This is a genomic window from Micromonospora sp. NPDC051543, from assembly GCF_044454415.1.
GTDB lineage: Bacteria > Actinomycetota > Actinomycetes > Mycobacteriales > Micromonosporaceae > Micromonospora.
Genome location: NZ_JBITDT010000006.1, coordinates 113,696 through 169,867, shown reverse-complemented (window position 1 = coordinate 169,867; position 56,172 = coordinate 113,696). Strand labels below are relative to the sequence as shown.

Below are 56,172 nucleotides of genomic sequence, written 5' to 3'. Positions count from 1 at the left end.
CCGTGCTGGCCGGGTTCGCCGAGGGAACCGCCCTGGCCGCCGAGGCGGGTCTGACCATCCGGGTGGGCACTCTGCTCACCGCCATGCGGCACGCGGCCCGCTCGCAGGAGATCGCCGAGCTGGCCGTACGACACCGGGACGCCGGCGTGGTCGGCTTCGACATCGCCGGCGCGGAGGCGGGCTTCCCGCCCACCCGCCACCTGGACGCCTTCGAATACCTCCAGCGGGAGAACTTCCACTTCACCATCCACGCCGGTGAGGCGTTCGGGCTGCCGTCGATCTGGCAGGCGATCCAGTGGTGCGGCGCGGACCGGCTCGGTCACGGCGTACGGATCGTGGACGACATCGCCCCGGACGGCACGCTCGGTCGGCTGGCCGCGTACGTCCGCGACAAGCGGATTCCCCTGGAGTTGTGCCCGTCGTCGAACGTGCAGACCGGTGCCGTGGCCTCGATCGCCGAGCACCCGATCGGTCTGCTGCGGGACCTGCGGTTCCGGGCCACCGTCAACACCGACAACCGGCTGATGAGCGGCACGTCCATGTCCCGGGAGATGTCGCTGCTGGTGGAGACCTTCGGCTACGGCTGGCGTGAGCTGCAGTGGTTCACCATCAACGCGATGAAGAGCGCCTTCATCCCGTTCGACGAGCGACTGCGGATCATCGACGAGGTGATCAAGCCGGCGTACGCCAAACTGCTGGCCTGATCCTCGTCAGCCGTGCGGGTGGTCCTGCCGGTGGTGGGTGTGGTGGCCGGCGAGCAGGCCGGCCACCCGGCGCAGCACCTCCCGGGCCCGGGCCGCCTCGGCACCCAACCCGGTCTGGCGGCGCAGCACCTCGGGTTCGGCCCGCAGCAGGGCCACGCCGCGCCGGACCAGCACCCGGGGCGCCTTGCGCTGCTCGGACAGGTCCCGGGCCAGCCGGCGCAGGAACGTCGCCCCGCGCGGGCGGCGCAGCGCGTACGCCCCGGCGAGCAGCCCGCGTCGGCGGCACTCCTCGACGATCTCGGCGGCGAAAATCCCTTCGGCCACGAAAAGTGGCGATCCGTCGACATCAAATGGCCGGGTGGCCACCCGTCGATCCGCGCCGATCGCATAAACCGGCACATCGGCACGTCCCTCGCGGGCGAGTCGCGCAATCGTTTCGACGGCCGTCAGGGCGTCCCAGGACTGCGGCGATTCCCAATCGACCTGGCCGTTTCGTCGCGGCAACGTAGGGTCATCGCCGTCTTTGTAGAAGTCGTCAAGACACAGCACAGGCAAGCCGGTTTGCTGCGCTATGTACGACTTTCCGGAGCCTGAGGGGCCGGCGAGCAGGACAACGCGGTGGGGAAGATCCATTACCTTCAGTTACTCCGGCCAGACGGACTGCTATCAAATCGCATCAACATCTCATCACACTCTCGGCCGGTGACAACCTGGGCTTTCTTCTTGTCGAGCGGCGTGATGGAATCTCGGGGGTCCGACCCGCCGGGTCGGACGCTGGGCGTTGCCCGGGGCAACGCGTTCAAGCTGTAATCGCGAGGGCGGTGACGTGAGCAAACGGCCAAAGACGGCGGGCTCCTTCCTGTCGCGACTGCGCCGGCCGGCCAGTCGACTCCGGGACATGCCGATCTGGTCCAAGCTCGGTCTCATCATGATCGTGCCGACCATCGCCACGGTCGTTGTGGGCACCAGTGGTCTCGTTGACCACCTGGAGACGCTCAACAATGCCAACCGGGCCGGCGACCTGGCCAATCTGTCGAGCTACTCGGGTGACCTGGTCGACAAGCTCCAGGACGAGCGGACCTCGGCCGTCCTGCTGCTGCAGGCGACCGGGACGCAGCCGAAGGCGCAGTACCAGGAGGCCTACAACCGGGCGAACAGCCGGGTCGACCAGGCCATGTCCCCCTACCGGCAGCAGCGCGGCGACGTAGAGGACCTGCCGGGCAGCCTGGAGGGCGTGCTCGGGGGCATCGACCAGAGCCTCAAGGACCTGCCGGGCGTCCGCAGCCAGGTGTTCAACGGCAAGCTCAAGCTCGCCGAGGCCGTCCAGGCGTACGAGGGTCTGATCAACGACCTGCTCGCCATCCGGGACTCGGCCACCCAGCTCGCCGGCAACAACGAGCTGAGCGACCGGATGCGGGCCGCTGCGGCGGTCGCCCGGGAGAAGGAGTTCCTCTCGCTCCGGCGGGTCGTCGTGCACCGCGCGCTCGGCGTGCAGGGTGGTCAGCGACTGACCCCGGCGCTGCGCACCGACTACATCGCCAGCGGCACCGGCCAGCAGCAGGCGCTGCAGAGCTTCAAGGCGGTGGCCAGCCCCGACGAGGCGAAGTTCCACGACCAGACCGTCGCCGGTGGTGACCGGCGCGAGGCGCAGAACTACATCGGTTGGATCGACGGCAACACGACCGGCGACATGCGCGGCGCTCCGTTCGGCCCGGACCAGTGGGAATCGGCCATGACGGCCAACGCCAAGCTGATCCGCGCCGTGGAGACGAAGCTCGACGGCGACGTGGTCGCCGAGGCCGACAACATCCGGTCGGACGTCCAGCGTCAGGTGTTCCTGGAGACCGGCCTGCTGCTCAGCATGCTGCTGCTGGCCATCCTCTTCGCGTACCTGGTCGCCCGCTCGATGGCCCGGTCCCTGCGCGAGCTGCGCCAGGGCGCCCTCTCCGTCGCCCAGTACGGTCTGCCGCAGGCGGTGGCCCGACTGCGCGACCCGCAGGTCGTCGGTCAGCTCTCCCCGGTGCAGTTGGCCAACCAGATCGCCGAGCCGCTGCCGGTCCGGAGCAAGGACGAGTTCGGTCAGGTGACCGAGGCGTTCAACGCCGTCCACCTCGAAGCCGTCCGCACGGCCGCCGAGCAGGCGGCGCTGCGCGCCTCCGTCGCGACCATGTTCGTCAACCTGGCCCGTCGTTCGCAGATCCTGGTCGACCGCCTCATCGGGCACCTCGACCGGCTCGAGCGCGGCGAGGAGGACCCGGACCGGCTGGCCGAGCTGTTCCAGCTCGACCACCTGGCCACCCGGATGCGGCGCAACGACGAGAACCTGCTCGTTCTCGCCGGCGCCGACTCCACCCGCGTGCAGCGCGAGCCGGCGGCGCTCATCGACGTGCTGCGCGCCGCGCAGTCCGAGGTCGAGCACTACACCCGCATCGAGTTCGGCGTCATCGACCGGGACATCGAGGTCGCCGCGCACGCCGTCAACGACCTCGTGCACCTCGTCGCCGAGCTGTTCGACAACGCCACCGCGTTCTCCCCGCCGGACTCGCAGGTCATGGTCGAGGCCCGCCGGGTCGGTGACCGCGCCTCGCTGTACGTGGAGGACCGCGGCATCGGCATCAGCCGCGAGCAGCTGCACGAGCTCAACGACAAGCTCGCGACGCCGCCCCAGGTGGACGTGGCCGTCTCCCGCATGATGGGCCTGGTCGTGGTCGCCCGCCTGGCGTCGCGGCACGGCGTGCGCGTCGAGCTGCGTCCCGGGTCCGACCGTGGCACGGTCGCCGACGTGACCATGCCCACCTCGGTGCTGGTGCCCCGGGCGCTCTCCGGGCGGGTCCAGCAGCCGCCGGCCCTTCCCGCCGCCGGTCCGCAGTCCGCCCCGCCGTCGCCGGTCCTCGGCGCGCTGCCCGCGTTGGGCAACGGGTCGCGCCCCGGCGAGTCCGGCAACCAGGTCACCCTCGGCGGCCGGCCATTCGACCCGGCATCGCGCAACGGTGCCGGTACGCCCGCCAACACCGGCGCGTACCGTTCGATGCCCGCCTGGTCGGACCTGACCGGCGCGAGCGCGAGCGCGACGAACGGCGTCAACGGCGGCGACGGGTTCACCCCGCGCTCGGCCAACGGGCAGTCCATCGACCCGCTGCCGCAGCGCCGGGCCGGCGACGAGCCGAACGGCGGTCAGCAGCCGACCATCCCCCGGCAGCTGCCCAGCAGCCCGGAGGCCCGGCCGTACTCCGCGCCGCCGGTGTCCGCCCAGCCGTACTCCGGTGCGCCGGTCTCCTCCTCGCCCGCGTCCGGCCAGCCATACTCCGGCCAGCCCTACTCGGGTGCGCCGTACGGCGGTCCGCCGGTGTCGGCCGCGCCCGCCTCCAGTCAGCCGTACGGCGGTCCGCCGGTGTCGGCCGCGCCCGTCTCGGCCTCTCCGGCCTCCGGTCAGCCGTACTCGGCGCCCCCGGTCTCCGGCCAGTCGTTCAGCGGCTTCACCCCCCGGTCCGCCCCGCCCGCACCGGCGCCCAGCACCCCGGCGCCGCCGGCCTGGCCGCCGGTTCCCGGCGGCGAGCGGGACACGCAGACTCCGCCGGTGCCCGAGCGGCTCGCCGCCGCCCTGGACATGACGACGGAGCTGCCGCGGGTGCCGCGCCCCGGCGAGCAGCCGACCACCGCGGCCCAGCCGCCGGCTCCCGCGCCGCAGGCGTCGCCGCTCGCCGCCCCGCAGTCGCCGGTACCGTCGATGCCGACCGCGCAGGCCCAGACGTCGTCGGCTCGCCCGGCACCACAGCAGCCGCAGGCCCAGAACCGCCAGCGGTACGCGGACGAGACCATGGAGCTGCCGATCTTCCGGGAGCTCGAGTCCGCCTGGTTCCGTACCCGCCGTCCGGGTTCGGAGGACGCCGGCCCCACGCCGTCGACGAACGGCGGCGACGCGACCCAGCAGTTCGCCACGGTCGATGCCACCGGTCGGGCAGCCAAGACACCACCCGGAACGACAGGTAACACACCGATGGCAGACACTCCGACGGCCGGAGGAGCGCCGCGGGACAACGGGTCGACAGCGAACGGCGGCGCACGCCCCGACCTCGCCGAGGGCCTACCGAACCGCCGGCCCCAATCGCCGAGCAACGGCTGGCAGACCGCCGCCGACGACGGCTGGCGTGCCGCCTCGGCAGCGGCCAGCGCGGCGCCGGTGAACGAGACCACCACGACCGGCCTGCCCAAGCGCAAGCCGATGGCGCAGCTGGTGCCGGGCGCGGTGGAGAAGCCCGTCACCTCGGTCCAGCGGCGCTCCCCGGAGGCGGTCCGTGGCCTGCTCTCCGCCTACCATCGGGGCGTGCAGCGAGGGCGTAGCACCTCGGACAACCCGACCAGCCCGGAGGAGACTCCGGGAGGGCAGCAATCCTCGCAGTCTGGCTCAGGCTCAGCGGCCGGGAGCGGGCAGAAGGAGCAAGAAGGATGACAACTACGCAGGATCTTGGTTGGCTGCTGGCCAACTTCGCCGATCGGGTGCCGGGTGTCGCACACGCGGTGGCCGTCTCGGCGGACGGCCTGCTCCTCGCGTCGTCACGGGACCTGCCGCGGGACCGGGCAGACCAGCTCGCCGCGATCGCGTCCGGTCTGGTCAGCCTGACCCAGGGAGCGGCCCGCTGCTTCGAGGGAGGCGCGGTGCTGCAGACCGTCGTGGAGATGGACAATGGCTTCCTGTTCCTGATGTCCATCTCGGATGGTTCCTCCTTCGCCGTGCTGGCGGCCCGCAGTTCCGACGTCGGGCAGGTCGGCTACGAGATGGCGCTACTGGTCGACCGGGTGGGCGACGCCCTGACCCCGCAGCCGCGCGCGGCCGCGGGCATGCTGGGCTGACGTCTCGCCGATCGTGCGGTCGGCGCAACTGATACGAGAAGAACGACGAGTTCCACCGGTGGGAGCCGGTACGGGGTGCGAAGGAGGTGAGCGGCGACATGTCCGATCGTGACGAACCGACCGGAGCGTTGGTCCGTCCATACGCCGTGACCCGTGGTCGAACCCGTCCCCGGCTCGACATCGCGCTGGAGGCGCTCGTCGAGACGACGGTGCGCGGCCGGGCCACTGCCAATGGCAGTAGCGGCCAGGGCCGCGAACACCAGTACATCGCCGCGCTGTGTGACGGACGCGTGCAATCGCTCGCGGAGATCGCGGCGCGGATGCAGCTGCCGCTCGGTGTGGCCCGGGTGCTCATCGCCGACATGGCGACGGACGGCCTGGTCGCGGTCCACGAGCCGACCATCCTGGACGACTCCGACGACGCGGTGGGCACTGAACTGCTGGAGAGGGTGCTGAGTGGACTTCGCAGGCTCTGACATGTCGCACCGCCCACCGACCCCGAGTGGGCGCGTGACGTCGGCGAAGATCGTTATCGCCGGTGGATTCGGCGTCGGTAAGACGACGCTGGTCGGCTCGGTCTCGGAGATCACGCCGCTGACCACCGAGGCCATCATGACCTCGGCCGGCGTGGGCGTCGACGACACCCGGCAGGTGCCGGGCAAGACGACGACCACGGTGGCCATGGACTTCGGCCGGATCTCGATCGACCGTGACCTGATCCTGTACCTGTTCGGTACGCCGGGTCAGACCCGATTCTGGTTCATGTGGGACGAACTGGTGCGGGGTGCGATCGGTGCGGTCGTACTGGTGGATACCCGCCGGTTGGCCGACTGCTTCGCGGCGATCGACTTCTTCGAGCACCGGCGGCTGCCGTACCTGGTGGCCATCAACTGCTTCGACGGGATGCAGTACCACGACCCGCAGGACGTCCGGGACGCCTTGGCGATCTCGAGCGACGTGCCGGTGGTGGCCTGCGACGCCCGTAACCGGGAGTCGACGAAGCACGTGCTGATCTCGCTTGTCGAGTACGTGCTCACCATGCGTCGTACCCGCGCCGTCGCCCCGGCCTGACCGGTAGGCTCCCGCGCCCGGTGGTGGTTCCTGCCGCCACCGGGCGGGAGATGCTGCCCACCCCCGCGCGCGACCAAGAATCCTGGAACGGCCGCAGAGGCCCTTCCAGGATTCTCTGCGTCGCGGGCAGTGCCGCCCGTGACGGCGCGGCCGGCTGAGTTCGCTCCTGAAAGCACTCCCGCCCCCAGCCTTGCGGCAATGGGGGCAGGAGGAGGAACGGGCGCTACAGAGGCGCTCAGGACTGGTAGCCGGCCGAACGGTACTCGTACTCGCGGTCGTCGTCGCGGTCCCCGTGGTCGCGGCTGAAGTCCCAACCGCCGGCGGCCTCGCGGCCGGGACGACCGCCCACCGCGAAACCGCCGATCTCCTGACCGCGACGCCAGCCACGGAAGTAGCCCGTGGTGTTCTCCGCGAGGCTCGCCGCGTCCCGCACGATCCGGAGTGGACGCTCCTCGCGCAGCGGGGAGCCCGGGACCAGGTTGGCCTGCGGAACGCGCTTCGGCAGGCCGGCGTTGGTCTCGGCGCCGACCGCGGGGCGGGCGGCCTGCTCGGCGGCCTGCCATCCGGTGTCGGCGGTGGTCGACCAGTCCAGGTCGGACTCGTCCTCGCCGTGGCCCACGAACCAGGCGGACTTGGCCTGCGCGAAGATCAGCAGGTCGCCGTCACCCTCGTCGGCGACCGGCGGCGGCCGGTGCTCGACCGGGGGCGGCGGCCGGTGCTCGGCGGCCCGCTCGACGAGCGGCGCCGGACGACCGTTGCGGTTGGCCTGCTCACGGTCGACCAGCCGCAGCGGCGGAGTGTCCAGGCGAGACTCGCCCGAGGGCGGGTTGAGCCCTTCCCGCAGCGCCCGGTCGGCCAGCGGCGGCGGCTCGACCAGCCGCAGCATGGGAGGCTCCTGGGGCAGGTCGTCGGCCAGCCAGGGCGGCGTGACCCGCCCGTCGGCCCGACCCGGGTCCGTCGGGGCTTCGACGCCACGGCCGCCGCCGTACGGGTAGGCGACCGGGTTGTTCGGCGAGCTGTCGGCCGGGTCCTCCGGGTTGTTGACCAGAGGCCAGTTCGCCCGGGAGCCCGGCGGCGCGGACAACTCCTGCTCCGGCCGGGGGGCGGGCACCGGGATGCTGAGGTCGGTGACGCTGAACCCACCGGTGGGTGGGTCCTGGACCGACGGCCGCTGCGGGTGGCCCTGCCGTTCGCCGTTGGTCTTCGGGCGGGGCGGGATGACCGTGCGCTGCCGCTCGGCCCGGGCGCTGTTGATGGCGGCGGTGGTCAGCGTGGGCCGGAACGGCTCGCCCGCCTCGGCCGGTGGCACCGCGCCCCGCTGGGCCGGCGCGATCGGGGTGATCCCCGGTGGCGGGGGCGGGGGCGACGAGACCGGCCGGTTGGTCGGGCCGTCGATCCGGCTCGGGAGTGGTTCGGCACGACCGGGTGGCGCGGACACCGGCGGGCCGGCCACGGCGGCCGGTGCGACCGGGGCGGGCGCGACCGGTGGCGGGGTGACCGGAGCGGGTGCGACCGGCGGCGGGCCGAGTGGCCGAGGCGAGGCCAGGGGGGAGCTGCCCGGGGCGGGCTCGGGCCGGCTGCGTCGGCCACCGACGGGCATGGGCTCGGCGGGGGTCGGGGTCGGTCGGACGGAGCGCAGGCCGGTGCCCGCGCCGGTGCCGGCGAGACCGGTCAGCTCGCCGACGGTTTCGCCGCGTCGGGCGGCGGCCCGGCGGCCCGGAGCCGGCGCGGGGGTGCTGACGCGGGCGCTGAGCGCGCTCACCAGCGCCTCACAGCCCGCGTCGCAGGCCCGTACGGAGGCGACGGCCTGCCGGACCGTCTCGGCCACGGCGGAGGTGAGCGCCCGGTTGACGGCGGCGCGACGTGGCGTCTCCGAGATGGCGACCCGCAGCGCGGTGACCGCTTCGTTGATCTCCTCGGCGTCGGCGACCCCGTCCGCCGCGAGGTGAGCGGCGATGGCGTCCGCGGCGACGGAGACTTCGCGGCCACGGGCGATGGTGCCGCCGAGCATGCCGGGCTCGGGCAGTGCGTCCAGCACGGCCAGCGACACCGGTTCGGCCGGGTCCGGGTACGCGCGCAGCGCCGCCGGGTACAGCTCCCGCAGCACCTCGCGCAGCGCCACGGCGGCGGAGTGCCGGCCGCTGGCCAGGGCGGCGTGGGCGGCGAGTACCTGCTTGTAGCCGGCGAGGTCCCGGGGAGCCGGCAGTGTGACGGCGGAGAGAGCGCCGGCCTGCAACGCGCGGGCCAGGCCGACGGCCCGGCGCTCGGCCGGGGGTGACTGCATCTCCTCCAGGGAGTCGTCGTCGGCGAAGCGCTCGGCGAAGTCGTCCACCGAGTCGTCGTCGGCGATCGCCAGGGGCCGACCCGCCGCGCTCAACAGCGAGGTGACCGTGTGGTCGTCGCTGTCGGCGGCGATGGCCGCACCGCTCGGCCCGCCCGACCGCTCCACGAGCAGCGCGACGAGCTGGGCGTAGCCAGCCGCGTCGTCGCCGATCTCGCAGACATGCAGCAGACGGCCTGCGTCGTCGACCACAGCGGACGTCAGCGTCGAACCGGCCGAGGCCGGTCGGTCAGCCGGATCCGCCGAGGCCAGACCGCAGTACACGCGCACGAGCGCCACGGCGTCGTCCTCCTCCCGGGACAGGTCTTCCTACTGCCAGCAACTGATGCTCCCCGCAACGGGTCAGTCGCGCCAGTCCACCACCGCAGAGATCTTGCCGACAATGGTGCGCCAACCCAAACTCGCGGTTTGTGCCCCGATCTTCTTCAGCCGTCGTCGGCCCATGAAGGCGCCGATGCCACCGTTGGCCGTGGCGCGGAGCGCCTCGTCCAGGTCGTCGAGGCTGGAGCCGGCGGAGAGCATGTCCAGGACCGCAGGCAGGCGCAACGCGTACGACAGGTCGCGGGCGACCTCGCCGGCCTCGATCAGCAGGGTCGAGTCCCAGGTGTCGTGGCCGCCCCGCAGGTTCTCCACGACGAGGTCGAGTTCGTAGGTGTCCTCGTCGAGCGGCACGATGTCGGCCGGCTCCACCCGTTCGGACAATTCATTCCAGCTGTCCAGTTGGGACAGATCGTTGGGCGCGCCGGAACGGACGAAACTGACCAGCGACTCGGGGGTCTTGAACAGCAGCAGCTTGCCCCGGTGGCTGAGGAAGACGGGCACCTCCTCGTCGTCCGCCTCGTCGGTGGCGTCCTCGTCCTCTTCCTCGTCGACGGTCGCGTCGGCGTCGGCGTCGGCGTCGCGGCGACGACGCGAGGACTTCTCCTCCTCGTCGGCGTCGGCGAACTCCTCTGCCAGCTCCTCGTCGAGGATGACGACCGTCTCGTCGTCCTCGTCCTCGATGACCTGGCGGCGGGCGAGGAACGGGTCGTCCTGGTCGCGCTCGGTCACGTCGGTCGGGGTCAGCGAGCCGGCCGTCCGGTAGGCGCGCAGTGTGAAGCCGGTACCCGCCGGTAGTGCGATCTCCACCGGGTCGATCCGCAGCTCTTCCCAGAGCGACCTGTCGACCGCCGCGCGGGGGGTGTCGTCGGCCTCGTCGGCCTCGTCTGGCTCGGCCGGGCCGGTGGTGTCGTCGAGCTCGGGCTCGTCGGCGTCGGGCCGTTGGGGCGACTGGCGGGCCACGCTGACCTCCGTGTGCTTCGGGTTGCCCACCCACCGGGGTCTCCGACCGGCGAGTGACTCTGGGCACATACCCTAGTCGGCGACTCGGGAAGCCCGGAGCCCGCACCCCGGTGGCCGGCCGAGGAACGTCTCGTACCTGCGGGTGCGCGATGGTGGCGGACCGGCCGCCGGACAAGTAGCGTAGCTACGCATGAAGGCCCAGTCGCTGCACGGTCACCTCGACGCCCTTCTGCTCGCCGTCCTCGAACAGGGGGCGCTGCACGGCTACGCCATCATCGAGTCCCTGCGGACGCGCAGCGACGGCAGCCTCGACCTGCCCACCGGCACGATCTATCCGGCGCTGCGCAGGCTGGAGCGGGCCGGGCACGTGGCGAGCGCCTGGAGCACCGTCAACGGTCGGGAGCGGCGGACGTACCAGCTCACCGACTCCGGCCGCCGCGCGCTGGCCGGTGAGCGGGCCGGGTGGCAGGAGTTCCGGCTGACGGTCGGTCGTTTCCTCGACCCCGGCGACCCGCCCGTCACCCCCGCCTGAGCGGCGACCGGGTCAGCGTGCGGTGGCCCGCACCCAGCCGCGCGCCGCGCGGCTCAGCGAGAAGTTCGCCGCACCCACCACCACCATGCCGACGATCATCGGCGGCCAGGTCAGCGCCGCGTCCCACAGGTCGATCGACCAGACGAAGAGGGCGCCACCGGCCGCCATGCCGAGGACCAGCGTGCCGGTCAGGCCGATGCCCACCGCTCGCTGCGCCACCGCCAGGTGGGGTCGCGACGACCGTGCGCTCGCCCAGATCACCAGGAGGCCGGTCACCGCGAGCAGCAGCCCGCCGACCCAGATCCAGTCGACCGAGGCGGACAGCAGCTGGTAGACCGCAGGCGGCGGCGGGCCGGCGCTCCAGCTCGACCCGCGCCACGTGAGGTCGCCGGCCGCCACCAGGACCCCGGCCACGGCCAGCATCCGCAGCGAGAGGCCGCGCAGGGCGGCCACCGCCAGCTCCGCCTGCCAGGAGGGCAACACCTGCGCCGGCGCGCCGAACTCGGCCACCGCCCGGCGCTGCGCCTCCGTGGGCGCCACACCCCTTTCGCGGTACGCGTCGACGGCGTCCAGCAGGTCGTGACGCGCCTCGGTCAACAGCTCGGACTTCAACCGCGCCGGGCCCTGCAACCGGGACCCCAGGTCCCGCAGGTGCTCCTCGACCAGGAAGTCGTCCGCATGCCGCATGCCACCACCCTGCCACGGGCGTGCGAGCGTCCACGTCGGGGAGAACCCTGGTCCGTCCCCGAGACACCTAGGTGTTCTGTCCATGGACGTTGGTGACAGGGCGTAGATCTTGAAATGGGTGAGGACCTCCGGGTGAGGTGGAGTCCGGGCGGCGATCCGGCAAGGCGCGGTGGCGTTCGGATACCGGTGTTGTATCCGGACGCCACCGCAACGCCGCTGGTCGTCGTCCGGGCCCGCCGCAGGCCGGCCAGTTCTTATGAAACAGGCCCTGAGGGCGCGAACGCCAGGTACCCGCGCTCCGCCGCTGCCTGGAGAAGCCACTGGTCCCGGTACCAGCCGGGGATGGCGACCAACTCGGCGTGCCGGCCCCGCTGGATCACCCGACCGCCGTCGAGGACGACGATCTCGTCGAGGCCGGCCAGCCCGCTGAGCCGGTGACTGATCAGCAGGACCGAGTGCCCGGCGGGAGTGGCGGCGAGGGCGGAGGCGAGCACCGCGTCGGCGGCGGCCGGGTCCAGCCCCTCGGTGGGCTCGTCGAGCACCAGCACCGGCGGCGCGGCGAGCAGGGACCGGGCGAGCGCGAGCCGCTGCCGCTGACCGCCGGAGAGCTGGCCGCCCTCCTCGCCGACCAGGGTGTCCCAGCCGGCCGGCTGGGCGTGGACCCAGTCCAGCAGGCCGGCGGCCGTCATCGCCCCGGTCAGCTCGGCCTCGCTCGCGCCGGCCCGGCCGAGCAGCAGGTTCTCCCGGACGGTGGCGTGGAAGACGTACGCCTCGGCGAGCAGCCCGCCCACGACCCGGGGCAACTCCTCCTCGCCGTACGCGGACAGGTCACGGTCGGCCAGGGTGACGTGGCCGGCGGTGGGGCGGACCGTACCGGTCAGCACCGCGGCCAGGGTGCTCTTGCCGGCGCCGCTGGGGCCGACGACAGCGATGCGCCGGCCGGCGGGCAGGTCCAGGCTCACCCGGTCCAGCGCCGGCGCTGCGCCGGCCCGGTACCGCACGCTCACCTCGACGAAGCGCAGGTCGTGCGGGCCGGACGGTTCCACCCCGGTGGTGGAGGGCGAGTGGGCGGGCGGGTTGGCGTCGAGGAGGGCGGCGACCCGGGCCAGGCCGGGCCGCAACTGGGTCCACTGCCGGGCGGCCGAGACCAGGGCCAGCGCCACCTCCACGGCGGCGAGGGTGCCGACGGCCAGCACCCCGACGAGGACACCCCGTACGTCGGCGGCCAACGCGACCAGCACCACGGTGGCGGCGGTCAGCCCGGCGACCAGCACCCCGACCGCGTCCACCGCGAAGCCGGTGGCCGCCAACCGGCGTTCCAGGCGAGCCAGCCGGCCGGCGCGCTGCTCGGCGGCGCGCAGCGCGGCGTCGGTCGCCCCGAACGCGGCCAGGTCGGCGGCGCCGTGGGTGAGGTCGACGGCGTCGGTGGCCAGCGCGCCACGCAGTGGCGCCACCTCGGCCGCGCTGCGTCGGGTGACCACGGTGGCCAGCGTCGGCAGCGCCACACCGGCGACGACCAGGCCGACGGCGAGCACACCGGCGGCCGGTGGGGAGATCAGTAGCGCCCCGAACACCGCCAGCACCCCGACCAGGGCCGCCGCCGCGCCGGGCACCAGGACCCGCAGCAGCAGGTCCTGGACCGCCTCGACGTCGGAGACCAGCCGGCTCAGGACGTCCCCCGAGCGGTGCCCGGTGTGGCGACGGGCCGCGAGGGTGGCGAAGACCCGGGCCCGCACGTCGGTGATCATGCGGAGGACCGCGTCGTGCCCGGCGAGCCGTTCGGCGTACCGGAAGACACCCCGGCTGATGGCGAGGGCCCGGACCGCGACGATCGCCACCGTGAGGCGGTCCAGTGGGGGCCGGCCGGCGGCGCTCATCAGCAGCCACGTGGCGGTGGCCATCAGGGCAAGCCCGGCGAACTCGGTGGCGGCGGCGAGCAGTCCGGCGCCGGCGAGGCGACCCAGGTACGGGCGGGCCAGCCGCAGGACGGCGCGCTCGGCGGCGACCCGCCCGGTCGGTACGGCGTCGGCGTCCGGCCCGGGGTCCACCGGTTCTGGCACGGTGGTCATCGGGTCACCTCCGGAGTCGGCTCGGGCGTCAGCTCGGTGACCCGCCCGTCCTCGACGCGCAGGACGCGGTCGGCGTCGGCGAGCAGCGCCGGTCGGTGCGCGACCAGCAGCGCGGTCCGGCCCGCGACCAGCCGGCGGGTGGCGTCGAGCACCACCGCCTCACTGGCCGTGTCCAGCCGCGCGGTGGGCTCGTCGAGCAGCACCACCGGTGCGTCCCGCAGGAACGCCCGGGCCAGCGCCACCCGCTGCCGCTGCCCGCTGGAGAGTCCGTGGCCGCGCTCGCCGAGCAGCGTGTCCAGACCGTCGGGCAGGCCGGCGACCACGTCGTCCAGGGCCGCGTCCCGCACCGCGGTGGCGACCGCCTCTGCTCGGGTGTCCGGAGCGCCGAGCCGGATGTTGTCGGTCAGCGAGGCGGCGAACAGGTGGGCGCGCTGCGGTACCCAGGCGAGCTGTCGACGCCAGGCGTCCAGGTCGGCGGTGGCGAGGTCGACCCCGTCCACGGTGACCCGGCCCTCGGTCGGCGTCACGAAGCCGAGCAGCAGACCGAGCAGGGTGCTCTTGCCGGCGCCGCTGGGCCCGATGACGGCGATCCGTTCGCCGGGTCGGATGGTCAGGGTCACGTCGCGCAGCGCGGTGGTCCGCTCGTACGCCACTGTCACGGCCTCAAGGTGGATCTCACCGCGCCCGTCGGGGACGGCCGCGCCCTCGGCGGCGCGGGGGGTGGCCGGCGCGGCGGAGACGGTGAGTGCCTCGTCCAGCGCCGTCAGCCCCTCCATGCTGGCGTGGAAGCGGCTGCCGGCCGCCCGCAGCGGCAGGTACGCCTCCGGGGTGAGCAGCAGCACCAGCAGCGCGGTGTGCAGGGCCAGCCCGCCGCCGAGCAGCCGGATGCCGACCGGCACCGCGACCAGTGCCACCGAGAGGGTGGCGACGAGTTCCAGCACCAGCGCGGAGAGGAAGGCGATCCGCAGCGTCTTCATGGTGGCGACCCGGTGCCCGTCGGCCATCCGGCGCACCACCTCGGTCTGTGCCCGGGCCCGACCGAACGCCCGCAGGGTCGGCAGCCCGGCGACCATGTCCAGGAAGTGCCCGCCCAGCAGGGCGAGCCGTCGCCACTGCCGCTCGGTGGCGGACTGCGCCTGCCAGCCCAGCAGCGCGCCGAAGACCGGGATCAGCGGCAGCGTCAACGCGATAATCAGCGCCGAGCTCCAGTCGGCGAGGACGATCCGCGCCAGCACCGCCACCGGCACCGTCACGCTGAGCACCAGCTGCGGCAGGTATCCGGTGAAGTACGCGTCCAGCGCGTCCAACCCGCGCCCGGTGAGGGTGGCCAGCTCGCCGGCCCGTTGCCCCGCCACCCAGCCCGGCCCGTGCCGGCCCACCGCGCCGAGCAGGTCGGCCCGCAGGGTGGCCTTGACCGTGGCGGCGACCCGCGCGGACGCCGTGCCCTGCGCCCAGACGAGCGCCGAACGGGCGGCGACGGCGAGCACGAAACCCGCCAGCGCCGGCCGGTTCAGGCGCCCGTCGAAGGCGGTGGCCAGCACCGCCGCGAGGGCGGTGGCCTGCGCGACGATCAACGCGGCGGCGGCCACGCCGAGGAGCGCGAGCACGGCGAGATCGCGCCGGGCCGCAGGGACCCGACGCAGCAGACGCGGGTCGAACGGACGGCGGTTCACCAGTACACCGGTGCCCTACCGTCGGTCCGTCCCCGGAAAACCCACCAGCACATCGCCTGGAAGCCTAGTAGGGCCGGCAGCAGCGGCAGCGCCACCCAGCCGAGCAGACGCAACGTCGGTGCGCTGGCGGCGGCGTCGGCCACCGTCAGTGAGGCACCGGGGTCGGCCGTTGACACCAGCACGTAGGGCCACAGGGCCGCGCCGACCAGCGCCACCGGCAGCGCCAGCGCCGCGCCGGTGGCGACCAGGGCCCACCCCGGCCGCCGCCGCGCCAGCGCCGTCCGGGCCGCCAGCAGCGCCGCCACCAGCAACACCGGCAGGAGTACGGCCACCGCCGGTCGCTGGACGGCGTCGCGTACCCGGCCGGAGAGCAGGCCGACGACGGTGGCGAGGCCGACCGCGGCGAGTGCCACCGGCACCAGTCGGCGGGCCGTGCGTCCGGCCACGGCGGCGGCGTCGGGAGGCAGGCGCAGCGTGAGGAACGTCGCACCGTGCACCGCGACCAGGGCGAGCACGGCCAGCCCGGCGGCGGCGGCGAACGGGGTGGCCAGGTGCGACACCCCGGCGACGTGCCCGTCGGCCTGGCGGGGTACGCCCTGCAACAGCGCGGCCAGCACCACGCCCCAACCCAGCGCGGCGAGCGCGCTCCCGACCACGATCACACGGTCCCATCGGGTGCGGACCCGCTCGTCGCCCGGTCGGCTCCGCAGTTGCACCCCGGCGGTGACCAGGACGACCCCGACCAGCGCGCCGGCGACCGCCGGATAGCAGCCGGCGAGCAGTTCGCCCTCCAGCACCGGGAAGGCGCCGAACAGGATGCCCACGGCGGCGACCAGCCAGACCTCGTTGCCGAGGAAGAACGGCCCGAGTGCGGTGAGCGCGGCCCGCCGTCCGGCCGGGGTGCCGCCCCGGGCGAGCAGCAGTCCGACGCCGTAGTCGTAGCCGGCGAGCACGAGGTAGCTGGCGAAGAAGAGGCCGAGCAGGGCGTACCAGGCGAGGTCCACGGGTGATCTCCTCAGGCGAGCACGGGTTCCGGCTGGGCCGGTTCGGTGGGTGGTGCCGGCGGGCGGCCGAGAGCCGGGTCGGCGGCGCCGCGGCCCGCGTGCCGGGCGAGCAGCACCCAGTTGGTGACGGCGAGGGTGCCCAGCAGCAGGCTGAAGCCGATCAGCGAGGTGAGCATCACCGGCGCCCCGACCCCGGAGACGGCCTGTTCGGTGGGGAGTAGCCCGTACGCCACCCAGGGCTGGCGGCCGACCTCCCGGGCGATCCAGCCGAGGATCACCGCGACGAACGGCAGCGGCGCGCCGAGCAGGATCAGCCAGAGCGGGAAGCGCAGCCGGATGATCCAGTCGCGGAAGAGCAGCGGCAGCAGGAACCAGACGCAGCCGAGCGTGAAGCCGATCAGGATCATGAAGCCCAGCCCGACGCTGGCCAGGACCGGCGGGGTGTAGTCGCCGGGGCCGAACCGCGTCGTCCACTCGCCGATCAGCGCCTGCGCCTCAGGACTGTTCCCGCCGAACTTGGTCGGCTGTACGGCGCCGACCGGCCCGAACTGCGCGAACCCGAAGCCCTGCACGAGGCTGATCGCCAGCGCCGCGGTGACCAGGCCGATCCGCAGCGAGGTACGGAAGAGCGCGAAGTCGGGCGTACGTCGGATCAGGTGCCACGCGCTGACCGCCGCCATCAGCATCCCGCCGACCAGGAGCGCGGCGGAGACCACGTGCCCGAACGCCATGCCGAGACTGGGATTGGTGAGCAGCGCGCCGAAGTCGGTGAGGTGGGCGATGCCGTCGCGGACCTCGTACCCGACAGGGTGTTGCAGCCAGGAGTTCGCCACCATGATCCAGAAGGCCGAGGCGTACGCGGTGAGCGCCACGCCCCACAGCAGCGCCAGGTGGACACCCTTGCCGAGTCGGTGCCAGCCGAAGATCCACATGCCGAGGAACGTGGACTCCAGGAAGAACGCCACGAGTGTCTCGATCGCCAGCGGAGCGCCGAAGACGTTGCCGACGTAGCGCGACAGGCCACTCCAGTTCAGCCCGAACTGGAACTCCATCACGATGCCGGTGGCGATGCCGAGCACGTAATTGATCACGTAGAGCTGGCCCCAGAACCGGGTCAGTCGCTCCCACTTCGGATTGCCGGTGAGCACCCAGGCGGTCTGCATGCCGACGAGCAGGGTGACGAGCCCGAGCGTGACGACCACGAACAGGAAGTGGATCGACGTCGTGGTGGCGAACTGGAGGCGAGCGAGGAGCAGCGTGTCCATGGCCGGCTCTTTCCTAGCTGTTGGCTCCCTTGTCATAGCAACCCTACACGTAGCCTAGCTACCTATTAATACTACTACGACCCGTAGTAATAAAGATCGCACTGCCCCCAAGATCACCCCAGACCCCCGCCCCCCCAGACCCCCCGCGATCTTGCACTTTCTGCGGTCACAAAAGGGGTTTAACCGCCCGTATCAACAACAGAAAGTGCAAGATCGGCGCGAATTTGGGGCGGGGCGCTGGGGTGGCGGGTGGGGTGGGGTGGGGGTTAGGTCAGGAAGAGGGTGACCGGGAGGGAGACCAGGATCGCGGCTACTGCCAGGGCCGTGGCGCCGAGGGCGCGGGGCGGTCGGTCGGCGACCAGGAGGCGCTGGACGCGTACGTCGAGATCGCGGTCGCCCAGACCCAGCGCGCCGGCCGGAGTGACCCGGTGCCCGGCGGCCGCGAAGCGACGCAGCGCACCCGCCAGCGGGGCCTCGGCGTGCAGCTCGCGGGCCTTGTCGTCGGCGCGCATCTCGACCAGCAGGGCGACCCGCTCGTGCGCGTCACGGACCCAGCCGAACCACGGCAGCGCCCGGCAGAGTGCGGTGAACGGCAGCAGCACCAGGTCGTGCCGTTCGTGGGCGTGGGCGCGTTCGTGCGAGAGCACGGCGGCCAGCTCGGCCCGGTCCAGCAGGCTCAGCGTGCCCGCGCTGACCACCACCTGCGGCTTCACCCCGGGCAGGCAGTACGCGGCGGCGCTCGGATGATCCAGGACGAGCGCGCCCGGGGCGGCCGGGTCGTCCCGGGCCACCAGGGTGAGCAGGTCCCGGTGCCGGCGCTGGGCGCGGATCGTGCCGTGGATGCTGCGGACGGTCGTGGTGACGAGCACCGCGCCGATGCCGAAGCCCACCCCGACGCCGGCGAGGTGCAGCGCCGTCACACCGATTGGCAGGGTGCCGTGGGCGAGATCGCTGGTCAGGGCGAGCAGGGCGCTCCCCGTGGGCCGGTCGTACGCGGCCAGCCCGAGCGCCATCGGCAGCCCCATCGCGGAGAGGCCCAACGCCAACCCGACGGCCTGCCAGCAGACGATCGCCACCCGCGGGCTGCGCCACGTCCAGGTGGAACGGGCCAGCACCTGCGCGGTCAGATAGCAGGCCAGCATGGTGGCGGCGAAGTGCACGGCGTAGGCCATGGCGGGCCTACCGCTCCGCTGTCTCGTCGGCCGGCCGTCGGCCCGCCGGCGGATCAACCCGGTCCATCAGTCCGGCCTCGCTGCCGGTCGCACCCGGTCCGGTCAGCCCGGCCTCGCTGCCGAGGGCCGCCCGCAGCACCTCGGCCTCGGTGCCGGTCACCGATCGGGCGAAGCGCACCAGCGCCGCGTCCCGGCTGCCGCCCAGGTCGAGGGCGTCGAGCATGAGCTGTGCGATGTGCGCCTCGCGGCTGGCCGCCGGCCGGTACCGCCAGGCGCGGCCCTCCCGCTCACGCTGCACCATGCCCTTGCCGGCGAGCCGGTCGAGGACCGTCATCACCGTCGTGTACGCCAGTTCGCGGCCATCGAGCGCGTCGGCGACCTCGCGCACGGTCACACCGTCCGACGTGCCCGGGACCACGTCCCACAGCACGTCCATCACCGCACGCTCAAGATCGCCCAACCGAGTCACAGCCCAATCCTACCCCCGGTAGTAGACCCCACCCCCGGGCGGCCCGGACGCTGGTCACCGCCGCAGCCCCGCCGCGGCCCACCGTGCAAGTTCCGCACAAGAACAGGGATGTTGCTGCCTCCGGCGCCTCGGAAACAGCAACATCCCTGAAGTTGCGCAGATCATGACCGCACATCCGGCCGCCCCGGTCGCCCCGGTCGCCCCGGCCGCCCCGGTCGCGCAGCCGGCCGCGCCGGTCGGCGGTCGGTCGCGCCGCGCCGCGCCGACCGCGCGCCGCCGGCCTCGCCCGATCGCCCGCTGACCGGCGACTCAACGTCGGGCGGCACCCGCAAGCTGACCCACCCGACGGGCGTGGCCAACGTCAGGTTTTCCGGGGGGAGCCCGCCCACGCAGGGATCAAGCCTGACCGCCCGGAGTGGGCGGGCTCCCCCGGAAAACCAAAGAGGCCGCGATCACACCCCCTTGGGGTGCCACACCGTCTTCGTCTCCAGCAGGGCCGTCATCCGGGTCACCCCGGGGTCGGCGGTCCAGTCATGGTCGGCCAGGGCCGGTCGGAGTACCCGCTTGAGGTTCTCGGCCGCCTTGACCTCCAGCTCGGTGGCGAGCGACGCGTCGGTCACCCCGGTCAGGTCGATCGCGTTGACGTCCAGGTGGGAGGCCAACGTGGGCGCGGTCTCGGTGATCGCGCCGGTCAGGATGTTGACCACGCCGCCGGGCAGGTCGGACGTCGCCAGTACCTCGGCCAGCGTCACCGCTGCCAGCGGCTCGGACGGCGACGCCGCCACGACCACCGTGTTACCGCTGACGATCGCCGGGGCGATCACGCTGACCAGGCCGAGCAGCGCCGGGCTTTCCGGGGCGACCACCGCGACCACGCCGGTCGGTTCGGGCGCGGAGATGTTGAAGTACGGGCCGGCGACCGGGTTCGCGCCGCCGTACACCTGGGCGAGCTTGTCGGCCCAGCCGGCGTACCAGACCCAGCGGTCCACGGCCGCGTCCACCTCGTCGCCTCCGATGCCCAGCGCGACGAACTGCTCGCGGCGACCTTCCAGCATCTCGGCGGCCCGGTAGAGGATCTGACCCCGGTTGTACGCGGTCGCGCCGGCCCAGCCCTTCACGGCGGCGCGGGCGGCGACCACCGCGTCCCGGGCGTCCTTGCGGGAGGCCAGTGACACATTCGAGGACTGCACGAGATACGACCGTCCCGACTCGCTGCGCGGGAACTTCCCGCCGATGAAGAGCTTGTACGTCTTGCGTACGGCGACCCGCTCAGACATTGAGGTACCCCTCCAGCCCGTGCCGGCCGCCCTCGCGACCGTAGCCCGACTCCTTGTAGCCGCCGAACGGCGAGGTGGGGTCGAACTTGTTGAACGTGTTGGCCCAGACCACGCCGGCGCGCAGCCGGTCGGCCATCCACAGGATGCGGGAGCCCTTGTCGGTCCAGATTCCGGCCGACAGCCCGTACGGCGTGTTGTTGGCCTTCTCCACGGCCTCGGCCGGCGTGCGGAAGGTGAGCACCGACAGCACCGGCCCGAAGATCTCCTCGCGGGCGATGCGGTGTGCCTGGGTGACGCCCGTGAAGATGGTGGGCGCGAACCAGAAGCCCCGGTCGGGCAGCTCGCACGGCGCCGACCAGCGCTCGGCGCCCTCGGCGGAGCCGGCGTCGGACAGCTCGCGGATGCGCTCCAACTGGGCGGCGGAGTTGATGGCCCCGACGTCGGTGTTCTTGTCCAGCGGGTCGCCGACGCGGAGCTGGGCCATCCGCCGCTTGAGCGACTCCAGCACGCGGTCGGCGACGTTCTCCTGGACGAGGAGGCGTGAGCCGGCGCAGCAGACGTGTCCCTGGTTGAAGAAGATGCCGTTGACGATGCCCTCGACGGCCTGGTCGATGGGCGCGTCGTCGAAGACGATGTTGGCGGCCTTGCCGCCCAGCTCCAGGGTCAGCTTCTTGCGGGTGCCGGCGACCGACCGGGCGATGGCCCGGCCGACCTCGGTCGAGCCGGTGAAGGCGACCTTGTCCACGCCGGGGTGCTCGACCAGCGCGCGGCCGGTGTCGCCGGCGCCGGTGACGATGTTGACCACGCCGGCCGGCAGGTCGGCCTGCTGGCAGATCTCGGCGAACAGCAGCGCGGTCAGCGGGGTGGTCTCGGCGGGCTTGAGCACCACCGTGTTGCCCGCCGCCAGCGCCGGGGCGATCTTCCAGGCCAGCATCAGCAGCGGGAAGTTCCACGGGATGACCTGCGCGGCAACACCGATCGGCCGTGGGGCCGCGCCGAAGCCGGCGTGCTCCAGCTTGTCGGCCCAGCCGGCGTAGTAGAAGAAGTGCGCGGCGACCAGCGGCAGGTCGACGTCGCGGGATTCCTTGATCGGCTTGCCGTTGTCCAGCGACTCCAGCACGGCCAGCTCGCGGGAGCGCTCCTGGATGAGCCGGGCGATCCGGAACAGGTACTTCGCCCGGTCGCGGCCGGACATCGGACCCCAGACCTTGTCGTACGCCTTGCGGGCGGCCTTGACCGCACGCTCCACGTCCTCGGCGTCGGCCTCGGCGACCTCGGCCAGCACCTCCTCGGAGGCGGGGTTGATCGACTTGAAGCTGCCGCCGTTGGTCGGGTCGACGAACGTGCCGTCGATGAACAGCCCGTACGCGGGCTTGAGGTCCACCACCGAGCGGGACTCGGGGGCGGGGGCGTATTCGAACATCGGCTATCAGTCCAGGGTGAAGTAGTCGGGACCGGAGTAGGTGCCGGTCGTCAGCTTGGTGCGCTGCATCAGCAGGTCGTTGAGCAGGCTGGACGCGCCGAAGCGGAACCAGTCCGGGTCGAGCCAGTCCGGGCCGACGGTCTCGTTGACCATCACCAGGTACTTGATCGCGTCCTTGGTGGTCTTGATGCCGCCGGCGGGCTTCACGCCCACCTGCCGTCCGGTGGCCGCGCGGAAGTCGCGGACGGCCTCCAGCATGACCAGGGTCACCGGCAGCGTCGCCGCGACCGGGACCTTGCCGGTGGACGTCTTGATGAAGTCGCCGCCGGCCAGCATGGCCAGCCAGGACGCCCGGCGGACGTTGTCGTAGGTGGCCAACTCGCCGGTCTCCAGGATCACCTTGAGGTGCGCGTCTCCGCAGGCGGACTTGGTGGCCACGATCTCGTCGTAGACCTCCTTGTACCGCCCGGCCAGGAACGCCCCCCGGTTGATCACCATGTCGATCTCGTCGGCGCCGGCCTCGACGGCGGCCCGGGTGTCGGCGAGCTTGATCTCCACGGGCGCCTGACCGGACGGGAACGCGGTGGCGACGCTGGCCAGGTGCACCTTGCTGCCGCGCAGCACCTCGGCGACGTACGGGACCATCGCCGGGTAGACGCAGACCGCGCCGACGTGCGGGCACGACAGGTCGGCCGGGTCCGGGCGCAGCGCCTTCGCGGCCAGCGCGCGCACCTTGCCGGGGGTGTCCGCGCCCTCGAGGGTGGTCAGGTCGACCATGCGGATCGCCAGGTCGATCGCCTGGGCCTTGGCGGTGGTCTTGATGGAGCGGGTGCCGAGCTGTGCCGCCCGCTGCTCCGCGCCGACCTGGTCCACGCCGGGCAGGCCGTGCAGGAAGGTCCGCAGAGCGGTCTCGGATCGTCCCAGCTCGGAGAGGTCCGACCGGGCCGACGTCGTTGTCGCCGTCATGCCGAGAAGTCTACGCACGGAACCGCTGAGTGATCTTGGTCACGGTGGCTGCGGGCGTGAGCGAGGTCGCCGGTCCGCCAGCACCCCCACCGGCACGCCGACCGGACGGGTAGGTTGAGCGATCGTGGACGTACACGTCATTGACCACCCGCTGGCCCAGTCCCGGCTGACCGCCATGCGGGACGCGCGCACCGACTCCTCGACGTTCCGGGCGGCGCTGCACGAACTGACCACCATGCTGGTGTACGAGGCGGCGCGCACCTTCCCCGTCGAGCGGTACCCGGTGCAGACGCCGGTCACCGGCACCGAGGGCACCCGGTTGGCGAACCCGCCGTTGCTGGTGCCGGTGCTGCGGGCCGGCCTGGGCATGGCGGACGCCGCGCTCGGCCTGCTGCCCGAGTCGTCGATGGGCTTCGTCGGCCTGGCCCGCGACGAGGAGACCTACGAGCCGCGCGCCTACATGGAGTCGCTGCCCCGGGACCTGGCCGGCCTGCCGGTGCTGGTGCTCGACCCGATGCTCGCCACCGGCGGCTCACTGGAGCACTCCTGTCGGCTGCTGGCCGATCGGGGCTGCACCGACATCACCGTGCTCTGCGTGCTCGCCGCGCCGGTCGGCATCGATCGGCTGGAGCGCTCCGGCCTGCCGCTGCGCCTGGTCACCGCCTCGATCGACGAGGGCCTCAACGACAAGATGTTCATCGTCCCCGGGCTCGGCGACGCCGGCGACCGCCAGTTCGGTGGCATGCCCCGGTTCTGAGCGTGACACCCGGTCGGTGCCGGGTCCGGCGGGTCCGTGCGCGGTGGTGCGCGGACCCGCTACCGTCTCCGGCCATGACTGGTGTTGCGCTCGCCGAGGAGCTGCTGCTCCTCGCCTACGACGACTCGACCGGCAAGGCGACCATGCCGCGGATCAGCCTGGACCTGGGCATGGCCGCCGCGGTGCTGGTCGAGCTGGCACTGGCCGGCCGGATCGCGTACGCGGACGGGTCGTTGACCGTGGTCGACGCGACGCCCACCGGCGAGCCGGTCGCCGACGAGGTGCTCGCCCGGATCGCCGCCGACACCCCGCACACCCCGGCGTCGTGGGTGCAGCGCCTGCGCCACGGCCTGCGCGACAAGATCCTCGGTGACCTGTGCGCCCAGGGTGTCGTCCGCGATGTCGACGAGACCGAACTGGGCTTCATCCACGTACACCGCTACCCGGTGGTGGACACCTCCGTCGAGGCGGACACCCGCCGGCGGCTCGCCGAGGCGCTGGCCGGCGCGGCGGCCCCGGACGAGCGGACCGCCGCCCTCGCCACCCTGGTCGTCGTGCTGCGGATGGAGTCGGCGCTGGGCGTGAGCGGCGAGGAGGCCGCCAACGCCCGCCGCCGGTTGGAGGAGATCGCCACCGGGGCGGGCTTCTCCGGCCAGGTGAGCACCGACGACTCGGTCGTCCGCCCGTCGGTCGGCCTGGTCGTCGCCGCCCTGGGCATCGCCGTCGACCAGGCGCTCGGCAAGCGCGCCTGACCGCCGGGGCCAGCCACCTCCGCTGCTCCCTTTGCTCTGCTTCAACCCACGCAACACAAACGGCTGCCGGCTGTTGCCTCCGCTGAAGCAGAGCAAAGGGACCGGGACAGGTGGGTGGGGCGGTCGCGGTCAGATGCCGAGCGCGGCGGCGACGTCGGCCCGCAGCCGCGCGACCGCCGCGCCGGCCCGGCTCCGGGCGGCGGCGACATCGCCGTCGGGCACCGGCTCCACCACTTCGAGGTACGCCTTGAGCTTCGGCTCGGTCCCCGAGGGGCGGATCACCACCCGGGCCGACGCGGTACGCAGGATCACCACGTCCGACTCGGGCAGCAGGTCCCGGACACTGTCGACCGGCTGGTCCAGCAGCGTGCCCGGGGTGGCCGCCCGGATCCGGGCCATCGCCTCGGCGATCTCCCGCAGGTCGTCGACCCGTACGGAGAGCTGGTCGGTCTGGTGCACGCCGAACTCGGCGGCCAGCTCGTCCAGCCGGTCGGTCAGCGTACGACCCTGCGCCTTGAGGCCGGCGGCCAGCTCGGCCACCGTCAGCGCGGCCGTGATGCCGTCCTTGTCCCGGACGTGCTCCGGGGCGACGCAGTAACCGAGCGCCTCCTCGTAACCGAAGACCAGCGGCGCGCTTCCGCCGCCCGCCCGCACGATCCACTTGAAGCCCGTCAGCGTCTCGTCGTAGGGCAGGCCCCGCGCCGCGCACATCGCCCGGAGCAGCGACGACGAGACGATGGTGGTGGCGTAGAGCCCGGTCACGCCGCGCCGCATCAGGTGGTCGGCGAGCAGCACGCCCACCTCGTCGCCGCGCAGCATCCGCCAGCTGTGCTGGTCCTCGCTCCCGACTGCGGGGCTCGCAAGCTCACTCCTCGCGCTCGCCGCCGCGCCCGCCCGGACGACCACCGCGCAGCGGTCGGCGTCCGGGTCGTTGGCGATGGCGAGGTCCGCGCCGGTGGAGTCGGCCAGCGCGATCAGCCGGTCGACGGCCCCCGGTTCCTCCGGGTTCGGGAACGAGACGGTGGGGAACGCCGGGTCGGGCTCCGCCTGGTCGGGCACCACGCCGGGGATCGGGAAACCGGCCCGTGCGAACGCCGCGGTGAGCACCGCCGCGCCCACCCCGTGCAGAGGGGTGTACGCCACGGACAGGTCCCGTGGCCCGTCCGGGTCGATCACGGCGGTGGCCCGCTCGACGTACGCGGCGACGAGGTCGTCACCGAGCACCTCGCCGGCCCGCCCTAGCGGCACCTGGGTCAGCGGGCCGACCGCCCGGATGGCGGCCTCGATGCCGGCGTCGGCCGGCGGCACGATCTGCGCGCCGGCGCCCAGCTCACCACCCAGCTCCGCGCCGAGGTAGACCTTGTAACCGTTGTCCTGGGGTGGATTGTGGCTGGCGGTGACCATCACGCCGGCCACCGCGCCCAGTTGACGCACCGCGTACGCGAGGACCGGGGTGGGCAGCGGGCGGGGGAGCAGCAGCGCCGCCCGGCCGGCGCCGGTCGCCACCTGGGCGGTGCGCTCGGCGAACTGGCGGGAGCCGCGCCGGGCGTCGTACCCGATCACCAGCGGGCCGGTTCCGCCCTGGGCCGCGAGCCACGTGACCAGGCCGGCGGCGGCCTGGGTAACCACGGCGAGGTTCATGCCGTTCGGGCCGGCGCGCAGCGGACCGCGCAGGCCGGCCGTGCCGAAGGTCAGCGGGCCGGCGAACCGGTCGGCCAGCTCCGGGGCGCTCGCCGGCAGCCCGTCGAGCACCGCCGTCAGCTCGTCCCGGCTGGCCGGGTCGGGATCGTCGGCCAGCCAGCGCCGAGCCTGCTCGCGAATGTCGTCGATGTCAGTGGTGTCCGCCGCCATGCCCCTTGATAGCACGACGGCGGATCACCGCTGTCGGTTCCCTCCGGCTCAGCCGTTTCCGGTGAGCTGGAACGTCTTCACCATCTCGTCGAAGATCGGCTTGCTCTCGGCGAACGCGTCCTCGGTGGCGGAGAGGTAGAACGAGTACGACTTGCCGTCCTTGACGACCGCGCGCCACACCCCGTGGCGCATCTCGCCACCGGAGCCGCAGGTGTACTCGAATTCGACGCCCGGGCTGCCCGCCAACTGCTGCTCGGCGATGGCCACCTGCTCGTACGGCTTCTTGCAGCTGGTGCTCTTGGTGCGGAGGAAGTTTTGCGCGCTCTCCGCCCAGCGGGTGGGCGTCCCGGTCCACTTCTCGGTGAGGATCCGGATCTTGCGCCCGTCGTCCTCCGGGTCGATGTAGTCGGTGTACGAGCCGCCGGTGGCCTTCTTCCAGCCCTTCGGCACCATCACCTGGATGCCGCGGGCCGTGTGCTCCTGCATCTCGACGGCCGGGCCCGCCGGGGCGGACGGGGTCGGCTGCGCCTGCGGGGCGCTCGGCTCCGGGTCGTCCCCGCCGGAGAGCGCCACGATGCTGATCAGCAGCAGTACGGCCAGGCCACCGGCTGCGGCGAGCTGGACCTTGCGCGGCCAGCCCTTCACCGTGGTGACGAGTTGACCACCGGTCGCGCGGACCTTGTCCAGGGCACTGCCGCCGCCGGCGGCCGGGGGTGGCGTCGTCGTCCACGGCTGGCCGGTGCCCGGAACCGACCACTGGTTGCCGCCGCCGTAGGTGCCGCCGATGCGCTGGGTGGCCTCCGGCGCCCCGTAGCCGACCTGCTGGGTGGCCTCGGGCCGGTTGCCGTAGGTGACCCGCTGGGTCGCGTCGGGGTGCGCCCCGGCGTCCACCCGCTGGGTGGCGTCCGCGCTACCGCCGTAGGTGCGCCCGGCGGCAGGGCGACCCTGGCCGGGCATCGCGCCGGTGGGCGTGTGCAGCGGGCCGGCGAGCGCGTCGGCGCTGGTCTCGTCGAGGGCGGCGGCGGCATTCGCGCCGGCCGGCTGCGGACGTTCGCCCCGGCGCAGCGCGGCCAACCGGTCGGTCAGCGACTCGTCCGGGGCGAGCATGGCCCGGCCACCGATCTGGTTGTCCGACTTCGACTCCGGCTGGGCCGGCTGGTGGACGGGCGCCGGACGCTGCTGTACCGGCACCACGGCGTACGGGTCGGTGACCGAGTGCACGGCGGTGGCGGTGCTGCCCAGCGGGCCGGCCAGCAGCTCCCGCAGCATGCCCCGGGAGGTGTGCACGTCCAGCCGGCGGGCCGGGTCCTTCTCCAGCAGGCCCATCAGCACCCGGGTCAGCGGGCCGCTGCGCTGCGGCGGGGCCGGCGGGTCCTCGACGACGGCGTGCATCGTCTCGATCGGGTCGCCCTTGTCGAACGGTGGACGCCCCTCGACGGCCGTGTAGAGGGTCACACCCAGCGAGAAGAGGTCGCTCGGCGGACCGAACTCCTGGCCCATGGCCCGCTCGGGCGAGATGAAGTGCGGGGAGCCGAGCACCATGCCGGGCGTGGTGAGCTGCACGTCGGTGGGCATCCGGGCGACACCGAAGTCGGTCAGCACGCAGCGGCCGTCGGAGCAGATCAGCACGTTGGCCGGCTTGACGTCGCGGTGCAGGACGCCGATGGCGTGCGCGACCTCCAGCGCGCCGAGCAGCGCGATGCCGATCTTGGCGACCGCGCGGGGCGCGACCGGGCCGTCCTCGATGACCATGTCGGCGAGGCTGCGGGCGTCCAGCAGCTCCATCACGATCCACGGCCGACCGGCCTCGGTGACCACGTCGTACACCTGCACCACGGCGGGGTGCTGGATGGCGGCGGCGGCGCGGGCCTCGCGCAGCGTCCGCTCGTACATGGCGTCGCGGTCGCTGGGCGCCAGGCCCGGGGGCAGGACGACCTCCTTCACCGCTACGTCGCGGCGCAACAGGGTGTCTGTGGCACGCCAGACCGTGCCCATGCCGCCGTTGCCCACCGCGGACCGCAGCGAGTACCGGTCACCGATGGTGGTGCCGGGCGCTGCTCGTCCGCTGGCGGGACTTACCTGTCCGCCGCTCCACGTCGGGATCTGAGTCACAGAAAAGCCACCGGGGGAAATCGAGGGGGGCTGGGACACAACCCCCCTATCTTGCTGGTTCCGACGCCCGATGCGAAAGCCGACGCGGCGGACGTTTACCGAAGTCGACAGATCGTGCCCGACCGTTCACCTCCCGTCGACCGGTCGGGACGCACTGTGCGGTATCCCTCACCCGACCTCGAGCCGGGGCGACCTACCATCCGAAGGATGAGCGAACGGCGGTCAAGCGAGTCCGGTTATCCGATCAAGGGCGTCTACACGGCGGCCGACCTTCCGGAGGACCTGGACTCCCGGCTGGGCGGCCCGGGCGAGTTCCCGTACACCCGGGGGGTGTACCCCACGATGTACACCTCCCGTCCGTGGACCATGCGCCAGTACGCCGGCTTCGGCACCGCCACCGAGTCCAACGCGCGATACCACCAACTGTTGCGGGCGGGCACGACCGGTCTCTCCGTCGCCTTCGACCTGCCGACCCAGATGGGGTACGACTCCGACGACCCGATCGCGCACGGCGAGGTCGGCAAGGTCGGCGTGGCCATCGACTCCATCGAGGACATGCGGCTGCTCTTCGCCGACATCCCGTTGGACCGGGTGTCCACCTCGATGACCATCAACGCTCCCGGCTCGGTGCTGCTGCTGCTCTACCAGCTCGTCGCGGAGGAGAACGGGGTCGCCGGCCCGGCGCTCAACGGCACCATCCAGAACGACATCCTCAAGGAGTACATCGCCCGGGGGACGTACATCTTCCCGCCGAAGCCGTCGCTGCGCCTGGTGGCCGACACCTTCGCGTACTGCCGCAAGGAGGTGCCGAAGTGGAACACGATCTCCATCTCCGGCTACCACATGGCCGAGGCCGGCGCGACGCCCGCGCAGGAGATCGCGTTCACCCTGGCCAACGGCGTCGAGTACGTGCGGGCGGCGTTGGCCGCGGGTCTCGCGGTGGACGACTTCGCCCCCCGGCTCTCGTTCTTCTTCGTGGCCCGCACCACGCTGTTGGAGGAGGTGGCGAAGTTCCGCGCCGCCCGGCGGATCTGGGCCCGGCTCATGCGTGACGACTTCGGCGCCCGGGATCCGAAGTCGATGATGCTGCGTTTCCACACCCAGACCGCCGGTGTCCAGCTCACCGCCCAGCAGCCGGAGGTGAACCTGGTCCGGGTCGCGGTGCAGGGCCTGGCCGCGGTCCTCGGCGGCACGCAGTCGCTGCACACCAACAGCTTCGACGAGGCGATCGCGCTGCCCACCGAGAAGGCGGCCCGGCTCGCGCTGCGCACCCAGCAGGTGTTGGCGTACGAGACGGACCTGACCGCCACCGTCGACCCGTTCGCCGGCTCGTACGTGGTGGAGGCGATGACCGCCGAGATCGAGGCCGCCGCCGTGGAGTTGATGGAGCGGGTGGCCGACCACGGCTCGGCGGTCGACGCGATCGAGGCCGGGTTCCAGAAGCGGGAGATCGAGCAGTCCGCGTACCGGATCGCCCAGGAGATCGACTCCAGCGAGCGGGTGGTGGTGGGGCTCAACCGGTTCACGGTCGACGAGGAGGAGCCGTACGAGCCGTTGCGGGTCGACCCGACGATCGAGGCGGCGCAGGCCGAGCGGTTGGCCCGGCTGCGCGCCGGGCGGGACGCCGACGCGGTGACGCGGGCTCTGGCCGACCTGCGGGCCGCCGCCGAGGGTTCGGACAACGTGCTGTACCCGATGCGGGAGGCGCTGCGGGCCCGGGCCACGGTGGGCGAGGTCTGCGGCACGCTGCGCGAGGTGTGGGGGCAGTACCGGCCTACCGACCGGTTCTGACGCGACCGCCCTCCGGGTGTGTCCGCCCGGCTCCGGGGGTACGCCGACAGGCGGGCCGGAACGCACACGGTGTGCGGTCGGCGTCGGCGAGATTATGTGAGCGTCCTTGTCCGGCCCGTTGCGGAGCGTGGTCGTCTTATTGTCGGAGTGTCAGTTCATCACCCCGACTAATGCGACAATTCGCAGCGTGGACCCAGGGGTGGTATCGCGACTCCTGGCCATTCGGGTCGGTTACGCGTTGTAGGAGGTGAGGTGGCGCATGGCGGCGTTCGAACGCGATCTACCTGCGGTCCCGCACCTCGATGAGCGCGCTCAGCAGGGCATACGTGACGCTACGCGGTCTGATCATCACCGTAACGAGGTTGCGCAGCGTCACCGTCGGAGGTCTAGGCTGTCTGCTGTCCCCGATGATCCATCCATCTCTAGTGATCGAGAATTCGACGTGACGAGTGCGTTGACGCTGCCCACCGGCGGCCAGCTGGCGTCGTCCTGGCTGGAGACTCCGCCCGGGTCCCAGCCCCTGCCCCGCGACCTGGACCACCTGCTCGCTCTTCGGGTACCCGGGCTCATCGCCACGCGCCGTCACCTCCACTCGCACCCCGAGTTGTCCGGTACGGAGTTCGAGACGGCGGCCCTGATCGCCCGGGAACTCTCCCTGGCGGGCCTGAGCCCCCGGCTGCTGCCCAAGGGCAACGGCGTGATCTGTGACGTCAACGGTCGTCCGGACGGCCCGGTCATCGCGCTGCGCGCCGACATCGACGCCCTGCCGCTCGACGACCCCAAGGACGTGCCGTACCGCTCCACCGTCGAGGGCGTCTGCCACGCCTGCGGCCACGACGTGCACACCTCGATCCTGCTCGGCGTCGGCATGCTGCTGGCCCAGCTCGCCGACCTCGGCGAGCTGGACGGCCGGGTCCGGCTCATCTTCCAGCCGGCCGAGGAGATCCTGCCCTGCGGCTCGTTGGAGGTCATCGAGGCCGGCGGCCTGGACGACGTGGTGCAGATCTTCGCGCTGCACTGCGACCCGAACCTGCCGGTGGGCCAGGTGGGCCTGCGCGTCGGGCCGATCACGGCGGCCGCCGACAACGTCACCGTCCGGCTCTCCGGGCCGGGCGGGCACACCGCCCGTCCGCACCTGACCGTCGACCTGGTGGACGCGCTCGGCCGGCTGGTCACCGAGGTGCCGGCCCTGGTCAGCCGTCGGGTGCCGGCCAACAGCGGGCTGCTGCTGGTGTTCGGCCACGCCTCGGCCGGCACCCGTTACAACGTCATTCCCTCCGAGGCGTGCGCCTCGGGCACCCTGCGGGTGATGGACCGGGACACCTGGGAGCAGGCTCCCAAGATCGTGGCTCAGGTGGTGCGGGACGTGATCGCCCCCACCGGCGCGACGGTCGACCTGGAGTACCTGCGCGGCCGGCCGCCGGTCAGCAACGACTCGCGGGCCATCCAGGTGCTGACCGCCGCCACCAGCGCGGCGCTGGGCCCGGACGGCGTCGCCGAGACGCCGCAGAGCATGGGCGGCGAGGACTTCTCCTGGTACCTGGAGTACGTCCCCGGCGCCCTCGCCCGACTCGGCGTGGGCCGGATCGGCCCCAACGTCGACCTGCACCGCGCGTCCTTCGACGTGGACGAGCGGGCCATCCCGGCCGGCGTACGCGTCATGGCGCAGACCGCGCTGCGGGCACTGGCGGCGGCGCGCTGACCTCGGCGACCTGCGCCGGCGACCGGCGTCGCCGGCGCAGCGCCAGCAGCAGGACCGCCAGGGGTACGCCGACCGCCACCAGCCAGGGCAGCAGCGCGCCCAGGACGGTGAGCAGGACGGTCATCGAGGTGACGAACGCCCCCCAGCCGCCCTTGAGCCCGACCAGGAAGCCGGTCTCGGCCTTCTCCGCGCTGGCCTCCGCCGCCGGCCCGGCCAGCGACACCGTGATCGTGGACAGCGCGGTCAGGTCGGCCAGCCGACGCTTCTTGGCCTCCAGCGAGGCCAGGTCCGCCTCCCGGCGACCCAGTTCGTTCTCCAGGGACACCAGGTCGGAGATCGAGTTGGCGCGGGCGAGCAGCCGTCGCGCGCTCTCCACGCGCGCCCGCTGCGTGACGATCCGGGCCTCCAGGTCGACGGTCTCCTCCGTGACGTCCTGGGTGTTGATCTCGCGGCTCTGCTGTCGGCCGAGCTTCGCGACCTCCTCCACCACCGCGCCGAACTTGGCCGCCGGCACCCGCAACTCCAGCTCGGCCACCGCGTCGGCCCCGGCGCTGCGCCGCTGGTCCCCGCCGACGAAACCACCCGCCCGGGTGACCATCGCGCTGACCTCGCGGGCCGCCGCGTCCACATCGCTCACCTGCACCCGCATCGTTCCGGTGTAGATGATCGCCCGCTGGTCGACCCGCAGATCGGTAGCGCCGGCCCCGGCGGTCCCCGCGGCTTCCGCGCCGCTGCCCTTGTCGAGCACGCCCTGAGGGGCCTGGGCCGCCGGAGCCGCCGAATCCGCTGATCCGCTGTCGCCGGCGCTGCACCCCGCGAGGGCCAGCGCCGCCACAAGTGTTCCCGCCGCCAGGAGTGCCCACCGGCGTCGTTCTCTTCGTCCGTCCATCCCCGCTCCCATCGTCGTCAGCTTCAGTGGCGATAGTTCGGACGCGACGCGTCCACCGGCTGGTTCCGGCAGACTGCGCTGAGGACATCACGATTCGATAATTCGAGGAGTCACGATGCGGCTCACCAAGTACGCCCACTCCTGTGTCCGGGTGGAACACGACGGCGGAGTGCTCGTGGTCGATCCCGGAGTGTTCAGCGATCCCGCGACGGCGCTCGACGGCGCGGACGCGGTGCTCGTCACCCACGAGCACCCGGACCACCTCGACCCGGCCGCGGTGCGCCTCCAGCTCGACCGGCGGCCGTTCCCGATCTACGGGCCCGCCGCGCTCGCCGACGCCCTGGGCGACGCGGCCGAGGCGCTGTGCCCCGTCGAGCCCGGTGAGTCGTTCACCGCCGCCGGGGTCGCGGTCCGCGCCTACGGGGGACGCCACGCGGTCATCCACCCGGACATCCCGGTGATCGACAACATCGGTTACCTCATCAACGACGTGGTCTACCACCCCGGCGACTCCCTCGTCGTACCGCAGGAGACGCCGGTCGACACGCTCCTCGCGCCGATCCACGCACCCTGGTCGAAGTTCTCCGAGGTGCTCGACTTCATCCGGGCGGTCGCCCCGCGCCGCGCGTACGCCGTGCACGACGCCCTGCTCAACCACAACGGGCTGGGCGTGCTCAACCGGCAGTACGCGGCGATGTCCGGCACCGAGTACCAGCGTCTGGAGCCCGGCACCCGGGTGGACGTCTGACGCGATGCCCGGCCCCTCCACGGAGCTGGTGCGGCAGCTCTACCGCACCCCACCGGACCGGTTCGTGGCCGCCCGGGACGCCGCGGTGGCCGAGGCCCGGCGAGCCGGGGACGCGACCGCCGCCCGGCAACTGGCCCGGCTGCGTCGCCCCACCGTCGCCGCCTGGCTGGTCAACCTGCTCGCCATCGAACGACCCGAGCTGGTGGACGACCTGGTCGGTCTCGCCGACGCGCTACGGGCAGCCCAGCGGGAGCTGCGCGGCCCCCGACTGCGGGAGTTGTCGGCCCAGCGCCGTGCGGTGGTCGCGGCCCTGGTCGCCGAGGTCCGTACGCTCGCCGCGGCGGAGCCCGAGGCGCCACCGGCCGGCCGGCTGCCGCTGGCCGAGGTGGAGGCGACCCTGAACGCCGCGCTCTCGATGCCGACGTCGCCGAGCAGGTACGCGCCGGGCGTCTGCTCCGCTCGGCCACCTACGCCGGTTTCGGCGAGGTGCCCCGACCGCAGTTGCGACTGGTCACCGGCGACGAGGAGGAGCCACCGGCTCGACAGCCGGGCGCCCAGCGCGAGAGCCCGGAGCCGAACCGCCGTACCGACCGGGCCGGGGAGCGTGCCGCGCAGGCCGAGCGGGCGGCGCAGCGAGCGGCCCGGGCCGAGCGGGCCCGCCGCCGCCGGGCACTGGACCGCGAGTTGGACCGTGCCCGCGCCGACCAGCAGCGGGCCGAGGACGAGCTGGCCGAGGCGGTCGGGCAGGAGCGCGACGGGGTCGCCGTACTCGATGGGATCGAGACGGAGCTGGCCGAGTTGGAACGCCGGCGCGCGGTGGCGGAGCAGGACCTGAGCCGGTCCAAGCTGGCTCGGCGGGCGGCCGAACGGGCGGTGACCGTGGCCCGCCGCCGGGCGGGCGAGGTCGAGGCGGCCGTCGAGGCGTTGGTGGCCGAAGAGGGGGATGCGGACGTGGGCGGTGGGGCGGCAGACTGACATCGATGGATGACGACGAGTGGGTGGGCCGTCTGCGGGCGGCCGTCCCCGAGCCGCGAGCGCGGGTGGCGTCCGAATGACGCCGGAGCAACTCGCCGCCGCCAGCAAACCCGCCGTCCTCGACCTCGGCGACGGGTTCAGCAGGTGTCCGAGCACGCTGCGTCGGGCTCGGCTGCTCGGCATCTCCGGCTGGGCCTTCTACATCAGCGGTCGGGCCGGGGCGCTCGGCGACGTACGCGCGGAGACGGCCGCCGCGGCGATCGGCTTCGTCGCGCCGGACGCCGTCGCGGACGGCTGGGACGCCGCCGCCCGGGTCCTGCCGCCGGTCGAGGTGGCCGCCGCGAGTCTCGCCGAGTGCTGCCGGTGGGGGACGGAGATGCTGGGCGTGCTACCCGGGATCGAGCGCCTGGCCGACCTCGTCGAGCGGGCGGTCGCCGCCGCCGACACCAGCGGCATGCCGCTCTTCGCCGCGTGGCGGGCCATGCCGCTGCCGGACCACTCTCCGGGCGCCCGGAGCGCGGCCGGGCTGCGGCTGCTGCGGGAACACTTCACGGGCGCCTACCTGCTGGCGGTACGGGCCGCCGGCATGACCCCGCTGGAGGCGGTGCTGGCCGGGCCGGAGGGCGAGGCCGGCGCGGTGGCGTGCGGCTGGCCGCCGCCGTACCCCGCGGTCGGGCCGTTGGTGCGTCGGCGGCTGTGGGCGGAGGCGGTGACCGACCGGCTGGCCGCGCCCGCGTTCGCGGCGCTCGGCCCCTCCGACGGCACCGAGCTGGTGGAGCTGCTGCACCACACCCGCGCCGGCCTCGCCTGACCGGTTCCGCGCCGCAGGCCGGAAGAGGTGGAAGTGTAGAACATTTGATTCCACACTCGTGTCATGGAACGCATCGGTGTCCGGGAGCTCAACCAGAACACGAGTCAGGTACTGGCGCGGGTGAGCGGTGGCGAGACGGTTGAGATCACCGACCGCGGTCACCCGATCGCCCGACTCGTGCCGGTGAGCGACGACAGGTCGATGTTGGCCAAACTGGTGGCGTCCGGCCGTGCCGTCGCCCCCACCGGCGGAGGGCCGGTGCCCCTTCCACCAAAGCTGGGCGACGAGGAAGTCGATGTGGCCGCCGACCTCAGCGCCATGCGTGACGAGGAGCGCTGGTGATCTATCTCGACTCCGCCGCCGTCGTGAAGCTGGTCAGGCAGGAGGCCACCGCGGCCGCGTTCGCCGAACCGATGCTCCGCAGTCTCGATGCCATCCACCTGGCCACCGCCCAGGTCCTGACCAACGAGTCCGGCACCGCACTCGTCGCCTTCGTCACCTACGATCGCCGACTGCTCGAATGCGCCAAGGAAGCAGGGTTGCCCGTGGCGAGCCCTGGCCAGAACTGATCGACTGGTCGGCCAACGCCGCCGCCACGGAAAATGGGCGGCGTTCGCGGCCGACGGCTGCCAGGATCTCCTGCCGTGACCCTTCCCGCCGGCTGGACCACGCGCCGGCCCACCCTCGACGACGTCCCGGCGATCCTCGCGGTGGTGCACGCCGCCGACACCTTCGCCGTCGGCCATCCCGACTTCGACGCCGAGGATGTCGAGCAGGCGCTGACCGCGCCCTACTTCGACCCGAGCCGGGACTCCTGGCTGGCGCTCGACCCGGACGACACCGTCGTCGCCTGGGCGACGGTCGACAACCCGACCGGGGTCGGCCGGGAGTTCGTGGAGGTCTACGTCGACCCCGAGCGGGCCGCCACCCTCCGTGCGCCGCTGCTCGCCCGCCAGCTCGACCGGGTCGCCGAGCGCGCCGCGGAGCGGGGGTTGCCGGCGCTCACCGCCCGCTGCGCGGTGTTCGCCCCGGAGCGCGACTGGGACCGGGACCTGCGGGCCGCGGGCTTCACCCTGGCCAAGCGGTACGTGCGGATGCGCCGCACGTTGGCCGACCTGCCCGCCGAGCCGACGATTCCGCCGGGCGTGACGGTACGGCCGGTCCGCTCCGACGACGAGGCCGAGCTGCGGGAGTTCCACCGGATCCACGACGCCGCCTTCGGCGACACCCCGGACCACGAGCCGCTGTCGTACGAGCGGTGGCGGGCCCGCATCGGTGACGTGACCGCCTGGGACGAGTGGTTCGTCGCCGAGGTCGACGGGGTGCTCGCCGGCGCGTTGCACTCCTCGGACCAGGCGCTCGACCGGCAGGAGGGCTGGGTGAAGAGCCTGTCGGTGCTGCCCGCGTACCGCCGCAGGGGTGTCGGTGCGGCGCTGCTGCGCCGCGCGTTCGCCCGCTACGCCGACAAGGGCCGGCAGTTCGCCGGCCTCGGCGTGGACCTCACCAACCCGACGGCCCCGGTGTCGCTCTACCGCTCGGTGGGCCTGCGGGAGACCGGGTGGACCGACATGTACGAGCGGGTCGTCCCGGCCGTCGGTGTGTGATTGACGACCCCGGCCGGGCCCGACGGGCGTCCGGATCGGCTCCGGTTGCAGACTGGGGGCGTGGGATACGCGCTACGGGGACGCGGTGCCGGTGGGGCGGGACCGCAGCTCGGTGACGTAGTCGTCCGGCGCGCCCGCCTTCTCGGCGGCGTTCGCGATCTCCGACAGGTACCACGACGTCGGCAGGCCGCCCTCGTAGCCGTCGAACACGTAGATCCACGCCGTGACGTCGCCGTCGAGGGTGGAGACCCGTACGTGCAGCTTGCGGTAGGTGCCGGCAGTCACGCCCTCGATCTCGTCGAGCTGCGCCGCGTCGTACGGGTGGATGTCGTAGATCGCCACGAACACCCGGTCGCCGGGGGACTCGACGACGGTGCTGACCGCGCCCTCCCAGCCGATCACGTCCTCGCCGGCGAAGGTCAGCCGCCACCCCTCCAGCCAGCCGGTGCCGACCATCGGGGAGTGCGGGCAGTAGGCCCGCATCCGGGACGGATCGAGGTTTGAGCCGTAGGCGGCGTGATGACCCACGGCGATGACGATAGCCCGGCGGACGGGTGGGGGAGAATACGACTGTGCGTGTCGGATGCGCTCGGGAGAAGAAAGTCACTGTGAGCACAAGCGAAGGGCGAACGTGGTGAGCGCGAGGAGTGCAGCGCAGCGGAGCCCCGCAGTCGCGAGCGAAAGGATGGCGCTGTGAGCCGGATCGTGATCATCGGCGGTGGGCCGGCCGGGTACGAGGCGGCACTGGTCGCCGCCCAACTGGACGCCGATGTCACCGTGGTCGAGGCCGACGGCGCGGGCGGGGCCTGCGTGCTCTCCGACTGCGTGCCGTCGAAGACCTTCATCGCCAGCTCCCAGGTGGTCACCGGCTATCGGGACACCGAGGAGTTCGGGGTGCACTCGGACGGCCTGGAGGCGGTGACCGTCGACGCGCAGGCCGTGCACTCGCGGGTGAAGCGGCTGGCGTTGGCACAGTCCGCCGACATCCACGCCAAGCTGCTCAAGGCGGGTGTCACCTTCGTGGCCGGCACCGCCCGCCTCGGCGATGACGCGCTCGGGCACACCCACCGCGTCATCGTCACGCCCGTCGACGGCGGCGAGGAGTACCCGATCGACGCGTCCACCGTGCTGGTCGCCACCGGCTCGACGCCCCGGCAGTTGCCCACCGCCGTACCCGACGGTGAGCGCATTCTGACCTGGCGTCAGGTGTACGACCTGCCGGAGCTGCCGGAGCACCTGATCGTGGTCGGCTCGGGTGTGACCGGCGCCGAGTTCGCCAGCGCGTACCTCGCGATGGGGGTGGAGGTCACCCTGGTCTCCAGCCGCGACCGGGTGATGCCGCACGAGGACGCCGACGCGGCGTCGGCCATCGAGCGGGTCTTCCGTAACCGGGGCATGAACATCCTCAACAACTCGCGGGCCGACGCGGTGCGGCGGACCGCCGACGGGGTCGAGGTGGAGCTGTCCGACGGGCGCAGGGTCAGCGGCTCGCACGCTCTCATCGCGGTCGGCTCGATCCCGAACACCGCCGACCTTGGCCTGGCCGAGTACGGCGTGGAGCTGGGCCGGGGCGCTTACGTCACGGTCGACCGGGTCTCCCGGACGAACGTGCCCGGCATCTACGCCGCCGGTGACTGCACCGGCGTGCTGCTGCTGGCGAGTGTGGCCGCCATGCAGGGTCGGATCGCCATGTGGCACGCCCTCGGCGAGGCAGTGCGCCCGCTGCGGCTGCGGACCGTCGCCGCGAACGTCTTCACCGACCCGGAGTTGGCCACCGTCGGCGTCTCGCAGGACGAGGTCGACGCGGGCAAGGTGCCTGCCCGGCAGGTGATGCTGCCGTTGTCCGGCAACGCCCGGGCCAAGATGGACGACCTGTCCGACGGCTTCGTGAAGTTGTTCTGCCGCCCGGCGAGCGGTCAGGTGATCGGCGGTGTGGTGGTCGCTCCGAAGGCCAGCGAGCTGATCCTGCCCATCACGATGGCCGTGGAGAACAATCTGACGGTCAACGAGCTGGCCCAGACGATCACCATCTACCCGAGCCTCTCCGGCTCCATCACCGAGTCCGCCCGCCAGCTAATGCTCCACGAGCTGGAGTAAGCCCTCATCCTCGTCGATCATGGACTTGTGGTGGCCGTTCTGCGGCGTCGCACCCCTTTTGTCAGGCACCACAGCTCCATGATCGACGGGTGAACGCCGGACCTGGGTCGTCGCTACCGTCGCCAGGACCGCTACCTCGGTGAGGATCAGGAGGCGTTCGGCCAGGCCGATCAGCAGGCGGTCGCCGGGATAGGCGGACCAGACCATCGCCGCCGACAGGGCCAGGCTCAGCACGACCAGGGTGCGTAGCGTCCTGGCGGTGGGCGTCAGGTCGGGGCGACGCGCGAGCAGCCAACCGCCGATCGGGAGGGCCAGGAAGGCGACCACCGACGCGTACCGGTGCACGTAGGCGGACGCGGTCATGGCGGCGCCGGGCTCGTTCGTCGGCACCACGGCGGCCAGCAGCAGCCCCGCCACCCACGCGCCGAGCAGCAAGTCCACCGCCCGTCCGGTACGGCGTAGCCCGCACATCAGTGCCACGGTGGCGAGCGCCAGCACCACCATGGCGACGTCGATGACACCGCCCCGGTCGGAGACGGCGAAGTCGCTGATGGTCAGCGTCCACGGGTTGAGGTCGTCGTTGACCTCCAGGTGACCGATCACGGTGAGCAGCGCCGCGACGGCGATCCCGCCGAGGGCCAGCAGGCCGGTACTCCGGGTTACAGGCATGCCTCAGCCTGTCGCCCCGAACACCCCACCCAGATCCGGGAAGCCCACCGACCCGGCCCCCAAAACCCACCCCTAGAGGCCGCTTCCCACGTTCAGGCGTGGCGGAACCACTGGTCGGGTCGGCTGAGGTTACTAGGCGACGTTGAGGTGGATGTTCCCAATGCGGGCGACGATGTCGAGGTGGCCGCCCAGGCCGGTGACGTAGGCACGAAGGGTGTCCAGACTGGTGTGCTCACCGTTCTCGATCTGGCTGATCCTGGCCTGGGTCAACCCTGCGGCCTCGGCCAGTTGGGTCTGAGTCATCCCCAGGTGCTTGCGGATCTCCGCCAGCTGCGCGCCGCTCACCAGTGCCAGCATCTGCTCACGGTGCTGAGCCCGGCGGGCGACCCGATCCGGGTGCTCCCAGGACGGATCGAGGTCTCGGGCCTTGGCCCGTACGTCCCGCCAGTCCACTCCGTCCGTCATCTCTGTGTGCCCTTCAGCCTCGAGAGGTGCTCCTGGAATCGGTCGTCCGCCAACGGGACCGCCGCCTTGTACCAACTCTGCCACTGGCCCGACTTGTCGCCGGCGACCAGGAAGACCGCTTCTCGAACGGGAGAGCGGGGCCGTGTTCGGCGAGAAGGTCGATGGCCTCGCTGACGAGGTCGGCGGTGGCAGGTTCCGTCTCGCAGAGATGGAGAAACCACTTCTCGACCTCGGGATGAAGTGTGACCTCCCACATGCCGTCAATATAAGCCAAGCTTATACACGACTCGTCTCGCGACACTCAGTCGACGGGGACTTCGGTGGCGGTGCGGGCGTGGCGGGCGCTGACCAGGGTCATCGCCCAGCCGGCCGCCGCGAAACCGGCCGCCGCTGCGGCGGCGATGATGGCCAACCGCCAGGCCGACTCGGTGAGCGCGGTGCCGCCCAGGTGCCCGATCAACGCGCCGTAGCTGGCCCAGCCGACCGCGGCGATCATCTCGTAGAGCGCGAACAGCCGGTACGGGTAGCGGCTGCGGCCGGCCGAGAAGCAGGCCGCCATCCGTCCGCCCGGCACGAACCGGCAGAGCAGGATGACCATCGGGCCGGGTTGTCGGAGACCCTGGGTGACCCGGCTGGCGACCCGGCGGGCGCGGCTGAGCTCCGCGTGCCGGGGTGCCCGCCGGTCCGGGGCGAGACGGCCGAGCAGATAGCAGGCCAGGTCACCGGCGAACACGCCGAGCGCGCCGACGGCGATGGTGACCGGCAGGCTGAGGCCGCCGTAGACGGTCAGCGCGCCACTGGTGATCATGACGATCTGGGTGGGGATGACGGGTACGAAGGCGTCGGCGACGAGGAGCCCGAGCAGCACCAGGTACGCCCACGTCGGCGACGCGACGTCAGTCAGTAGTTCGGGCACGCCTGCCACCTCGTCGGATGCGGCCGATTGGGTGTCTTGAGCCTGACGGCATGGCGGGCGTCACGGTGGACGGGGCCGGGGCGTCGTGACCGCCGACACCACAGGGCCACCCTGTTCCAACGAGGCAGGCGTCCCGCTGGTGACGGTCCCAGCGTGGCCCGAGGTGGTCGCCGGATCGGCGTGCGTCGGCGTACCGTGGTCGGCGCGGCCCAGCACGCCGGGTCCCCCGTTCCTGACGATGCGGGCCGCTCAGGGCCGCCGGCGGGTCCCGCGCCGGCGGCCCGCCTTCCTTCCCACGGCCGCAAATCCGGGTGCGTCCCCGACCGCCCGACGGGTAGCGTCGCGGCATGCGCAGCGCGGTAGTGATGACGACGACGCCGGGTGTCCCCGGCGTGCCGCGCTGACGTAACCACCGTCGACCAGGCCCGGGGCGATCCGCCCCCGAGGGCCGTTCGGCGTTCGGTGCCCAGGTCGCCTCCGGGTCGTACCCGATCCAGGAGCCCGACATGATCGACCACCGTAGGCTCGGCCGTGAGCTGGACCTGTTCGTCTCCGACCCGCTGGCCGGCGCCGGCCTGCCCATCTGGCTGCCCGCCGGCGCCGCCGCCCGGCACGCCGTCGAGGAGTACGTCCGGGAGTTGGAGCGCCGCTCCGGCCACCAGCACGTCTACTCGCCGCCGTTGGGTAAGCGGGAACTCTTCGAACTCTCCGGCCATCTCGGCTACTTCGCCGACGACATGTTCCCGCCGCTGCGGCTGAGCGCCGACGACGAGTTCGTGCTCCGGCCGGCGCTCTGCCCGCACCACGCGCTGGTGTTCCGCGCCCGGGGCCGCTCCTACCGGGAGCTGCCGTTGCGCGTCGCGGAACTGGGCGGGATGTACCGCTCGGAGCGTTCCGGGGTGCTCGGCGGCCTGTCCCGGGTACGCGCCATCTCCCTCAACGACGCGCACATCTTCTGCGCTCCCGAGCAGGTCGGCGCGGAGGTCGTCGAGATCCTGGGGCTGATCCGCGCCGCGCACGCCGCGCTCGGCGTACGCCCGGCGGGGTTCCGGCTGTCGCTGCGCGGACCGGGCGGGAAGTACGTCGGCGACGACGCCCAGTGGGCCCGCGCCGAGGACCTGCTGCGGGGCGCGCTGGCCGGGGTGGAGTACGTCGAGGCGCCGGGGGAGGCCGCCTTCTACGGCCCGAAGATCGACATCCAGATCGTCGACGCGGCGGGCCGGGAGTCGACCATCTCCACCATCCAGGTGGACTTCGACAAGCCGGAGCGGTTCGACCTGTCGTACACCGACTCGGACGGCAGCCGGCGTCGACCGGTGATGCTGCACCGCAGCCTGGTCGGCAGCATGGAACGGCTGTTCGCGTACCTGATCGAGGCGCACGAGGGCGCGTTCCCGGCCTGGTACGCGCCCGTCCAGTTGGTGGTGCTGCCGGTGGACGACGGGCAGGCCGACGCGGCTGCGGAGCTGGCCCGGCGGGCCGTCGACGCCGGGCTGCGGGTCGAGGTCGACGCCGCCGGCTCGCTTGGCGCCCGGGTCCGGGACGCGACCCGCCGCCGCGTCCCGTACCTCGGGGTCCTGGGTGCCCGGGAGGCCGCCGCCGGCGCGCTCGCCCTCCGGCTGCGCGACGGCCGTGCCCTGGCTCCGATGCCGGTCGACGCCGCGCTCGCCCTGATCGGCGGGCAGGTCGCCGCCCGCTCGGCGGATCTGCTCCCGGGCTGACATGACTAGACCGACGCCGGTTGAGCGGCGGTGGCCGACTCCTCGTCGACCGCCGCGCCGGTGAACTGCGAACGGTACAGCCGGTGGTACGCGCCGTGGGCGGCGAGCAACTGCTCGTGGGTGCCCTGCTCGACGATGCGACCCTCCTCCATCATCAGGATCAGGTCGGCGTCCCGGATGGTGGAGAGCCGGTGCGCGATGACGAAGCTCGTCCGGTCCGAGCGCAGCGCCGCCATCGCCCGCTGGAGCAGCACCTCGGTACGGGTGTCCACCGAGCTGGTGGCCTCGTCGAGGATGAGCAGGGACGGCTCGGCGAGGAACGCCCGGGCGATGGTGATGAGCTGCTTCTCGCCGGCGCTGACGTTGCTGCCCTCCTCGTCGATGACCGTGTCGTAGCCGTCGGGCAGGCTGCGCACGAACCGGTCCACGAAGGTGGCTCGGGCCGCGGCGACGATCTCCTCCTCGGTGGCGTCGGGTCGGCCGTAGGCGATGTTGTCGCGGATGGTGCCGCCGAACAGCCAGGTGTCCTGGAGCACCATGCCGATCCGGCCACGCAGGTCGTCGCGGCGCATCGTGGTGATGTCCACCCCGTCGAGCGTGATCCGTCCGGCGTCCAGCTCGTAGAAGCGCATGATCAGGTTGACCAGGGTGGTCTTGCCGGCACCGGTCGGGCCGACGATCGCGACGGTGTGCCCCGGCTCGGCGACCAGCGACAGGTCGTCGATCAGCGGCTTGTCCGGCGTGTACCGGAAGGAGACGTGCGCGAACTCGACGCGGCCGTGCGGGTCGGCGATCCGGGCCGGCTGGGCCGGGTCGGGGCTCTGCTCGTCGGCGTCGAGGACGGCGAAGACCCGTTCGGCCGACGCCACCCCGGACTGGAGCAGGTTGGCCATCGAGGCGAGCTGGGTGAGCGGCTGGGTGAACTGGCGGGAGTACTGGATGAACGCCTGCACGTCACCGAGGCTCATCGCCCCGGAGGCCACCCGCAGCCCGCCGACCACGGCGATCGCCACGTAGCTCAGGTTTCCGATGAACATCATCGACGGCATGATGATCCCGGAGATGAACTGCGCGCCGAAGCTGGCCCGGAACAGTTCCTCGTTCTTCGCGTGGAAGGCGGCCTCCACCTCGCGCTGCCGGCCGAAGACCTTCACCAGCTCGTGCCCGGTGTACGCCTCCTCGATCTGGCCGTTCAACGCGCCGGTGTGCGTCCACTGCGCGATGAACTGCTTCTGCGACCGCTTGGCGATGCGTTGGGTGACCAGCACCGACAGGGGCACCGCGACGAGTGCCACCAGGGCCAGCAGCGGCGAGATCCAGAACATCACGGCCAGCACGCCGATCACGGTCAGCAGCGAGGTGAGCAGCTGACTGAGGGTCTGCTGGAGGCTGGTGGAGATGTTGTCGATGTCGTTCGTGACCCGGCTGAGCAGCTCACCGCGGGGCTGCCGGTCGAAGTAGGGCAGCGGCAGTCGGTTGAGCTTCTCCTCCACCTCGGCGCGCAGCCGCAGCACCGTGCGCTGGACCACCCCGTTGAGCAGCCAGCCCTGCCACCACGACAGCACGCTCGACGCCAGGTAGAGCCCGAGCGCCAACAGCAGCACCCGGCGCAGCGCGTCGAAGTCGATGCCCACCCCGGGCACCACGTCCATCCGGGCCAGCATGTCGGCGAAGCTCTCGTTGCCGCTGGCCCGTGCCGCGGCGACGGCCTGGTCGGCGGTGGTGCCCGCCGGCAGTTGCCGACCGATCACCCCGCTGAAGATGAGGTCGGTGGCGTGGCCCAGGATCTTCGGACCGGCCACGCTGAAACCGACACTCACCACGGCGAGGGTGATGATCGCGCCCAGGTGAAGGCGGTGCGGGCGCAGCCGGCCGAGCAACCGTCGGGCCGACGGTCCGAAGTTCATCGACTTCTCGGCGGGCATTCCCGCGCTCATCCAGGGCGGGCCGCCGCCGGGTCGGCCCGCCGGCAGCCGCTTCGGCGTCTGCCCGTCGCCGCCGGGCTGCTGCGCGGCTCCGCCGCCGGGCTGAGCGGCCTCGCCGGTCGGCGTCCGCGGGTCGCCGGCAGGCTTCTGATTGGGTACGGCCGCGGCGCGCGGCTCGTTCTGCTCGCTCACGCCGCCACCTCCGCCGTCTGCTGGGAGGCCACGATCTCGGCGTACGTCGGGCAGGTCTCCAGCAACTCCGCGTGTCGTCCCACTCCGACGACCCCTCCGTTCTCGAGCACGATGATCTGGTCGGCGTCGACGATCGTGGACACCCGCTGGGCCACGATCACCACTGCGGACTGCGCGGTGACCGGCCGCAGCGCCGCCCGCAGCCGGGCATCGGTGCCGAGGTCCAGCGCGGAGAACGAGTCGTCGAACAGGTAGATCTCCGGCCGCCGGACCAGTGCCCGGGCAATGGCCAGGCGTTGCCGCTGCCCGCCGGAGACGGTGCTGCCGCCCTGCGCGATCGGCGCGTCCAGTCCGCCGGGCATCTGGGCCACGAAGTCCCGGGCCTGGGCGATCTCCAACGCCGCCCACAGCTCCTCGTCCGTGGCGTCCGGGTTGCCGTAGCGCAGGTTGCTGGCGACCGTGCCGGTGAACAGGTACGGCCGCTGCGGCACCAACCCGATACGTCGCCACAGCTCGTCGGGTTCCAACTCGCGTACGTCGACCCCGTCGACAAGCACCGCGCCGTCGGTCACGTCGACCAGGCGCGGGACGAGCGACAGCAGGGTCGTCTTGCCGGCGCCGGTGCTGCCGATGATCGCCGTCGTGGTGCCGGCGGTGGCGCGGAAGGAGATGTCCCGTAGCACCGGCTCGACCGCGCCCGGGTACTGGAACCGCACCCCGCGCAGCTCCAACTCGGCCCGGCTGGGCAGCTCGGTGACCGGCGTGGCGGCGGGAACCACCGAGGAGTCGGTGTCCAGCACCTCGACGATGCGTTCGGCGCAGACGGCTGCCCGGGGCACCATCATCAGCATGAAGGTGGCCATCATGACGGCCATCAGGATCTGCATCAGGTACGCCAGGAAGGCGGTGAGCGCGCCGATCTGGATCGCGCCGGAGTCGACCCGCTGCGCGCCGAACCAGAGCACCGCCACGCTGGACACGTTGAGCACCAACATGACCACCGGAAAAATCAACGCCAACAACCGTCCGGTACGCAGGGCGGTGGCGGTCAGGTCGGCGTTGGCGACGCCGAAGCGCTCCGTCTCGTACGGCTCGCGCACGAACGCGCGGACCACCCGGATGCCGGTGATCTGCTCGCGCAGCACCCGGTTGACCGTGTCGATCCGGGTCTGCATCAGTCGGAAGCCCGGCACCATCCGGCGGATGATCGCGCTCAGCGCGACGGCCAGCACCGGCACGCTGACCAGCATCAGCCAGGAGAGCCCGATGTCCTCGCGCAGCGCCATGACCACCCCACCGACGCTCATGATCGGTGCGGCGACCAGCATGGTGCAGCTCATCAGTACGAGCATCTGCACCTGTTGGACGTCGTTGGTGTTGCGGGTGATCAGCGACGGCGCCCCGAACCGGGCCACCTCGCGGGCGGAGAAGCTGTTGACGTGCGAGAACAGCCGGGCGCGGACGTCCCGGCCGAAGCCCATGGCGACCTGCGCGCCCAGGTAGACGGCCGCGATCGAGCAGACGATCTGGATCAGACTGACCAGCAGCATCCAGCCGCCGGTGTGCACGATGTAGCCGGTGTCACCCCGGGCCACACCCTTGTCGATGATGTCGGCGTTGAGGCTGGGCAGGTAGAGCGAGGCCATGGTGCCCACGAACTGGAGCAGCACCACCGCCAGCAGCGGTCTGGAGTACGGGCGCAGTTGGCCGCGCAACAATCGGATCAGCACGACGTTTCCTCCGCGTCGGTGGGTCGTCCGGTCATCTGCGGGTCGTGGCCGCTGCCGATGACTTCGAGTAGGAACTCCCGGATCACCTGGGCCTTCGCCGGGTCGGCGTCGACAGAGGTGAGCGGGCGTCCGGAGTGCATGAGAGCGCCGAGCGCGGCCACGCGCTCCCGGCCGGCGGGGGTGATGACGAGGCGGATGCTGCGTCGGTCGCTGTCGTCGCGCTGGCGCTCGACCAGGCCGTCGCGTTCGAGGGTGTCGACGATGCCGGTCAGGGTCGCCGGGCGGACGAACCCCTTCTCGGCGACCTGGCGGTGGGGCAGCTCGCCGTGCCGGGCGAGCGTCATCAGGGTGATCATGCCGGCCTGGGTGAGGCCGTGCTCCTCGGCGAGGAAGCGGTTCCAGCGCTGCCCGACGAGGTGCCCGGCCACGACCAGTAGTCGTCCCAGCGGCACATCCTGGAGGGTGATGAGTTCCACGAGAGCACATTAGCTCCCTGATAGTCAGGGGCCAAACGAAATAGCCGCAGCGGTGGCGACGAACACGAGTTGCAGGATCGTGCGCTGCCCCAGCGGGGTGACCGGGCGTCCGGCGAGGGTCAGCCTCCGGCGTGCGGCCGAGACGTTCGCCGGGAACATCGCGAGCAGGAGCAGGCTGAGCCCGGCCGCGGCGGGGCGGGCGGTCGTCGGGAGCAGCAGCCCGACCGCCCCGACCAGCTCCAGTACGCCGGTGAGGGTGACCAGCAGGTCCGGCCGGGGTAGTCGGGGCGGGACCATCGCGATCAGGTCGGCGCGGCGTCGGCCCACGAAGTGCGCAACGCCGGTCAGCACGAACATCAGGGCCAGTCCGACCCGCAGCGCGGGATGCCAGCCGTCGAGCGCGGAGACGCCGGCCAGGCCGGCCAGGCGGGCCAGTGCGCTGCCGACGGCCAGGACGATCAGGGGTGCCATCGAAATCCTCCTCGCGGAAACTTGTCGGTGACAAGATTGCGGTGACCGATGGCATCTTGTCAATGACAAGATTAGGATTCGGGCATGACCGAGACGCGTGCGTACCATCACGGCGACCTTCGCCGCGCCCTGCTCGCCGCGGCGCTGGAGGCCATCGAGGAGGTCGGACCCGCCGCGCTGAGCCTGCGCGACCTGGCTCGTCGGGCCGGTGTCTCGCACGCCGCGCCCACCCACCACTTCGGTGACAAGGCGGGGCTGCTCACCGTCCTCGCCACGGAGGGCTTCGACCGGTTGGCGCAGGCGCTGGTCGGCGCCGGCGACGACCTGCTGACGGCCGGCGTCGCGTACGTGGACTTCGCCGTGGCGCACCGCGCCTACTTCGAGGTGATGTTCCGGCCCGAGCTGCACCGGGTCGACGACCCCGAGCTGACCGCCGCCCGCGAGCGCGCCGGCGCGGCACTCCGCGCGGGGGTGGCCGCCCGTGACGCATCCGGCGACACCGGCCTGGACTCGCTCGCCGCCTGGTCCATCGCCCACGGCTTCGCCACCCTGTGGCTGGCCGGCGCCTTACCGGACCGCGTAGGCGGCAACCCCGGTAAAGCTGCCCGCGAAGTCCTGGGCCGCCTAACTCGAGAATCCAACCGTACGTAGACACGCTGGAGCATCGCGAGGTGGTGTGGGATGGGTCGTGGTGTAGCGGTGGCTGGACGGCGAGGTCGAGAGTGACTCGGTAGCGCCGTGTGCGGAGCAGCGGCGGGCACTGATCCGGGTAAATCCGTTTCGTGTTGAACCTTTGTCGTGGACGCCCCGTTGGAGCTGGACAGCGATCGCCCACGCGAGAGGACCAGGAGCATGCCCCGACGCGCACCCGCCCATACGCCAATGGCCTACCAGCAGATCATCGACAACCCGGGCATCGCCGATCCCAGTATCGCGATGGACTGGGCACACCGGTCAGGTCGACTTGCACGTGGCTCCGATCACTTCGGTAAGTTGAGCCGGGGAGTGTTGGATGACTTTGCCCGCTCGCACGGGCTTCCCGCCGGCTACTACACCCTTGAGAGGGAGGGCGGGGAATATTTCCTGAGGAAGCATCCTTATCTTGCTCCCGGCGGTGCCGACCCGAGGGCCGCGGCAGCTCAGCGAATTGACCCGCCCGCCCGCTGGAGGCGACCGTTCGTGCCGGCTGCCTATCAGGCGGTCATCGACGACCCGGGCATCGCCGATCTCAGCCTCGTCATGGACTGGGCGCACCGGTCAGGTCGACTTGCGCGTAGCTCCGATCACTTTGGTCAGTTGAGCCGGGCAGTGTTGGATGACTTTGCCCGGTCGCACGGGCTCCCCGCCGGCTACTACACACTCGAGTGGGATGGCGCGAAATATTTCCTGGGGAAGCATCCTGATCTTGCCCCCGGCGGTGCCGACCCGAGGGCCGCGGCAGCTCAGCGAATTGACCCGCCCGCCCGTTGGGGGCGAGTGTTCACCCCGGCTGCCTATCAGGCGGTCATCGACAACCCCGGCATCGCCGACCCCCGCATCGTGGTGGCCTGGACACATGCGACAGGCCGAATGCCACTTACCACCACCAGCCTCGCTGTTATGGGCCAGGGAGTGTTGGATGACTTTGCCCGGGCGCACGGGCTTCCCGACGGGTACTACACGTCTGAGCAGCTTGGCGCGAAATATTTCCTGGCGAACCATCCTGATCTTGCCCCCGGTGGTGCCGACCCGAGGGCCGCGGCAGCTCAGCGCATCGACCCGCCCGCCGGCTGGCCCCCGCGACTGTTCGTACCGGTGGCCTATCAGGAGGTCATCGACAACCCCAGCATCGTCGATCACTCACTCATCGCGGCCTGGGCTGGCGCCACCGGCCGACTCGCCAATCTCAACGCCAGCGTTCTGAGCCAGGTGGTGGTGAACGATTTCACTGATGCCCACGGACTGCCCAGAGGTTCGTTCATCCTGAACGTATACGGCAACAGCTCCGTCCTGCTGCCAAACCCCGACCGCTTGCCCCCCAGGGGCGACCCGGAGATCGCGGCGCCCGGCAGGATCCCACTGCCCGAGAGATGGCGACCGAGGGTGCCCGAGGCGTACCAGTACGAACAGGTCATCGACCCGCCACAGCGGCTGCCCGCCCCAGCAAGCCCCGCCCGTTCCTACTCGGCGCCCTCCGGGCAGTACGCCCACGACGCCGCACCCCAGTACTACGCAGGTCCACCCGCCACCGGATCAGACCTGACGTTCCAGAACGCCAACCTCTATTCGGTCGCGGCTCAGTCATCATTCACACCCCAGGACCCGTACCCCTACCCCTTGCCCGAGGTCAGTCAGTACCCGGCTCAATACGGCACGAGCGCGTCCTACGGCGTCAACCAGCCGACCCTTTACGCGCCCACCTACGCGCCCAATTACGAGCCCACCTATGCGCCTTCTTACGAGTCCACCTACACCCAGTACGCCGACAGCGCAGGTCCCGCCTTCAACGCCGCGGGCCCGAGCTACGCCCCCACCGCCGCCACACCGACCATCCAGTACGGCAGCAGCAATGTCGACCAGCGAGCCATCAGCTACACCACACAACAAATGGACTCCATGAGCATCACCAGCGCCAGCTGGCACCCCGACGTGGCAAGCATTCCCTCAGCAGGCGCCGCGACGCGCCACCAGGCCGATTACAGCGTCACCGAAAGCAGATCACCAACTCCTGAACAGCGCCCCAGAAAACAGCGCAAACGCGCTTGACCGTCGGCGGGTGGGGGTCTTACCAACTGGTGGGGAGGGGCATTCCTTCGGTGTAGCCGGCGGCGCTCTGGACACCGACTATCGCCCGCTCGTGGAACTGCGTCAGGTTGCGGGCGCCGGCGTAGGTGAAGGCGCTGCGTACCCCGGCGATGATCTCGTCGATGAGGTCCTCGACGCCGGGGCGGTGCGGGTCGAGGTACATCCGGGCCGAGGAGATGCCCTCCTCGAACACGGCCTTGCGAGCCCGGTCGTACGGGCTGTCGTCGGCCGTACGGGCGCTCACCGCCCGCGCCGAGGCCATCCCGAAGCTCTCCTTGTACCGCCGGCCGTCCGGTTCGGTGTAGAGGTCGCCAGGGGACTCGTAGGTGCCGGCGAACCAGGAGCCGATCATGACGTTCGACGCTCCGGCGGCGAGCGCGAGCGCCACGTCGCGGGGGTGGCGTACGCCGCCGTCGGCCCAGACGTGCCGGCCCAGCTGCCGGGCGGCCGTCGAGCAGTCGAGGACGGCGGAGAACTGCGGACGGCCCACGCCGGTCATCATCCGGGTGGTGCACATCGCGCCCGGGCCGACACCGACCTTGATGATGTCCGCGCCGGCCTCGACCAGGTCGCGTACGCCTTCGGCGGTGACCACGTTGCCGGCCGCCACGGGTACGCCCGGGTCCAGCTTGCGGACCGCCTGCAACGCCGAGATCATCCGTGCCTGGTGGCCGTGCGCGGTGTCCACGACCAGCGTGTCCACCCCGGCTTCGAGCAGCGCGGCGGCCTTGCCGGTGACGTCTCCGTTGATGCCGACCGCCGCCGCGATGCGCAGCCGACCCCGGTCGTCCACGGCCGGCGTGTAGAGGGTGGCCCGCAATGCGCCCTGCCGGGTCAGCACCCCGACCAGCCGGCCGTCGGCGTCCACCACCGGAGCGAGTCGACGTCGGCCGGCGGAGAGCCGGTCGAAGCCGGTACGCGGGTCCGCGTCCGCCGGCACGGTGTGCAGCTCGGTCGACATGACGTGTCGCAGCTGGGCGAACCGGTCCACGCCCACGGTGTCCGCCTCGGTGACCACGCCCATCGGCCGGCCGGCCTCGTCGACCACGATCACCGCGCCGTGTGACCGCTTGGGCAGCAGGTGGATCGCGTCGCCGACGGTCTCGGTCGGGCCCAGGGTGATGGGCGTGTCGTAGACCAGGTGCCGCTGCTTGACCCAGGAGACGACGTTCGCCACGACCTCGATCGGGATGTCCTGCGGGATCACCGTGATCGCGCCCCGACGGGCCACCGTCTCGGCCATCCGTCGGCCGGCGACCGCCGTCATGTTCGACACCACCAGCGGGATGGTGGTGCCCGTGCCGTCGCCGGTGGACAGGTCGACGTCGAGGCGGGAGCCGAGGTCGGAGCGGGCCGGCGCCATGAAGACGTCGGTGTAGGTCAGGTCGTGCGCGGGGGCCGCGCCGGAGAGGAAACGCACCCGGCCATCATTCCCGCCCGCGGACGCCCGCGCCCACCTCGGTGCCGCAAACCACCCCCACCGAGCCCACCTGCGGGGACAAAACTCCGACCAGGGTCAGGAGATGGTACAGATGGGCGCACCTGCCGTGATCACGGCTCCGACCTCGGCGGCCAGTCCGCTGACCGTACCCGCCTTGTGGGCGTGCAGCGGCTGCTCCATCTTCATCGCCTCAAGCACCACCACCAGGTCGCCCTCGGCCACCGTGTCGCCGTCGGCGACCGCGATCTTGACGATGGTGCCCTGCATCGGGGAGGTGAGCGCGTCGCCGCCGACCGGTACGCCGGCCTTCGCGCCGCCCCCGCGCCGGGTCGGCTTGCGGGAGGCGGTTGAGGCTGTGGTCGTACTCCCGCCGAAGCCGGCGGGGAGGCTGACCTCGATGCGCTTGCCGCCGACCTCGACCACGACGGTGTCGCGTTCGGCCGGCGCATCGGCGGCGCCGGCGGCGGCGAACGGCGGCACGGTGTTGTGGAACTCGGTCTCGATCCACCGGGTGTGCACGGTGAACGGCTCGGCGGTGAACGCCTCGTCCCGCACGACGAGCCGGTGGAACGGCAGCGCGGTGGCCATGCCGTCGACGACCATCTCGTCGAGGGCGCGGCGGGCGCGCTCCAGCGCCTCGGTGCGCGTCTCACCGATGATGATCACCTTGGCGAGCAGCGAGTCGAAGTTGCCGCCGATCACGTCGCCGGCCGAGATGCCGGTGTCGACCCGCACGCCCGGGCCGCTGGGCAGGCGCAGGGCCGTGACCGTGCCGGGCGCGGGGAGGAAGTTGCGGCCCGGGTCCTCGCCGTTGATCCGGAACTCGATGGCGTGCCCGCGCGGTGTCGGGTCCTCGGTGATCCGGAGCTTCTCGCCGTCGGCGATCCGGAACTGCTCGCGGACCAGGTCGATGCCGGCGGTCTCCTCGGTGACCGGGTGCTCGACCTGGAGTCGCGTGTTGACCTCCAGGAAGGAGATCGTGCCGTCCTTGCCGACCAGGTACTCCACCGTGCCGGCGCCGTGGTAGCCGGCCTCGCGGCAGATCGCCTTGGCGCTCTCGTGGATCTGCGCGCGCTGGGCGTCGGTGAGGAACGGAGCGGGGGCCTCCTCCACGAGCTTCTGGTGCCGGCGCTGCAACGAGCAGTCCCGGGTGCCCACCACGATCACGTTGCCGTGCTGGTCGGCGAGGACCTGGGCCTCGACGTGGCGGGGCTGGTCGAGGTAGCGCTCGACGAAGCACTCGCCGCGACCGAACGCCGCGACGGCCTCGCGGGTGGCCGACTCGAAGAGCTGGGGGATCTCCTCCATGGTGCGGGCGACCTTCAGGCCCCGACCGCCGCCACCGAAGGCCGCCTTGATGGCGACCGGCAGGCCGTGGTCGACGGCGAAGGCCATCACCTCGTCCGGGCTGCCCACCGGGTCCGGGGTGCCGGGGACGAGCGGCGCGCCGGCGCGCTGGGCGATGTGCCGGGCGGTCACCTTGTCGCCCAGGTCGCGGATCGCCTGCGGGGTCGGACCGATCCAGGTCAGCCCGGCGTCGATGACGGCCTGGGCGAAGTCGGCGTTCTCACTGAGGAAGCCGTAGCCCGGGTGCACGGCGTCGGCGTCGGCCCGGGCGGCGACGTCGAGCAGCTTGTCGATGCGCAGGTACGTGTCGGTCGCGCTGTCTCCGCCGAGCGCGTACGCCTCGTCCGCGAGCGTGGCGTGCAGGGCGTCGCGGTCGGAGTCCGCGTACACGGCGACGCTGCCCAGGCCGGCGTCACGACAGGCGCGGATGACCCGGACGGCGATCTCGCCGCGGTTGGCGATCAGTACCTTGCGCACCTTCGTGGCTCCTCCCGGCAGGTTACTGACGGGGAGTGTATCGGCCGGCCCGGGCGGCCCCTAACGATCGCTCAGTGTGGGATGGGGCACTGGTTTAGTCAAACTTGGCTATTACGCTTGTCTGGTGTCTGCGACTCGGATGATGATCCTCGGCCTGGTGCGGTGGATGCAGCCCGTGCACGGCTACGACGTGCGCCGCGAGCTGCTGAGCTGGAGCGCCGACAAGTGGGCGAACGTGCAGCCCGGCTCGATCTACCACGCGCTGCGCAAACTCACCGAGGAGGGGCTGCTGCGGGCCGTCGCCACCGAGCAGGTCGGTGCCCGGCCGGCGCGTACGACCTACGAGGTCACGCCGAAGGGGGACGACGAGTTCGAGACCCTGCTGCGCAACTTCTGGTGGAACTTCTCCGAGCCCGTCGACCCCTTCACCGCGGCCTTCTCGTTCCTGCCCGCGATGCCCCGGTCCGAGGCGGCGGCGGCGCTGCGCAACCGGGCCAACCTGCTGCGGGCCGGCATGGAGTCGATGCGTGCCTCGCTTCAGTCGGACTGGGTGCGTAACACCAAGCCGGTGCACGTCAGTTGGATGTTCGAGCTGTGGTCGGCGCGGGCGGAGGCGGAGCTGAGCTGGTGTGAGCGCATCGCGGAGCGGATCGAGTCCGGAGTGTCGTACCTGCCTGCTGAACTGCGGGACGCCGAGGGTTGGTCGGGTCCACGGGAGGGCGAGGAGCGGTTCGACCGCGACGCGAAATAATCAACGTTGACTAGAAGCGCTATATCGCGTTAGCCTGCTGTCGGCACAGCGGGGGAGTGCGCCGTCCGGCGTCGTCCCACTCGACGGCCGGCCCACCGGTCCGACCGACACCTGACGGCCGGCCCGACTGGCCGGCCCGACCGACCAGGAGCAGAAATGATCGAGACCAGGGGGCTGCGGAAGTCGTTCCGCTCCCGCGCGGGTCGAGAGACGAAGACGGTGGACGCCGTGCGCGGCGTCAACCTGGAGGTCGCCGAGGGCGAGATCTTCGGCTTCCTCGGCCCGAACGGCGCCGGCAAGACCACCACGCTGCGGATGCTCGCCACGCTGATCGAGCCCGATGGTGGCGAGGCCACCATCGCGGGCGCCGACCTGCGCAAGGACCCGGCGGAGGTGCGCCGCCGCATCGGGTACGTGCCGCAGGGCGGCAGCACCTGGGACGAGTCGACCGCCCGCGAGGAGCTGGTCCTGCACGCCCGGATGTACGGCATCGGCAAGGCCGACGCGCAGCAGCGCGCCGTCCGCGCCCTGGAGGCTTTCCAGCTCACCGAGTACGCCGACCGCAAGTGCAAGACCTACTCCGGTGGCCAGCGTCGACGGGTCGAGATCGCGCTCGGCATCATCCACGAGCCGAAGATCGTCTTCCTGGACGAGCCGACCACCGGCCTCGACCCGCAGAGCCGCGCCCACATGTGGGACGAGATCCGGCGACTGCGCAGCGACGGGATGACCGTCTTCATCACCACGCACTACCTCGACGAGGCCGACGCCCTCTGCGACCGCATCGCGATCATGGACAACGGCGAGGTCGTCGCCGAGGGCACGCCGTCCGAACTCAAGCGGGAGATCTCCGGCGACGTGGTGCTCGTCGGACTCGACGTGGCCGCCACCCCGCAGGCCGCGAAGGCGCTCGACGGCGAGGCGTACGTCAACAAGCTGGAGACCGCCGACGACGGCGGCCTGCGCCTCTACGTCGACGAGGGCGCCACCGCCATTCCCCAGGTGCTACGCCGCCTCGACCACGCCGGGCTCGAGCTGCGCTCGATCGAGCTGCACCGGCCCAGCCTGGACGACGTCTTCCTGACCAAGACCGGCCGCTCGCTGCGCGAGTCCTGACCCCCGGAGAGACGACTCATGAAATTCGCCCGCGACACGTGGCTGATCTTCCAGCGGCAGATCCAGCTCCTGCTGCGCAACCCGGTCTGGGTCTTCGTCGGCGTGTTCCAGCCGGTGATGTACCTGCTGCTCTTCGCCCCCCTGCTCAAGCCGGCCCTGAACGCGCCCACCCAGGCCGCCGCCTACAAGATCTTCGTACCCGGCCTGCTGGTGCTGCTGGCCATCTTCGGCGGCCTGTTCCAGGGCTTCGGCCTGATCGCCGAACTGCGCGCCGGCGTCATCGAACGCTCCCGGGTCACCCCGATCAGCCGCCTGGCACTGCTGCTCGGCCGCTCCCTGCGCGACGTGGTCTCGCTCATCGTGCAGGCCGTCATCATCACGCTGCTGGCGCTCCTGTTCGACCTGCGGGTCTTCATCGGTGATCTGCTGCTGGCGTACCTGATGCTCGCCCTCATCGCACTCATGACCTCGGCCGTCTCCTACGGCGTCGCACTCAAGGTCAAGAGTGAGGACGCGCTGGCCCCACTGATGAACACCGTGGCGCAGCCGGTGCTGCTGCTCTCCGGCATCCTGCTGCCGCTGACCTTCGCTCCCGGCTGGTTGCAGGGCATCGCCGACTGGAACCCGTTCTCCTGGGCGGTCGACGGCACGCGGGCGCTGTTCGCCGGTGACCTGGGCAGCGACAAGGTCTGGCAGGGCCTGACCATCACCGCGGTCCTCGCCGCGCTTGGCGTCTTCTGGGCCGCCCGCCAGTTCGCCCGCAGCGTCCGCTGACGCCTCGCCCTGTGCTTGATCGACTCGGGTTCCTGGAAGTTGG

The 56,172-nt window shown here is 72.1% G+C and carries 50 protein-coding genes and 1 pseudogene (1 of these 51 running past the window's edge); 25 read left to right on the top strand and 26 right to left on the bottom strand.

Going from position 1 to position 56,172, the window contains the following annotated elements; all coding sequences use genetic code 11:
- Window positions 1–704 carry the 3' portion of an adenosine deaminase gene (locus ACIA3K_RS12990; RefSeq protein ID WP_396801004.1) on the top strand. The gene continues 370 nt to the left of window position 1, outside the view, so 704 of the gene's 1,074 nt are visible here — the last part of the coding sequence; its start codon lies beyond the left edge, outside the window; its stop codon occupies window positions 702–704.
- Between the two features lie 6 nt (window positions 705–710).
- Here ACIA3K_RS12990 and ACIA3K_RS12985 read toward each other — a convergent pair whose 3' ends face one another.
- Window positions 711–1,028 carry a hypothetical protein gene (locus tag ACIA3K_RS12985; protein ID WP_355048938.1) on the bottom strand — a complete coding sequence of 106 codons (318 nt, stop codon included), beginning with the start codon at window positions 1,026–1,028 and terminating at the stop codon, window positions 711–713.
- A 502-nt stretch (window positions 1,029–1,530) separates the two neighbouring features.
- On the opposite strand from ACIA3K_RS12985, the gene ACIA3K_RS12980 reads away from it, so the two are divergent.
- The 4 genes from ACIA3K_RS12980 to ACIA3K_RS12965 all read left to right on the top strand — a co-directional run bounded on the left by ACIA3K_RS12980 (window position 1,531) and on the right by ACIA3K_RS12965 (window position 6,626).
- Window positions 1,531–5,154, top strand: coding sequence for a nitrate- and nitrite sensing domain-containing protein (locus ACIA3K_RS12980; protein ID WP_396801003.1), 3,624 nt, complete (start codon window positions 1,531–1,533; stop codon window positions 5,152–5,154).
- Window positions 5,151–5,555 (top strand): roadblock/LC7 domain-containing protein, encoded by a 405-nt coding sequence (locus ACIA3K_RS12975; protein WP_007455462.1) that lies wholly within the window; start codon window positions 5,151–5,153, stop codon window positions 5,553–5,555. Before ACIA3K_RS12980 ends, ACIA3K_RS12975 begins: the two co-directional genes overlap by 4 nt.
- 98 nt (window positions 5,556–5,653) lie before the next feature.
- A complete protein-coding gene (locus tag ACIA3K_RS12970; protein WP_396801297.1) occupies window positions 5,654–6,031 on the top strand; it encodes a DUF742 domain-containing protein in 378 nt (125 codons plus the stop codon).
- A 1-nt stretch (window position 6,032) separates the two neighbouring features.
- On the top strand, window positions 6,033–6,626 hold the full coding sequence (locus ACIA3K_RS12965) for an ATP/GTP-binding protein (protein WP_334628720.1): 594 nt from the start codon (window positions 6,033–6,035) through the stop codon (window positions 6,624–6,626).
- Between the two features lie 235 nt (window positions 6,627–6,861).
- Here the strand turns inward: ACIA3K_RS12965 and ACIA3K_RS12960 are convergent, their stop codons facing one another.
- Window positions 6,862–9,270 carry a transposase gene (locus ACIA3K_RS12960; RefSeq protein WP_396801295.1) on the bottom strand — a complete coding sequence of 803 codons (2,409 nt, stop codon included), beginning with the start codon at window positions 9,268–9,270 and terminating at the stop codon, window positions 6,862–6,864.
- Between the two features lie 39 nt (window positions 9,271–9,309).
- Window positions 9,310–10,278 (bottom strand): DNA primase, encoded by a 969-nt coding sequence (locus tag ACIA3K_RS12955; RefSeq protein ID WP_396801000.1) that lies wholly within the window; start codon window positions 10,276–10,278, stop codon window positions 9,310–9,312.
- A 160-nt stretch (window positions 10,279–10,438) separates the two neighbouring features.
- On the opposite strand from ACIA3K_RS12955, the gene ACIA3K_RS12950 reads away from it, so the two are divergent.
- On the top strand, window positions 10,439–10,780 hold the full coding sequence (locus tag ACIA3K_RS12950; protein WP_396800999.1) for a PadR family transcriptional regulator: 342 nt from the start codon (window positions 10,439–10,441) through the stop codon (window positions 10,778–10,780).
- Between the two features lie 12 nt (window positions 10,781–10,792).
- Here the strand turns inward: ACIA3K_RS12950 and ACIA3K_RS12945 are convergent, their stop codons facing one another.
- The 7 genes from ACIA3K_RS12945 to ACIA3K_RS12915 form a co-directional block, all read right to left on the bottom strand.
- Window positions 10,793–11,467 (bottom strand): permease prefix domain 1-containing protein, encoded by a 675-nt coding sequence (locus tag ACIA3K_RS12945; RefSeq protein WP_396800997.1) that lies wholly within the window; start codon window positions 11,465–11,467, stop codon window positions 10,793–10,795.
- A 254-nt stretch (window positions 11,468–11,721) separates the two neighbouring features.
- On the bottom strand, window positions 11,722–13,536 hold the full coding sequence (gene cydC / locus ACIA3K_RS12940) for a thiol reductant ABC exporter subunit CydC (protein WP_396800995.1): 1,815 nt from the start codon (window positions 13,534–13,536) through the stop codon (window positions 11,722–11,724).
- Entirely contained in the window at window positions 13,533–15,209 is a 1,677-nt protein-coding gene (gene cydD / locus ACIA3K_RS12935; protein ID WP_396800993.1) for a thiol reductant ABC exporter subunit CydD, read from the bottom strand. Before cydD ends, cydC begins: the two co-directional genes overlap by 4 nt.
- The gene (locus ACIA3K_RS12930; protein ID WP_396800992.1) at window positions 15,206–16,213 is read right to left on the bottom strand and encodes a cytochrome d ubiquinol oxidase subunit II; all 1,008 of its coding nucleotides are present in this window, start codon (window positions 16,211–16,213) and stop codon (window positions 15,206–15,208) included. Before ACIA3K_RS12930 ends, cydD begins: the two co-directional genes overlap by 4 nt.
- A gap of 11 nt (window positions 16,214–16,224) precedes the next feature.
- A complete protein-coding gene (locus tag ACIA3K_RS12925; protein WP_396800990.1) occupies window positions 16,225–17,478 on the bottom strand; it encodes a cytochrome ubiquinol oxidase subunit I in 1,254 nt (417 codons plus the stop codon).
- Window positions 17,479–17,744: 266 nt separating this feature from the next.
- The gene (locus tag ACIA3K_RS12920; RefSeq protein ID WP_396800988.1) at window positions 17,745–18,650 is read right to left on the bottom strand and encodes a M56 family metallopeptidase; all 906 of its coding nucleotides are present in this window, start codon (window positions 18,648–18,650) and stop codon (window positions 17,745–17,747) included.
- Window positions 18,651–18,657: 7 nt separating this feature from the next.
- Window positions 18,658–19,119, bottom strand: a complete 462-nt coding sequence (locus tag ACIA3K_RS12915) for a BlaI/MecI/CopY family transcriptional regulator (RefSeq protein ID WP_396800987.1) — start codon at window positions 19,117–19,119, stop codon at window positions 18,658–18,660.
- A 163-nt stretch (window positions 19,120–19,282) separates the two neighbouring features.
- Between ACIA3K_RS12915 and ACIA3K_RS12910 the strand changes: the two genes are divergently transcribed.
- The gene (locus ACIA3K_RS12910; protein WP_396800985.1) at window positions 19,283–19,420 is read left to right on the top strand and encodes a hypothetical protein; all 138 of its coding nucleotides are present in this window, start codon (window positions 19,283–19,285) and stop codon (window positions 19,418–19,420) included.
- A gap of 151 nt (window positions 19,421–19,571) precedes the next feature.
- Here ACIA3K_RS12910 and ACIA3K_RS12905 read toward each other — a convergent pair whose 3' ends face one another.
- From ACIA3K_RS12905 to deoC, 3 genes are read right to left on the bottom strand one after another with little or no spacing between them, the layout of a single operon-like run.
- Complete coding sequence (locus tag ACIA3K_RS12905) at window positions 19,572–20,396, bottom strand: aldehyde dehydrogenase family protein (RefSeq protein WP_396800983.1); 825 nt, start codon at window positions 20,394–20,396, stop codon at window positions 19,572–19,574.
- Window positions 20,389–21,819, bottom strand: a complete 1,431-nt coding sequence (locus ACIA3K_RS12900) for an aldehyde dehydrogenase family protein (protein WP_396800982.1) — start codon at window positions 21,817–21,819, stop codon at window positions 20,389–20,391. The genes ACIA3K_RS12905 and ACIA3K_RS12900 overlap by 8 nt, the downstream gene beginning before the upstream one ends.
- Window positions 21,820–21,825: 6 nt before the next feature.
- Window positions 21,826–22,785 carry a deoxyribose-phosphate aldolase gene (gene deoC, locus ACIA3K_RS12895; RefSeq protein WP_396800981.1) on the bottom strand — a complete coding sequence of 320 codons (960 nt, stop codon included), beginning with the start codon at window positions 22,783–22,785 and terminating at the stop codon, window positions 21,826–21,828.
- 124 nt (window positions 22,786–22,909) lie between these two features.
- On the opposite strand from deoC, the gene upp reads away from it, so the two are divergent.
- From upp to ACIA3K_RS12880, 3 genes are all read left to right on the top strand, one after another.
- On the top strand, window positions 22,910–23,542 hold the full coding sequence (gene upp / locus ACIA3K_RS12890; protein WP_396800979.1) for a uracil phosphoribosyltransferase: 633 nt from the start codon (window positions 22,910–22,912) through the stop codon (window positions 23,540–23,542).
- 74 nt (window positions 23,543–23,616) lie between these two features.
- The gene (locus ACIA3K_RS12885) at window positions 23,617–24,294 is read left to right on the top strand and encodes a GPP34 family phosphoprotein (protein ID WP_396800978.1); all 678 of its coding nucleotides are present in this window, start codon (window positions 23,617–23,619) and stop codon (window positions 24,292–24,294) included.
- Window positions 24,291–24,380, top strand: coding sequence for a hypothetical protein (locus ACIA3K_RS12880; RefSeq protein WP_396801294.1), 90 nt, complete (start codon window positions 24,291–24,293; stop codon window positions 24,378–24,380). Before ACIA3K_RS12885 ends, ACIA3K_RS12880 begins: the two co-directional genes overlap by 4 nt.
- 43 nt (window positions 24,381–24,423) lie before the next feature.
- Here the strand turns inward: ACIA3K_RS12880 and ACIA3K_RS12875 are convergent, their stop codons facing one another.
- Both ACIA3K_RS12875 and ACIA3K_RS12870 read right to left on the bottom strand, forming a co-directional pair.
- The gene (locus tag ACIA3K_RS12875) at window positions 24,424–26,145 is read right to left on the bottom strand and encodes a phospho-sugar mutase (protein ID WP_396800977.1); all 1,722 of its coding nucleotides are present in this window, start codon (window positions 26,143–26,145) and stop codon (window positions 24,424–24,426) included.
- A gap of 48 nt (window positions 26,146–26,193) precedes the next feature.
- Window positions 26,194–28,257, bottom strand: a complete 2,064-nt coding sequence (locus tag ACIA3K_RS12870; protein WP_396800976.1) for a protein kinase — start codon at window positions 28,255–28,257, stop codon at window positions 26,194–26,196.
- Window positions 28,258–28,464: 207 nt separating this feature from the next.
- Here ACIA3K_RS12870 and ACIA3K_RS12865 point away from each other — a divergent pair, with 207 nt between their 5' ends.
- Window positions 28,465–30,048 (top strand): methylmalonyl-CoA mutase, encoded by a 1,584-nt coding sequence (locus tag ACIA3K_RS12865; protein ID WP_396800974.1) that lies wholly within the window; start codon window positions 28,465–28,467, stop codon window positions 30,046–30,048.
- Between the two features lie 442 nt (window positions 30,049–30,490).
- Window positions 30,491–31,750, top strand: a complete 1,260-nt coding sequence (locus tag ACIA3K_RS12860) for an amidohydrolase (protein WP_396800973.1) — start codon at window positions 30,491–30,493, stop codon at window positions 31,748–31,750.
- Here ACIA3K_RS12860 and ACIA3K_RS12855 read toward each other — a convergent pair.
- Window positions 31,707–32,660: a DUF4349 domain-containing protein gene (locus ACIA3K_RS12855; RefSeq protein ID WP_396801292.1), complete on the bottom strand. Its 954-nt coding sequence runs from the start codon at window positions 32,658–32,660 to the stop codon at window positions 31,707–31,709. The genes ACIA3K_RS12860 and ACIA3K_RS12855 overlap by 44 nt on opposite strands.
- 94 nt (window positions 32,661–32,754) lie before the next feature.
- Here ACIA3K_RS12855 and ACIA3K_RS12850 point away from each other — a divergent pair, with 94 nt between their 5' ends.
- The 6 genes and pseudogenes from ACIA3K_RS12850 (at window position 32,755) to ACIA3K_RS12825 (ending at window position 36,777) form a co-directional block, all read left to right on the top strand.
- Window positions 32,755–33,387 carry an MBL fold metallo-hydrolase gene (locus ACIA3K_RS12850; RefSeq protein WP_396800972.1) on the top strand — a complete coding sequence of 211 codons (633 nt, stop codon included), beginning with the start codon at window positions 32,755–32,757 and terminating at the stop codon, window positions 33,385–33,387.
- Window positions 33,388–33,391: 4 nt separating this feature from the next.
- Window positions 33,392–34,362 (top strand): annotated as a pseudogene (locus ACIA3K_RS12845) (hypothetical protein).
- A gap of 76 nt (window positions 34,363–34,438) precedes the next feature.
- A complete protein-coding gene (locus ACIA3K_RS12840) occupies window positions 34,439–35,173 on the top strand; it encodes a hypothetical protein (RefSeq protein ID WP_396800971.1) in 735 nt (244 codons plus the stop codon).
- A gap of 63 nt (window positions 35,174–35,236) precedes the next feature.
- Window positions 35,237–35,515, top strand: a complete 279-nt coding sequence (locus ACIA3K_RS12835; RefSeq protein ID WP_396800970.1) for a type II toxin-antitoxin system Phd/YefM family antitoxin — start codon at window positions 35,237–35,239, stop codon at window positions 35,513–35,515.
- Window positions 35,512–35,742 (top strand): hypothetical protein, encoded by a 231-nt coding sequence (locus ACIA3K_RS12830; protein ID WP_396800969.1) that lies wholly within the window; start codon window positions 35,512–35,514, stop codon window positions 35,740–35,742. Before ACIA3K_RS12835 ends, ACIA3K_RS12830 begins: the two co-directional genes overlap by 4 nt.
- Window positions 35,743–35,817: 75 nt before the next feature.
- Window positions 35,818–36,777, top strand: a complete 960-nt coding sequence (locus ACIA3K_RS12825; protein WP_396800967.1) for a GNAT family N-acetyltransferase — start codon at window positions 35,818–35,820, stop codon at window positions 36,775–36,777.
- Between the two features lie 72 nt (window positions 36,778–36,849).
- On the opposite strand, the gene ACIA3K_RS12820 is transcribed toward ACIA3K_RS12825, so the two are convergent.
- A complete protein-coding gene (locus ACIA3K_RS12820) occupies window positions 36,850–37,305 on the bottom strand; it encodes a gamma-glutamylcyclotransferase (protein WP_357175024.1) in 456 nt (151 codons plus the stop codon).
- A 165-nt stretch (window positions 37,306–37,470) separates the two neighbouring features.
- On the opposite strand from ACIA3K_RS12820, the gene ACIA3K_RS12815 reads away from it, so the two are divergent.
- On the top strand, window positions 37,471–38,874 hold the full coding sequence (locus ACIA3K_RS12815) for an NAD(P)H-quinone dehydrogenase (protein ID WP_396800966.1): 1,404 nt from the start codon (window positions 37,471–37,473) through the stop codon (window positions 38,872–38,874).
- On the opposite strand, the gene ACIA3K_RS12810 is transcribed toward ACIA3K_RS12815, so the two are convergent.
- From ACIA3K_RS12810 to ACIA3K_RS12800, 3 genes are all read right to left on the bottom strand, one after another.
- Complete coding sequence (locus tag ACIA3K_RS12810) at window positions 38,851–39,543, bottom strand: DUF998 domain-containing protein (RefSeq protein ID WP_396800965.1); 693 nt, start codon at window positions 39,541–39,543, stop codon at window positions 38,851–38,853. The genes ACIA3K_RS12815 and ACIA3K_RS12810 overlap by 24 nt on opposite strands.
- A gap of 132 nt (window positions 39,544–39,675) precedes the next feature.
- Window positions 39,676–40,008, bottom strand: a complete 333-nt coding sequence (locus ACIA3K_RS12805; protein ID WP_396800964.1) for a helix-turn-helix domain-containing protein — start codon at window positions 40,006–40,008, stop codon at window positions 39,676–39,678.
- Window positions 40,009–40,309: 301 nt separating this feature from the next.
- Entirely contained in the window at window positions 40,310–40,924 is a 615-nt protein-coding gene (locus tag ACIA3K_RS12800) for a DedA family protein (protein WP_396800963.1), read from the bottom strand.
- A gap of 506 nt (window positions 40,925–41,430) precedes the next feature.
- Here ACIA3K_RS12800 and thrS point away from each other — a divergent pair.
- Entirely contained in the window at window positions 41,431–42,645 is a 1,215-nt protein-coding gene (gene thrS / locus ACIA3K_RS12795; protein ID WP_396800961.1) for a threonine--tRNA ligase, read from the top strand.
- Between the two features lie 5 nt (window positions 42,646–42,650).
- Here the strand turns inward: thrS and ACIA3K_RS12790 are convergent, their stop codons facing one another.
- The 4 genes from ACIA3K_RS12790 to ACIA3K_RS12775 form a co-directional block, all read right to left on the bottom strand.
- A complete protein-coding gene (locus tag ACIA3K_RS12790) occupies window positions 42,651–44,582 on the bottom strand; it encodes an ABC transporter ATP-binding protein (protein ID WP_396801290.1) in 1,932 nt (643 codons plus the stop codon).
- Between the two features lie 176 nt (window positions 44,583–44,758).
- Window positions 44,759–46,492: an ABC transporter ATP-binding protein gene (locus ACIA3K_RS12785; protein ID WP_396800960.1), complete on the bottom strand. Its 1,734-nt coding sequence runs from the start codon at window positions 46,490–46,492 to the stop codon at window positions 44,759–44,761.
- Window positions 46,486–46,968: a MarR family transcriptional regulator gene (locus tag ACIA3K_RS12780; protein ID WP_355048907.1), complete on the bottom strand. Its 483-nt coding sequence runs from the start codon at window positions 46,966–46,968 to the stop codon at window positions 46,486–46,488. Before ACIA3K_RS12780 ends, ACIA3K_RS12785 begins: the two co-directional genes overlap by 7 nt.
- A gap of 24 nt (window positions 46,969–46,992) precedes the next feature.
- Window positions 46,993–47,439 (bottom strand): DoxX family membrane protein, encoded by a 447-nt coding sequence (locus ACIA3K_RS12775; protein WP_396800959.1) that lies wholly within the window; start codon window positions 47,437–47,439, stop codon window positions 46,993–46,995.
- A gap of 84 nt (window positions 47,440–47,523) precedes the next feature.
- Here ACIA3K_RS12775 and ACIA3K_RS12770 point away from each other — a divergent pair, with 84 nt between their 5' ends.
- Window positions 47,524–48,090: a TetR/AcrR family transcriptional regulator gene (locus ACIA3K_RS12770; RefSeq protein WP_396800958.1), complete on the top strand. Its 567-nt coding sequence runs from the start codon at window positions 47,524–47,526 to the stop codon at window positions 48,088–48,090.
- Between the two features lie 231 nt (window positions 48,091–48,321).
- On the top strand, window positions 48,322–50,184 hold the full coding sequence (locus tag ACIA3K_RS12765) for a hypothetical protein (RefSeq protein ID WP_396800957.1): 1,863 nt from the start codon (window positions 48,322–48,324) through the stop codon (window positions 50,182–50,184).
- A 19-nt stretch (window positions 50,185–50,203) separates the two neighbouring features.
- Here ACIA3K_RS12765 and ACIA3K_RS12760 read toward each other — a convergent pair whose 3' ends face one another.
- Both ACIA3K_RS12760 and ACIA3K_RS12755 read right to left on the bottom strand, forming a co-directional pair.
- Window positions 50,204–51,643: a GuaB1 family IMP dehydrogenase-related protein gene (locus ACIA3K_RS12760; RefSeq protein ID WP_396800956.1), complete on the bottom strand. Its 1,440-nt coding sequence runs from the start codon at window positions 51,641–51,643 to the stop codon at window positions 50,204–50,206.
- Between the two features lie 96 nt (window positions 51,644–51,739).
- On the bottom strand, window positions 51,740–53,488 hold the full coding sequence (locus ACIA3K_RS12755; protein ID WP_396800955.1) for an acetyl/propionyl/methylcrotonyl-CoA carboxylase subunit alpha: 1,749 nt from the start codon (window positions 53,486–53,488) through the stop codon (window positions 51,740–51,742).
- 139 nt (window positions 53,489–53,627) lie between these two features.
- Between ACIA3K_RS12755 and ACIA3K_RS12750 the strand changes: the two genes are divergently transcribed.
- The 3 genes from ACIA3K_RS12750 to ACIA3K_RS12740 all read left to right on the top strand — a co-directional run bounded on the left by ACIA3K_RS12750 (window position 53,628) and on the right by ACIA3K_RS12740 (window position 56,129).
- Window positions 53,628–54,239 (top strand): PadR family transcriptional regulator, encoded by a 612-nt coding sequence (locus ACIA3K_RS12750; RefSeq protein ID WP_396801288.1) that lies wholly within the window; start codon window positions 53,628–53,630, stop codon window positions 54,237–54,239.
- A 156-nt stretch (window positions 54,240–54,395) separates the two neighbouring features.
- A complete protein-coding gene (locus ACIA3K_RS12745; protein ID WP_396800954.1) occupies window positions 54,396–55,355 on the top strand; it encodes an ATP-binding cassette domain-containing protein in 960 nt (319 codons plus the stop codon).
- An 18-nt stretch (window positions 55,356–55,373) separates the two neighbouring features.
- Complete coding sequence (locus tag ACIA3K_RS12740; RefSeq protein ID WP_007455563.1) at window positions 55,374–56,129, top strand: ABC transporter permease; 756 nt, start codon at window positions 55,374–55,376, stop codon at window positions 56,127–56,129.
- Window positions 56,130–56,172 lie beyond the last annotated feature (43 nt).

Excerpts from the sequence above, each read along its gene's own strand:
- deoC (WP_396800981.1), bottom strand. The coding sequence starts at position 22,785 with ATGACGGCGACAACGACGTCGGCCCGGTCGGACCTCTCCGAGCTGGGA.
- ACIA3K_RS12775 (WP_396800959.1), bottom strand. The coding sequence starts at position 47,439 with ATGGCACCCCTGATCGTCCTGGCCGTCGGCAGCGCACTGGCCCGCCTG.
- ACIA3K_RS12920 (WP_396800988.1), bottom strand. The coding sequence starts at position 18,650 with ATGGCCTACGCCGTGCACTTCGCCGCCACCATGCTGGCCTGCTATCTG.
- ACIA3K_RS12865 (WP_396800974.1), top strand. The coding sequence starts at position 28,465 with ATGAGCGAACGGCGGTCAAGCGAGTCCGGTTATCCGATCAAGGGCGTC.
- ACIA3K_RS12750 (WP_396801288.1), top strand. The coding sequence starts at position 53,628 with ATGATGATCCTCGGCCTGGTGCGGTGGATGCAGCCCGTGCACGGCTAC.
- ACIA3K_RS12950 (WP_396800999.1), top strand. The coding sequence starts at position 10,439 with ATGAAGGCCCAGTCGCTGCACGGTCACCTCGACGCCCTTCTGCTCGCC.
- ACIA3K_RS12900 (WP_396800982.1), bottom strand. The coding sequence starts at position 21,819 with ATGTTCGAATACGCCCCCGCCCCCGAGTCCCGCTCGGTGGTGGACCTC.
- ACIA3K_RS12850 (WP_396800972.1), top strand. The coding sequence starts at position 32,755 with ATGCGGCTCACCAAGTACGCCCACTCCTGTGTCCGGGTGGAACACGAC.
- cydC (WP_396800995.1), bottom strand. The coding sequence starts at position 13,536 with ATGACCACCGTGCCAGAACCGGTGGACCCCGGGCCGGACGCCGACGCC.
- ACIA3K_RS12970 (WP_396801297.1), top strand. The coding sequence starts at position 5,654 with ATGTCCGATCGTGACGAACCGACCGGAGCGTTGGTCCGTCCATACGCC.
- ACIA3K_RS12875 (WP_396800977.1), bottom strand. The coding sequence starts at position 26,145 with ATGGCGGCGGACACCACTGACATCGACGACATTCGCGAGCAGGCTCGG.
- thrS (WP_396800961.1), top strand. The coding sequence starts at position 41,431 with ATGATCGACCACCGTAGGCTCGGCCGTGAGCTGGACCTGTTCGTCTCC.
- ACIA3K_RS12740 (WP_007455563.1), top strand. The coding sequence starts at position 55,374 with ATGAAATTCGCCCGCGACACGTGGCTGATCTTCCAGCGGCAGATCCAG.
- ACIA3K_RS12765 (WP_396800957.1), top strand. The coding sequence starts at position 48,322 with ATGGCCTACCAGCAGATCATCGACAACCCGGGCATCGCCGATCCCAGT.
- ACIA3K_RS12805 (WP_396800964.1), bottom strand. The coding sequence starts at position 40,008 with ATGACGGACGGAGTGGACTGGCGGGACGTACGGGCCAAGGCCCGAGAC.
- ACIA3K_RS12945 (WP_396800997.1), bottom strand. The coding sequence starts at position 11,467 with ATGCGGCATGCGGACGACTTCCTGGTCGAGGAGCACCTGCGGGACCTG.
- ACIA3K_RS12835 (WP_396800970.1), top strand. The coding sequence starts at position 35,237 with ATGGAACGCATCGGTGTCCGGGAGCTCAACCAGAACACGAGTCAGGTA.
- ACIA3K_RS12965 (WP_334628720.1), top strand. The coding sequence starts at position 6,033 with ATGTCGCACCGCCCACCGACCCCGAGTGGGCGCGTGACGTCGGCGAAG.
- ACIA3K_RS12790 (WP_396801290.1), bottom strand. The coding sequence starts at position 44,582 with ATGAGCGCGGGAATGCCCGCCGAGAAGTCGATGAACTTCGGACCGTCG.
- ACIA3K_RS12810 (WP_396800965.1), bottom strand. The coding sequence starts at position 39,543 with ATGCCTGTAACCCGGAGTACCGGCCTGCTGGCCCTCGGCGGGATCGCC.
- ACIA3K_RS12745 (WP_396800954.1), top strand. The coding sequence starts at position 54,396 with ATGATCGAGACCAGGGGGCTGCGGAAGTCGTTCCGCTCCCGCGCGGGT.
- ACIA3K_RS12770 (WP_396800958.1), top strand. The coding sequence starts at position 47,524 with ATGACCGAGACGCGTGCGTACCATCACGGCGACCTTCGCCGCGCCCTG.
- ACIA3K_RS12905 (WP_396800983.1), bottom strand. The coding sequence starts at position 20,396 with ATGTCTGAGCGGGTCGCCGTACGCAAGACGTACAAGCTCTTCATCGGC.
- ACIA3K_RS12925 (WP_396800990.1), bottom strand. The coding sequence starts at position 17,478 with ATGGACACGCTGCTCCTCGCTCGCCTCCAGTTCGCCACCACGACGTCG.
- ACIA3K_RS12975 (WP_007455462.1), top strand. The coding sequence starts at position 5,151 with ATGACAACTACGCAGGATCTTGGTTGGCTGCTGGCCAACTTCGCCGAT.
- ACIA3K_RS12840 (WP_396800971.1), top strand. The coding sequence starts at position 34,439 with ATGACGCCGGAGCAACTCGCCGCCGCCAGCAAACCCGCCGTCCTCGAC.
- ACIA3K_RS12910 (WP_396800985.1), top strand. The coding sequence starts at position 19,283 with ATGACCGCACATCCGGCCGCCCCGGTCGCCCCGGTCGCCCCGGCCGCC.
- ACIA3K_RS12885 (WP_396800978.1), top strand. The coding sequence starts at position 23,617 with ATGACTGGTGTTGCGCTCGCCGAGGAGCTGCTGCTCCTCGCCTACGAC.